Genomic DNA, 54546 nt, shown 5'->3' with positions numbered 1-54546 from the left:
TGCCCGTCCTTCGAGACGGTGGCGTCGGCGCGGTAGCGCTCGAGTTCGCGCACGAAACGCGCGGCGGCGCGGGCGTGAAGGCCGCGCCGGTTCACCAGCTCGAGGGATAGGGTTCGGGTCGGCACGCCCGTGTCAGTTCCCGGCCAGGACATGGCTCGCGACGCTGATATATTTGATTCCGGCTTCCTTCGCGGCGGCCACCGCGGCGGGAAGATCCATCGTCGCCCGCGCGCTCGACAGCTTCACGAGCATCGGCAGGTTGACGCCGGCAATCACCTCGACCTTGCCCTGAGGCATGACCGAGATCGCGAGGTTCGACGGGGTGCCGCCGAACATGTCGGTCAGGATGACGACACCCTGGCCCTTGTCGACCCGTGCCACCGCGTCGACGATATCGGCGCGGCGCTGCTCGATATCATCGTCCGGTTCGATCGAGATGGGTTCCACGGCCTCTTGTGGCCCGACCACGTGCTCGAGCGCTGCGCGCAGCTCTTGAGCCAAACGTCCGTGGGTGACGAGTACGAGCCCAATCAACGGTCGCCCCCTTCTGTCCGATCCCTTCGTGGACCGGTTCTGGCGGGACGTTGGGGGGCGAATGGCCGGCCAGTCAACCCGTCTTGCGCCAATAGCGCCGCGATCGCTTGCATGGAGATGTCGGTGCGACGCGCCGGCAAGACGACGCGCGGAAGCCGAACGCCACCGATCACGGTACTTTCGTGGCCGCTCTCCGGATGGCGCGGGGCGTCCTCGGGTGCGACGAGATCGACGAGGAGAGAGACCCGCACGGCGGGCAGAAAGTCCGCGTCGAGAATGCCGATTCCGCGGACCTCGACGAGATTCGCGATGCGCGCGGGGGCACGCGCGATGAGGCGGCCGGCGGCGGGGGTGAGGATCGTCCGGTCGTCCGCGACGAGGGCGGCGAAGCGCCCGCGCCGCTGCCAGTCTGCAACGAGGGCGAGGGCGAGCGTGCTCTTGCCGGCCCCCGAGGCCCCGCGGATGACGAGCCCCGCCTCGCCGAGCGCGATGGTGGTGGCATGGATCGAAGGCGGCGCGGCGGTCACCTGAGGGCGACGGAGCCGACCGGCAGGCGCACGGTGAAGCGCGCCCCGGCGACGTTGCGCTCCGGGCTCAACGTCGTGCGGTAGCGGTTCTCGGCGAAGATCTCGCCATTGTGCGCCTCGATGATCTGGCGGGAGATGGCGAGGCCGAGGCCGGAATTGTTGCCGAAGGACTGCTGCTCGGAGCGGTCGGTGTAGAAGCGCTCGAAGATGCGCTCCATCACGGCCTCGTCGATGCCGGGCCCCTCGTCGTCCACCACCACCTCGATGAAGTTCGCGAAGCGCTGCGCCGTCACCGTCACGCTGCCATTGGCGGGGGTGAAGGAGCGCGCATTGTCGATGAGGTTGGTGAAGACCTGGCCGAGGCGGCTGTCATTGCCGACGACGAGGAAGCCCTGGGGCGAGGAGCGGACCACGAGCTTGACGGTCTGGTTGCGGTCGTTGGCGAGCTCGGCCTGCGCGCCGACGACGGTCTGGAGCAGGCGGATGAGGTCGAAGCGCTCGTGCCGGTGGCGGTTCAGCTCCGCGTCGAGCTTCGAGGCGTCGGAGATGTCGGAGATCAGGCGGTCGATGCGCCGCACGTCGTGCTCGATGATGGCGAGGAGCTTGTCGCGGGAGGTCTCCTTGCGGGCGAGCGGCAGCGTCTCCACGGCGCTCCGCAGCGAGGTGAGCGGGTTCTTCAATTCGTGCGCGACCTCGCCGGCGAACGCCTCGATCGCGTCGATGCGCGAGTAGAGGGCGAGCGTCATCTCGTGAAGGACGCGCGAGAGGTCGCCGATCTCGCTGGAATCGCGGATCTCCGGCATCGGCACGTAGCCGCCGCCGTCCTTGATGTGCTCGGCGGCGCGGGCGAGGCGGCGGATCGGGCGCAGGATGCTCGCCGCGAGCACGAACGAGATGACGATCGCGACGAGCCCGGCGACGAGGAACACCCGCACGATGGCGAGCTCCTGGTCGCGCGCGAGGTCAATGATCAGGCCGGGCGGGCTCGACACGCGCACCGCGCCGATGACGTCCCCGCTCGCGTTGAGGAGCGGCGTCGCGACCGAGAGGGTGATGTCGCCGGCATCGCTGGAGCGCTGCTCGGCCGTCTTCACCCCGCCGAGCGCGGCGGTGACCTCGGATGGCACGGCGGCGGCGCTGGGGGTGGCGGGGGGCGCGGGCAGCGCCGTGCTCGGTGTCGCGGAGACCGTCGTCGTCGGGCCGCTCAGGAACCCGGCGAAATAGTTCCAGACGCTCTCGATCAGCGACGGGTCCTCGGTGGTGAGCGAGGGGAGGTGGGCGGAGGTGACGTCGCTGCGGGTGCGCAGCGCGAAGCGGCTGTCGGCGATGAGCGCGCCGTTTGTGCCGAAGATCTGCGCGCGCGAGACGGTGCCCTCCAGCACCTCGGCGAACAGCCGGTCGACGCGGTTGCGGTCGATCACGGTGCCGAGGACCGGCTCGGCGGCGGTCTGCGCCGCGCCCGCATTGTTGGGCGGGACGCCGCGCTCCTGCTGCTGCACCTCCAGGCGCACGAGCGGCACGGCGCCCGCCGTCTCGTCGCCGCTCACGATCGTCGCGATCGCGTCGGACTGGACGAGCAGGCTTTCGAGGTGGGCGTCCGCCACCGTGGTGCGAAGCTGGAGATGATAGAGGGTGAAAAACAGCAGCGCGGCGAGCCCGGCGAGGCTGACCGCGATGATCTTCAGCGCAAGACTCGAGAGGCCGACGGACGACCAGGAGAAGAGTCGTCGGCGCGGGCGCTGATAGAGCTCCGTCGGCGGCGTTTGAAACCGCTCCTGAAGCGTCATTTGATCGAATTACTCATCCTTGAAGCGATAGCCAACGCCGTAGAGCGTTTCAATCATGTCGAAATCGTCGTCGACCTGTTTGAATTTCTTCCGCAACCGCTTGATGTGGCTGTCGATGGTGCGGTCGTCGACATAGACGTGATCGTCATAGGCGGCGTCCATCAGCGCGTTTCGGCTCTTCACGACGCCGGGCCGCTGGGCGAGCGCCTGGAGGATGAGGAATTCGGTGACGGTGAGGACGACCGGCGCCCCGTTCCAGGTGCAGGCGTGCCGCTCGCCGTCCATCAGGAGATTGCCGCGCTCGAGGATCCGGGCGGGGTTCACCTCCTTCTCGGGCCCGGCGGCGCGCGCCTGGGTCCGCCGCAGGACGGCCTTGATGCGCTCCACGAGGAGGCGTTGGGAAAACGGTTTCCGTATAAAATCGTCCGCCCCCATCTTGAGGCCGAACAACTCGTCGATCTCATCGTCCTTCGACGTGAGGAAGATCACCGGAAGATCGGAGCTCTGGCGCAGGCGCCGCAGGAGCTCCAGCCCATCCATCCGCGGCATTTTGATGTCCAGCACCGCGAGGTCGGGGGGATTGGCGGTCAGCGCCTCGAGACCGGATGCCCCGTCCGTATAGGTATCGACTTCAAACCCCTCGGATTCCAGCGCGATCGAGACGCTGGTCAGGATGTTGCGGTCGTCGTCGACCAAGGCGATGGTTGTCATGGTTCTCGTCTCTCGCCGCTCTGCCCATACAGTCTCTAGGAAATGGGGAGCACTGTGTGAGAAATGTGGCAAGCGGCACGATATCGACAGCCGATCGCCCATTCTTCCCTTCTTAACAGGTGCGCACACCGTGAATCGACCCGCATTTGACGCCGCAATCGCCGCACAGCTCGCGCGCAATCTGGTGCATACCGCGCAAGATGCCGCCTTCGGCACGCTCGACGCATCGGGGGCGCCGAATGTCTCACATGTGGCGGTCGCGACCCTCGTCGACGGTTCGCCCGTCCTGCTGATCTCCGATTTGGCGGTTCACACCCAGAATGTGAAGCGCGACAATCGCGCCTCGCTCCTGTTCGTCGCCGCCGAGGGGGAGAGCGCCGATACGAACACCCGCGCCCGCGTCACGCTGAACGGCCGCCTGGTGCCGCTCGAGGACGTCGCTGCGGGACGCGACCGCTTCCTGCGCCGCCACAAGGACGCGGCGGGCTATATCGACTTCGCCGATTTCCGCCTGATGCGCTTCGTCGTCGAGGGCGCGCACCTCGTCGCGGGCTTCGGGCGCATCACCGACCTTTCGCCGGAGGCGATCCTCGCCCCGGCCGACATGGTGGCGGGCCTTGCGAAGATGGACGCGGGCGGCTGCGCCCACATGAACGAGGACCATCTCGACGCGCTGGAGGTGATGGCGGTGGCGATCGCCGGCGGTCCCGCGGGCCACTGGACGGCGGTTGCACTCGATCCGCAGGGCATCGACATGACGGACGGGACGCGGACCGTGCGCGTGGAGTATGATGCCCCCGTCGCGGACGGGCTCGGCCTTCGCACCGCGCTGAAGACTCTCGCCGATCGCGGCCGTGCGATGCGGCAGAGCGCGGCGTGACCTGCGGGCCTGCCGTCCCGTCTTGATACGGCGGGCGAGATCACCGAGATCTTGTGCGCACACATCGCGACGCGTCCCGGACGTGTCGCGATGCGCCACGGCCCGCCCGGGCCGACGGTTGGAGGATTGGCGATGACAGACATGGCAATGGCGGGCGACGACCCGCTCGATGTGGCCGCGCGCTGGCGGGCCGAGGGGCGAAAAGTCGCCCTCGCGACCGTGGTCGACACGTGGGGCTCGGCGCCCCGGCCCGTGGGCAGCCATCTCGTGATCGACGGGGACGGCGCGTTCGAAGGCTCGGTGTCGGGCGGCTGTGTCGAAGGCGCGGTCGTCGCCGAGGCGGTCGAGATCGCCGCCGGTGCGCCCGCGAAGCTCCTGGAATTCGGCGTCGCGGACGAGACCGCATGGGAGGTCGGCCTCTCGTGCGGCGGCACGATCCGCATCTATGTGGAGCCGCTGGACGGGGAGGCTGCGGCGTGAAGCTCTCCGATCTCAACGCCCTCAACGAGGCCCGCGCGAAACGGCGCACGGTCGCGGTGGTGACGCCGCTCGACGGCACGCCCGGCCGCCTCGTCGCGGCTGCGGAAGCCGCGTCCGATCCGCTCGGCGAGGAGCTGAAGCCGCGCTTCGCGTCCGGCAAATCGGGCCGCGTCACGACCGATGCGGGCGATGTCTTCATCCGCATCCACCGCCCCTCGCCGCGCCTGACGGTGATCGGCGCGGTGCACGTCACGCAGGCGCTCGCCCCGATGGCGACGGCCGCCGGCTTCGACGTGACGATCGTCGATCCGCGCACCGCCTTCGCGACGCCGGAGCGCTTCTCCGGCTTCAACCTCGTGCCGGAATGGCCGGACGCGGACCTTCTCGCGCTCGACGACCAGACCGCGGTCGCGACCCTCACCCACGATCCGAAGATCGACGATCCGGCGATTGTCGCCGCGCTGGAGGCGGGCTGCTTCTATGTCGGCGCGCTCGGGAGCCGGAAGACGCACGCCAAGCGCGTCGACCGCCTGAAGGCGGCCGGGTTCGACGACGAGGCGATCGGCCGGATCCACGCCCCGATCGGCCTCCCGATCGGCGCCGCCTCGCCCGCCGAGATCGCGGTCTCCGTGCTCGCCGAGGTGATCGAGGCGCTGCGCAAGGGGCTGACGCCGCCGCCGGCGGTGAGAGCGGAAAAAGCGGACGCGGCGTGAAATTCGGCCCCCTTCCGGTCGCCGAGGCGGCCGGGACGATCCTCGCCCATTCCCAGCGCGTCGCGAACGGCGTCATCCGCAAGGGCACGCGCCTGACCGATGAGGACATCGCCGCGCTTGCCGAGGCGGGTGTCGCGCAGCCGACGGTCGCCCGCCTCGAACCCGGTGACATGCATGAGGACGAGGCCGCGCGCCGCCTCGCCGAGGCCGTGGCGGGTGCCGGCCTCACCGTGGACCGCGCCGACACGGGCCGGGCGAACCTCTTCGCCGCGCACAACGGCCTCGTGGTCGTGCGCCCGGCCGATGTCGACCGCTTCAACGCCGTCGACCCGGCGCTGACGCTCGCGACGCTCCCGGCCTTCCAGCGTGTTTCCAAGGGGCAGATGGTCGGGACGGTGAAGATCATCCCCTTCGCCGTCTCCGAGGCGAGCGTGGAGGTCGCGGTTGCGGCGCTCGACAACGGGATCCTGCGCGTCGCGCCCTGGTCGCTGCGGCGCGTTGCGGCAATCTCGACGACCCTTCCCTCGCTGAAGGAGAGCGTCATCGACAAGACGCTCGGCATCTTCGACCGCCGCCTCGCCGATCCCGGCGCCACCATCGTCAGCGAGCGGCGGGTCAAGCACGCGGTGGGCCCGCTCGTCGACGCGTTGCGCGACGCGGTGGGGAAGGCCGAGATCATCGTGGTGTTCGGCGCCTCGGCGGTGGTCGACGCCTCGGACGTGATCCCCGCCGCGATCGAGGCAGCAGGCGGCCGGCTCATCCAGGTCGGCATGCCGGTCGATCCCGGCAATCTCCTCGTCCTCGGCGAGATCGACGGCCACCCGGTCATCGGCGCACCGGGCTGCGCGCGCTCGCCGAAGGTGAACGGCTTCGATTTCGTGCTCGACCGGCTCCTCGCCGCGATTCCCGTGACATCCGACGACATCACCCGCATGGGCGTCGGCGGCCTTCTCGTCGAGACGGCCGTCCGCCCCCGGCCGAGGCGAGGCAGCATGGACGAAGGCAAGGTGGAGCATCCGGCGGCGATCGTGCTCGCCGCGGGCCGGTCGACGCGCATGGGCGCCGTCAACAAGCTCCTGGAGGAGGTGGGCGGCGTCGCGATGGTGCGCCGCGTCGCCGAGGCCGCGCTTGCGAGCCGCGCCGACCCGGTCGTCGTCGTGACCGGCCACGATGCCGATCGCGTGAAGGAGGCCCTCGCCGGGCTCGACGTCGCCTTCGCCCACAATGTGGACTATCCGGACGGCCTCTCCACCTCGCTGCGGGCGGGCCTCGGCGCGCTCCCGGCCTCGACGGACGCGGCGATCATCCTTCTCGGCGACATGCCGCTCATCCGCCCGCAGGACATCGACCGCGTGCTCGCCGCGCTCGGCCGCAACGGCGCGCTGGTCGCGATGTCGACGGCGGAGGGCGCGCGCGGCAACCCGGTCGCCTGGTCGAGCCGCCTCTTCCCCGAGCTGAAGGCGACGGAGGGCGACGCGGGCGGCCGCGCGCTCCTCTCGCGCTATTCTGACAGCGTGGTGGACGTGGAGATCGGGCAGGCCGCGGCCCTCGATGCCGACACGCCGGCGGCCCTTGCCGCGGTGCGCGAGCACGAGAGTCGGGGCTGAGACGGGCCCTCCCTTGTGGGGGGACGTCGCAGGCGGCTTCAAAACGCAGCAAAGCCCTATATATAGAGAGTGATTCCTCGGGGCGCCCCCCTCCCACGCTCAAGACCCCGGTGCAGCAACGATTCGGACACTGATGCAAGGCGAACCCCAGCCCCTCGTTGAAGAGTATGGCGCAGGCTCCATTAAGGTCCTCAAGGGCCTCGATGCGGTGCGCAAGCGTCCCGGCATGTATATCGGCGACACGGACGACGGGTCCGGCCTCCACCACATGGTGTACGAAGTCGTCGACAACGCCATCGACGAGGCGCTGGCCGGCCACGCCGACACGGTGAGCGTGATGCTGAACGCCGACGGCTCGGTCACGGTCAACGACAACGGGCGCGGCATCCCGACCGACATCCACCCCGAAGAGGGCGTCTCGGCGGCCGAGGTCATCATGACCCAGCTCCACGCCGGCGGGAAATTCGACCAGAATTCCTACAAGGTCTCCGGCGGTCTCCACGGCGTCGGTGTGTCGGTGGTGAACGCGCTCTCCTCCGAGCTCGACCTCACGATCTGGCGCGGCGGGCGCAAGCACTGGATGCGCTTCGCCGACGGCGTCGCGCAGAACCCGCTCGCCGACGTGGGCGCGGCCGACGGGCAGTCGGGCACCGAGGTCCGCTTCCTCCCCTCGACCGCCACCTTCTCCGACATCAAGTTCGATTTCGGCGTCCTGGAGCGCCGTTTGCGCGAGCTCGCCTTCCTCAATTCGGGCGTGCGCATCACGCTGAAGGACAATCGCGGCGTCGAGCCGCGCGAGGAGACGATGATCTATGACGGCGGGCTGGAGGCGTTCGTGCGCTGGCTCGACCGCTCGAAGACCCCGCTGATCGACAAGCCGATCACCTTCTCCGACGAGCGCGACGGCGTGACCGTCGAGGTCGCGATGTGGTGGAACGACACCTACCACGAGAACGTGCTCTGCTTCACGAACAACATCCCGCAGCGCGACGGCGGCACCCACCTCGCCGGCTTCCGCGCGGCGCTCACGCGCCAGATCACGGGCTATGCCGACCAGGCCGGCACCACCAAGAAGGAAAAGGTGACGCCGACCGGCGACGACTGCCGCGAGGGTCTCGCCTGCGTCCTCTCCGTGAAGGTGCCCGACCCGAAATTCTCCTCGCAGACGAAGGACAAGCTCGTCTCGTCCGAGGTGCGCCCGGTGGTCGAGGGGCTCGTGAATGCGGGCCTTTCCACCTGGCTCGAGGAGCACCCGTCCGAGGCCCGCACGATCGTCGCGAAGGTGGTCGAGGCGGCCTCCGCGCGCGAGGCGGCGCGCAAGGCGCGCGAGCTGACGCGCCGCAAGGGCGCGCTCGACGTCGCCTCCCTTCCCGGCAAGCTCGCCGACTGCCAGGAGCGCGACCCGTCGAAGGCCGAGCTCTTCCTCGTCGAGGGTGACTCGGCCGGTGGCTCCGCCAAGCAGGGCCGCCACCGCGCGAACCAGGCCGTGCTGCCGCTGCGCGGCAAGATCCTCAACGTGGAGCGCGCGCGCTTCGACCGGATGCTCTCCTCGAACGAAATCGGCACGCTGATCACCGCGCTCGGCACCGGCATCGGCAAGGACGAGTTCCAGCCGGACAAGCTGCGCTACCACAAGATCATCATCATGACGGACGCCGACGTCGACGGCGCCCACATCCGCACGCTGCTCCTCACCTTCTTTTACCGGCAGATGCCGGAGCTGATCGAGCGCGGGAACCTCTATATCGCCCAGCCGCCACTCTATAAGGTCCGCCGGGGCCAGTCCGAGCAGTACCTCCACGACGACGATGCGCTGGAGGACTATCTGACGAATGCCGGCCTCGACGACACCTCGCTGACGCTCGCGAACGGCGAGGTCCTCGTCGGCCCCGACCTCGCGGATGTGACGGTGAAGGCGCGCGCCGTGTCCGACATCCTCGACGGCCTCCACTCCCGCTACGACCGCTCGGTAATCGAGCAGGCCGCGGTGGTGGGCGCGTTCGACCCCGAGAAGATCTCCGATCCGGCGACGGCCGAAGAGGTGGCAGAGACGGTCGCGACGCGCCTCGACGCCATCGCCGAAGAGTTCGAGAAGGGCTGGACGGGTACCGTCGTCGAAGGCGGCGGCATCGCGTTCGAGCGCACGGTCCGCGGCGTGAAGGAATATGCGGTCGTCGACGCCGCGCTCCTCTCCTCCGCCGACGCCAAGCGCCTCGCGGCCTACGCCAAGCACCTCGGCGAGACCTATGGCGGCGAGGCCGTGCTGAAGCGCAAGGACAAGACCGTTGCGATCGAAGGTCCGCGTGCGCTGGCCGCGAACGTCTTCGCGGCAGGCCGGCGCGGGCTCACGATCCAGCGCTATAAGGGTCTCGGCGAGATGAACGCGGATCAGCTCTGGGAGACGACGCTGGACCCCAACGCGCGAACCTTGCTCCAGGTTCGCATTTCCGAGGCTGACGACGCCGACGGCGTGTTCACACGGTTAATGGGCGACGCTGTCGACCCGCGGCGCGAGTTCATTCAAGAAAACGCGCTCCAGGTTGCCAACCTCGACGTCTAACAGGTCTTGATCTCAAAAAATTGACCTCCAGTTTGACCTTAGGCATTCAACCAAGGTTCAGCCGCCGACGTTGATATTGGTGATACAAGACGACACGGGACGTCCTGCGCTCGGTCCGTCTAGGAGGTGAAGTCCATGACTCTGAATCGTATGAAGCGCGTGGGTGCATGGGCGGGTCTGGCGGCCGCGATGGCGTTCGCCGTCCCGGCCGTTCCCGCATCCGCCGCCACCCACGGTCAGCCGACGGCGCTGACCATCACGCCCCAGCTCGCGGCGCGGCACGAAGCCAAGCTGATGGCCGAGACCGAGGCGAGCGAAGGTCTCATCCAGCTCGCCCAGAACAACAACGTCATCCGGCCGAACCAGGCCCAGCGTCAGCGTCAGGCCCAGCGCAACCAGGCCCAGCGCCAGCGCCAGGCCAACCGGAACCAGAACCAGCGCCAGCGCCAGGTGAACGTCAACCAGAACCAGCGCCAGCGTCAGGCCAACCGCAACCAGAACCAGCGTCAGCGGACGGCCAACCGCAACCAGGCCTATCGTGATCGCGTCTACTACAATGGCCGCTGGTGGCGCTACAATGGCGGCCGCTACTATGACGACAACGGCGCATGGGTCGCCGCGGGCGTGATCGGCCTTGCCGCCGGTGCGATCGCCGGTGCCGCCATCGCCAGCCAGCCGCAGACGGTTGTGGTTGAGCAGCCGAGCTACTACCCGGCGCCTTTCACGTCTGAGTGGTATCGCCAGTGCGGTCTGAAGTACCGTTCGTTCCGTTCGAGCGACGGCACCTTCCTCGGGTACGATGGTGTTCGCCGTCAGTGCGTTCTGCCGTAAAACTCGCACAATTTCGTACAAAGAAGCCGGCCTTTTGGCCGGCTTTTTTTGTTTGCTTATCTCAGCGCGCCATAACCTGAACACAATCTAAAATCAACCTAGGAGAAACCAACCGAGAGGGTGCTTTCTGCGGTTGCAAATGACACGAACGCATCGTAAAACGTGTGTCATTCAACTTATACGTGAGGATTGAGTTGCATGCCTGGGACCCAAGATCCGAACACCGATCTCCTGGCCGTCTTTGCCGCTTTGTCGGATGAGACGCGCTTTTCGATCGTCAATCGCCTCCTGCGCGACGGGGAATTGCCCGTCGGCGCCATCGCCGCCCCCTTCAGCGTGACGCCGCCGGCAATCTCCCGGCACCTGCGCGTCCTGGAGAGCGCGGGCCTGGTGGAACGGCGGATTGACCGGCAGCGCCGCATGATCCGCGTCCGTCCGGAGGCGCTCGGCGTCATCGGCGAGTGGCTCGGCGACCGCCCCTCCGCCACCTTCGCGCCTCACCCGATCGAAAAGCGCCCGATGGCGCTCCACGCCTGACGGCGCACGCGCCGCCGCCGAGGCCCTGTGCCTCGCGCCACCGCGGACCGCCTTCTCGCCAGACCCGGCGGCGAGGAGGAGAGACTGTAAGAAGCGGCCCCCAGGCATCCCCCTGCGCCCGGCCACCGTCGATCGATCGGTGGCCGGAGCCCCTCTCCGACAACGTACTCCGCGTTCACGGTGCCATCGGCGATGGCCGCCGAGGCGCGAGGCGTAAAGCGTGGCGCGTGAGCCGTCGGGCGAGGACGTCCCGGCGCCCTCCCGCGCTTCGAGCCCGCGCGTCTGCTCCCCCGGCTGACGCCGTGCATTCCGGCCCGGCTTAAGAGCCGAGGGGCTGTCCTGGCGCGGCGGCCGAGGCCGGTGCTTTAGGCCTCAGCGAGTGCAAGTGGCAGGGGGCGCACTGTGGACGCCTCACCCCCTTTCAGACGGCCCGAGGGCGCGGGGAGGTTGAAGATCCGGCCACTGCGGGATAAGACCCGCACGTTCCCCCGACCGATGAGCAGAGCGTGCCCTTCACTCCCCGCGTCTTTTCCGGCGTGCAGCCGACCGGCAGCCTTCACCTTGGCAACTATCTCGGCGCCATCCGTCGGTTCGTTGCCATGCAGGATTCCTATCCCTGCCTCTATTGCGTCGTCGATCTCCACGCGATCACCGTGTGGCAGGATCCGACCGAGCTCGCGAAAGCGACGCGTCACGTCACGGCCGCCTTCCTCGCCGCCGGCATCGACGCCGAGAAGAACATCGTCTTCAACCAGAGCCGCGTCTCGGCCCACGCCGAGCTCGCCTGGATCTTCAACTGCGTCGCCCGCATGGGCTGGCTGAACCGCATGACGCAGTTCAAGGAGAAGGCCGGCAAGGACCGCGAGAACGCGTCGGTCGGCCTCTTCGCCTACCCGAACCTCATGGCGGCGGACATCCTCGCCTATCAGGCGACCCACGTCCCGGTCGGCGAGGACCAGAAGCAGCACCTTGAACTGACCCGCGACATCGCGCAAAAATTCAACTTCGACTACGCGGAGCGCCTCGCCGAGCTCGGCTGGACGGACGGTTTGTTCCCCATGACCGAGCCCATCATCCAGGGCCCCGCAACGCGGGTGATGAGCCTTCGCGACGGAGCGAAGAAGATGTCGAAGTCGGACGTGTCGGACAATTCGCGCATCAACCTCACGGACGATGCGGACACGATCGCCCAGAAGGTCCGCAAGGCGAAGACCGACCCCGAGCCGCTCCCCTCCGAGCTGAAGGGCCTCGAAGGCCGTCCGGAGGCCGACAATCTCGTCGGCATCTACGCCGCCCTTGCCGAGACCACGAAGGAGGCCGTCCTCGCCGAGCATGGCGGGGCGATGTTTTCCGCCTTCAAGCCGGCCCTCGCGGACCTTGCCGTCAGCGTCCTCGCCCCGGTCAACACCGAGATGCGCCGCCTCCTCGACGATGAGGCCCATCTCGACGCCGTCCTCGACAACGGCTCCCAGCGCGCGGCGGCCATCGCCGGGCCGATCCTGGCCGACGTGAAGCGCGTCGTCGGGTTCGTCGGCTGACATGGCGGACGGCGGCGGGTCCCGGAAGGACGCGTTCGAGCTTTTCGAGCGCACCACGCTGCCCGACGAGGTGGCGGTCCTGCGCGCGCTCTATCCGCGCGAGGTCTGGCCCGACCACCGCAATCTCGGCGCCATGGCGTCCTTCTGGCTGGAGCGGCACGCGATGTTCCGCGATCTCGGCGCGGCGCTCGCGAGCGGCACCGCCGAGTTCCGCGACGGCCATCTCGAGGCGAACGGGTTCCTGCGCTGGTTCGCGCCGCGCATCAACATGTTCCTGAACGAGCTGCACGGCCACCACGCCGTGGAGGACCATCATTATTTCCCGGTTTTCCGCGCGGCCGACGCGCGCCTCGTGCGCGGGTTCGAGATCCTCGACGCGGACCACCACCTCATCGACGCGCTGATCCACGAGATCGCCGACCGCGGGCAGGCCCTCTACACCGCGCTACAGGCGCGCGGGGACGCGGGCCGCGCCTCCGACGCGCTCTGCACGACGCTGGACCGCACGCTGAAGGGCCTCCTCCAGCATCTTGGCGACGAGGAGGAGATGGTGATCCCCCTCATCCTCGACCGGACCGAGGCCAAGCTCGGCATCTGAGGCATCGTGAACGCCCGCGCGTGAGCTCGCGGGGCTCAGCCGGGACTGCGCAGGCGCACATAGAGCGCGCCGTCGCCGCCATGGCTCTGCGAGGCGGGGCTGTAGCTCACCACGCAGCGCGCAAGCTCGCGCCCCGACAGCCAGACCGGCACGCTGCGGCGCAGGATGCCGCGCCCGTCCCCGCCCTGACCCTTTCCCGTGATCACCAGCACCACGCGCCGCCGCTGGCGGTAGGACGAGTCGATGAAGTGGAAGAGGGCGCGCGAGGCTTCCTCCTGCGTCATCCCGTGGAGGTCGATGCGCCCGTCGATCGTCAGCGTCCCGCGCGCGAGCTTGCGCCGCGTCTTGCGGTCGATTTCGCCGATGCCCGGCGCGCGGGGCCGCTTCGGCTTCGCCGCCACGGCCGGCGGGGCGGGCTCTGCGGCGGTCGGCGGAGGCGGCGCTTGCGGCGGGACGTCCGGCGCCGGCGGGGGCATCAGAGCGGGCGGCGCGGTCTCGGGCGGGGCCTTCGGCTCGCGCAGCGGCGCGATGGTGCGGGCGACCTTCTGCCAGAGCGCCTTCTCGTGCGCCTTGAGGGTGCGGCGCTTCATCGGAGCGCCAGCCGGGGCAGGATCAGGGTGAGCCGCGCGGCGGCCTTCATCCCGCCCGCGATCGCCCCGGCCGCGTCGCCGCTCCCGATGAAGAGGTCGCCGCGCGCCGGGCCGATGATCGCCGAACCCGTGTCCTCGGCGATCGTCACGCCGTTGTGGGCCCCGCGCGCCGGCAGCACCGTCTCGACATAGACCGGGGTGCCGAGCGCGATGTGGGCGCGGTCCACCGCGAGGCTGCGCAGCGGGGTGAGGGCGACGCCGCCGCCTGCGATCGGCCCCGCATCCGGCCCCATCGAGGCGCGCTCGCGGAAGAAGACGTAGGAGCGGTTCGCGCCAAGGATCTCCGCGACGCGCTCGGGGTGGGCGGCGAGGGCGGCGCGGATCGTCTGCATCGTCGCCCCGCCCTCCGGCAGGAGGCCGCGGTCGATCATCACGCGCCCGATCGCGGTGTAAGGGTGGCCGGTCTTGCCGTGATAGCCGATGCGCGTCTCGGTCCCGTCGGGGAAGGCGAGGCGGGCCGAGCCCTGGATCTGCGCGAAGAAAGCGTCCACCGGGTCGGCGAAAAAGGCGATCTCGAGCCCCTTCCCGTCGAGTTCGCCGTTCATGATGGCGAGACGGTCCGGATAGGGGACGGTGCGCCCGTCGGGGAGGGCGCGCGCGAAGGTGCCGTCGCCCGGAAGGTCGGCGCGGCCGGGCGAAACGCGCACGAGGTCGGGCGGGCGGCGATAGAGCGGTGTCTGGTAGGGCCCCGTCCGCTCGCGCGAGGCGGGGATGACCGGCTCGTAGTAGGCGGTGAGGAACCCCTCCGCCTCGATGCGCATCGGCACGAACAGCGCCTCCACGCACGCGCGCGCGCCGCGGGCGGGGGGCGCCGCGGCGAGCGTCTCGGCGAGGGCGCCGAGCCAGGGGGCCTGATGCGGACGCGCCCGGATTTCGGGCGCGAAGTGTCGGGTCAGTCCGGAGAGAAGGGCTTCAGCCTCGGCCGAATCCCAGCCGGGGAGGTCGGCGAAGGCGACGGCGGTCCGCGCCGTCGCGTGGGTGTCCAAAGTCGATCCTGCGCGGGACACTCACGCCGATTCGGTGGCCACGAGCGCCCAGTTCGGGTCCTTCTCCGTGACCTTGCGCTCGAAGGTCCACACGTCCACCACGTCGACCACCTTGTTCGGGTCGCCGTCGACCAGCTCGCCGGCCTTGTTGTAGGTGGCGCTGATCATCTCGCTCTCGATCCGCACGGTGACGCGGGCCGAATCGTTGCGTAGCGACGCGTCGCTGATCGCGATCTTCTCGATGCCGATGAGCGTCGTGGACATCGTCTGCCCGGCCTGCTCGCGCTCGGTGATCGCGGCGTCGAACCCGTCGAACACCTCGGGCGACAGGAGCGGGCGCAGCATCGCGCGGTCGCCGGTCGCGAACGCGGTGACGATCATCTCGTAGGCCATCGAGGCGCCTTCCAGGAAGCGCTTCGGCTCGAAGGTCGGGTCCGCGGTCACGAGCGGGAGGAGCTGGTCGTAGAGCGGGGTGCCCTTCTTCGCGACCGGGGTCAGCCGCGCGTCGACATCGGCCGCGCCGGAGCCGGCCGGCGCCTCCGCCGAAGGTTGGCGCGGCAGCGTCACCACATTGTCCCGCGCCGCGTCGCGTCCGCGCTCCTGGCCGCTTTTGGCGGTGTAGGGGTCATAGGACTGCCGCTCGTTCCCGGTCCGTCGGCCGAGGACGCTCCTCAAACGCAAGAAGATCCCCACGGCGAGCGCCAGGATCATCAGATTGTAGATGTCGAAAAAGTCACTCATCCACGGTTACCTGTCAGCTCTGTCGGAGCGACTGCGATGGGTGCGCCGGCGTTCACGCGTTGCACAACTCACATAAGACATATTGGGCACGGGTACAGGCCCTGCGAGAGCCTGACTAGAGCGACCGTAACGAATCGATGTCACAGGGTCTACGCCCGGCCCCTGAAATCGCCTGCAAAGGCACCATATCACTTCTCACGCAATGAAAGAGGTGACTCGGTGCTGAGGCTCATACTGATCCTGTTCCTGCTGGCGGTGCCCATCGCGGAAATCGCGGTGTTCATGATGGTTGGCGAGGCGATCGGCGTGCTTCCGACCATCGCATTGGTGATCATCACCGCGGTGATCGGGGCCTATCTCCTCAAGCAGCAGGGCCTGCAGGCCTTTCAGCGGCTCCAGGACGATATTCGTGAGCGCCGGGTTCCGGCAGCGTCGATCGGTCACGCGCTGACCATCGCCATCGCGGGCGTTCTCCTCCTCACCCCCGGCTTCATCACCGACACGGTCGGCTTCCTCCTCTTCATCCCCGCGGTGCGCGAGGGGCTGTGGCGCTCGATCACCCGCTCGGTGAAGGTCTATCGCGTCGACCCGGCGACGGGCGGGGGCGGTCCCGGCTGGCCGGGCCCCGAGCCCACGCGCCGGACCATCGACCTCGACCAGGGCGACTACGGGCCGAGCAACCCGAACACCCCCTGGAAGGGCAGCGGCGGGCAATAATCGCCGCGTCCGTTTGCTTGTTTGGGATTTGGGGGCGTGTTAGCGACCCCGAACAAAGTTCATAAACAACATCAACGGACGGACACATCATGAGCGACAGCATGACGACGGACGGGGCCGCGGCTGGCGCTGCCCAGCAGCCGAGCGTGCGCGTCCTCGCGCAATATGTGAAGGACCTGTCCTTCGAGAATCCGCGCGCGCCCCTCTCCCTTCAGAAGAAGGACCCGGCGCCGGGGATCAATATCAGCGTGAACGTGACCGCGCGCGCCCTCTCCAAGCAGGATTATGAAGTCACGCTGACGCTGGAAGCCAAGGCCGGCGAAGGCGACGACGTGACCTTCGAGGTCGAGCTCCACTATTGCGGCATCGTGCGCATCGGCGGAATGAAGCCGGAGCACATCCAGCCCTTCCTGCTGATCGAAGGCCCGCGCCTGCTCTTCCCGTTCGCGCGCCAGATCGTGGCCGACGCGGTCCGCAATGGCGGCTTCCCGCCGCTGATGATCGACCCGATCGACTTCGTGCAGCTCTACCGCCGCAACATGCAGCAGGCCCAGCCGGCCCCGAATCCGAGCGACGCCCTCTTCGGCGCGAACTGATCGGCCGACCCCCGTTTCGTCCGGGCGGCGCGCCGGTGCGCGCCGCCCGGATCGCCGGCCTCAGGCCGGCTTCTTGAAGACGTTGATGCCGAACCAGAGATTCCCGGCGTCGGCCGCCTTCACCCAGTGATCGAGCCCGACGGACATCGAATCGATGTAGCCGGCCGACACGCCATTGTCCCGCAAAGCCGCATTGTTCGCCGTCAGCTCCTCGAGCACGCGGGAATAGTGCGCCCTGAGGTCCGCCGTGTGGTCCTCCTGCGCGACCGTCTGGAAGCCCGCCGCCTCCGCCGCCTCGCGATAGAAGCGCTTTGAGCCGAGATCGTTGAGCTGCAGGCGGTTGTAGACCGGCTGGAGCACGCCCGGCGCCACCTCGTCGGCCTGGCACGGGTCGGTGAAGATGAGCGTCCCGCCCGGCTTCAGCACGCGATAGGCCTCCTCGAGCACCTTCGCCCGGTCGGCCGAGTGCAGGATCGCGTCCTGGCTCCAGACGACGTCGAAGCTCGCATCCTCCTCCGGCACGTTCTCGAACACGCCGTGCGTCACGCTGATCTTGTGCGAGAGGTTCGCGCGGCGGATCAGGTGGCGGTTGCGGTCGTTCTGCGTCGCGGAGAGGTTCAGGCAGACGGCATCGCAGCCGGTCTTCTTCACGAGGCGCCGCATCGCGCCGCCATACCCCGAGCCGAAGTCGATCACCCGCGCGTCGGGGCCGAGATCGGGCAGCATCGCGGCCATGGTGTCGACCGTGGTGTCGCTCGCCTCGCGGATGTTGCGCGTCTCGCCATAGAGGCCGACATGCAGATCCTCGCCGCCCCAGATGGTGGAGTAGAAGGTGTCCGCGTCGTCGCTGTCATAATAGCTCTCGGTGACGTCGCGGATGTCGGTCTCGCCCTCGGCGACGACGCCGCCCCACTTCGTCAGCCGCACCGCCGACTTCTCGGCGACGTGGACGAAGAAGTCCGGCTCGCTCTCCTGGTAGGTCTCCTGGAAGTCGCCATAGGTGCGCACGCGCTGGAAGCCCGCCTCGTGCAGCAGGCGGCGCACGTAGTTCTTCCGGATCGGGCACATGTTCAGCGTGAACTTGGAATCGTCTGGAAAGCTGTAGACCATCCGGACCAGACCCTCGTCGATGTGCTCGGGCTCGGCGGTGACCTTGTCGCCGCAATAATAATATTTGTGCTTCGTCGAGAAGCCGTGGTCGAGCATCTGGTCATAGTTGCGCTGATCGAGGATCAGCACGCCGTCATGCTTCAGCGCGGCGTAGAACTCGGCGAGGGCGCGGCGCCGGTCCTGCTCCTCGTGGAGGTGGGTGAACGAATTGCCGAGGCAGATGATCGCGTCGTACTTGCCCTGGATGTGGCGGTTGAGCCAGCGCCAGTCGGCCTGGACGGTCTTCATGATGAGCCCGCGCGAGGTGGCGTTCTGGAAGGCCTTGGCGAGCATCGCCGCCGAGCCGTCGACGGAGGTCACGCCGAACCCCGCCTCGGTGAGGCTGACGGAGTGGAAGCCGGTGCCGGTCGCAACGTCGAGCACCGATTCCTTTCCGCGCGCGCGCAGGATGTCGATGAAGAACTGGCCTTCGCTTTCGGCGCGCGCGGTCCAGTCGATCAGCTCGTCCCACTTGTCCACGAACGACATGATGTATTCTTGGCGGTAGTGATCGGTGTCCCGGTCGCCGAGCGGATCGTCGCCATAGACTTGGCGATCGAGCTCCAGTTCGGCGTTGCGATTGTCTATCCGGGCCTCGGTCATGGATGGTCTCCCTTTGCGCGGTTCGCCCACGCGGTTGGCCGACGCGACACGAGGGGAGGCGGAGCGCGCCTCCCCGACGGAGCCGATCGGCAGTTTTTCTGACGCGTGGCGGGGCTGGTGCGTGGCGCACCGGGGACGGACGGTCGGATCGAGGCCGACCCGATGAAAAATGCTCGCCGGCCGAAGCCGGAGCCACCGAACCTCACGGGACCGGACAGGGTGGCGAGAGCGGACCACGCGCGTCGTGAGTGGGCGCATCCTAACCAGCGAGTTCGACAATTCAATGAAGAACTGGCCGCCGGCGCCGGAGCGGGCGGACGCGTCGCGGGCTGACCTTGCGCGCGGCGGCCCCTACATTAGGGCAAATGGCGCTCGAACCGATCCTCACGCTGACGCCGGAGGGCCTCTATTGCCCGCCCGGCGATTTCCACATCGACCCGACGCGCCCCGTGCCGCGCGCGGTGATCACGCACGGCCACGCCGACCATGCGCGGCCGGGTCACGGCCAGGTGCTCGCGACGGCCGAGACGCTCGCCATCATGGCCGTGCGCTATGGCGAGAATTTCACCGGGGCGCGCCAGCCGGCCGCCTATGGCGAGACGCTCGATGTCGGCGGGGTGCGGCTCAGCTTCCACCCGGCGGGCCACGTGCGCGGCTCGGCGCAGGTGCTGATGGAGCGGGGCGGGCGGCGCGCGGTGGTGTCCGGTGACTACAAGCGGCAGGGCGATCCGACCTGCGCCCCGTTCGAGCTCGTGCGCTGCGACCTCTTCGTGACGGAGGCGACCTTCGGCCTCCCCGTCTTCCGTCACCCGGACGCGCATGGGGAGATCGAGAAGCTCGTGGAATCGACGCGTCTCTTTCCGGAGCGGCCGCACCTCGTCGGCGCCTACGCGCTCGGAAAGGCGCAGCGCGTCATGGCGCTGATCCGCGAGGTGGGGTTCGACCGGCCGATTTATCTCCATGGCGCGCTCCAGCGCCTGACCGACCATTATGTCGAGGCGGGGATCGATCTCGGTCCGCTGCTGCCGGTGAAGGGCGTCGACCGCAAGGCGCTCGCGGGCGAGATCATCATGGCGCCGCCCTCGGCCCTGTCGGACCGGTGGGCGCAGAGCTTCGGCGACCAGGTGACGGGGTTCGCGTCCGGCTGGATGCGGGTGCGCGCGCGGGCGCGCCAGCGCGGCGTGGAGCTGCCCCTCGTCATCTCCGACCATGGCGACTGGGAGGATCTGTGCACCACGATCGTGGAGACCGAAGCCGAGGCGGTCTGGGTCACGCACGGGCAGGAGGACGCGCTCTGCCATTGGGCGAACCAGCGCGGGATCGACGCGCGCCCGCTCCACCTTCTCGGCTATGGCGACGGGGATGACGGCGAGGCCGACCTCAGCGCCGCCGCGACGGCTGACGCGAGCGAAGAGGGCGAGGCTTAGCGCCTCGCGCCTGCGGGCCGTGCGGGCGCGGACGCCGGCTTATTGGGTCGCGTAGACGATCTTCGCCATCCACTCCACGCTCTCGGTGGAGAAGGAGACGTCCGGATGGTCCGGATTGACGGCGTGGAAGCTCAGATTCTCGCCCGAATCGTCCTTCAGCACCTTCACCACGACGTCACTGTTCTTCAACTTCACGACAACGCGGTCGCCGGGGCGGGCGACGGCGTTGGTGGAGATGAAGAGGACGTCGCCATTGCGGTAGAGGGGCTGCATCGAGTCGCCGACGACGGAGAGCGCGTAGAGCGGCTCATGCCGGCGGTCGGGGAAGCTGATGATCCGGGGCGGGTGCGGCAGGGGCCCGGTGGGCCCGCCATCGATCGGGCGCGGCTCGAACCCGGCATGGGCCTGGCCGACGAGCGGCACCGAGATGCCGGCGGCCGCCGCACCGGCGCGCGATTCGCCGCCGAACAGCGCGCCGATCGAGGTTTCGGTCGCCTTCAGGATCTTGGAGATCGACTCCGTCGACGGCCAGCGCGGGCGGCCGTCGGGCGCAAAGCGCTTCGACTTGTTGAACGTCGTCGGATCCAATCCGGCCCGGCGCGCGAGCCCGGACGGCGAAAGGCCGTTCCCTTCAGCAAGAGTGTCGATCGCAGCCCAGACTTCTTCGTGGGACAGCATTCGCTCCCTCCAAATCCCCGTGCTCCAATTATGCAATCGGGACGCCACACGCTCGCGACACGCGGCGGATCATGCGACTCTTGGATGCCGACACCAATCGGAACGGCGGCAGGCCGCATCGACCTGCCGGTGCGGCTGCTTTAACACAGGTTGTGATGTGATGGAATGCCTATCCTCTGGGCATGCCTTTCCGACAAACCACCTAAGCGACGCCGGACCTGACGTATGACCGACCACGAGCACACGTATAAAATCTTAACCGCCGAAGAGCTTGCCCGGATGGTGGTCGACCGTTCGTTCGCCGGATCGGCCGATGATCTGCGCGACGGATTCGTACATCTGTCGACATCTGCGCAGATTCCCGGAACAATTCTGCGACACTTCCGGGAGAATACTAGCATTTTTGCCGTCCAGTGCTCGGTCGAGACGATGGCGGCGGATTTGAAATGGGAAGCGTCGCGCGGCGGGCAGCTATTCCCGCATCTCTACAGGCCGTTGTCGCTCTCGGATGTCACGCTGATCGTGCCGATTCCGGACGAGCGGGAGGGCTGGGCGTTACCAACCCTCCCGTCATCCTGACGTGCGACAGTTTGACGCGTCTCAGGCGGCCTTGGCGGGCGCCTTGATGAGCTTCCGGTTGACCAGAAGCTCCGCGATCTGCACCGCGTTGAGCGCGGCGCCCTTGCGCAGATTGTCGGAGACGACCCACATGGCGAGGCCGTTCTCGACGGTCGGATCCTCGCGAATCCGGCTGATATAGGTCGCATCCTCGCCGGCCGCCTCGTACGGCGTGATGTAGCCGCCCGGCTCGTGCTTATCGATCACGAGGCAGCCCGGCGCCTCGCGCAGGATGTCCCGCGCCTCTTCGGCCGACAGCGGCTCCTCGAGCTCGAGGTGGACTGCTTCTGAATGCGAGATGAACACCGGCACGCGCACGCAGGTCGCGACGAGCTTGATCTTCGGGTCGAGGATCTTCTTCGTCTCGACGACCATCTTCCACTCCTCCTTCGTCGACCCGTCTTCCATGAAGACGTCGATCTGGGGGATGAGGTTGAAGGCCATGCGCTTCGGGAACTTCTTCGACTCCACCGAGTCGGAGACGAACACCGCGCGGGTCTGTGCGAAGAGGTCGTCCATCGCGTCCTTGCCGGCGCCGGAGACCGACTGGTAGGTCGCGACGACGGCGCGCTTGATCTTCGCGCGCTCGTGGATCGGCTTCAGCGCCACGACGAGCTGCGCGGTCGAGCAGTTCGGGTTCGCGATGATGTTCTTCTTGGTGAAGCCGACCACCGCGTCCGCGTTTACTTCCGGCACGATGAGCGGCACGTCCGGGTCCATGCGGAAGGCCGACGAATTGTCGATCACCACCGCGCCGGCCTTGCCGATCTTCGGTGCCCATTCGCGCGAGACATCGCCGCCGGCCGACATCAGGCAGATGTCGACGGTCGAGAAGTCGGCAGTCTCGAGGGCCTCGCATTTCAGAGTGGTGTCGCCGAAGGACACTTCGGTGCCCTGGCTGCGGCGCGAGGCCAGCGCCGTCACCTTGTCCGCGGGAAAGCCGCGCTCCGCCAAAATGTCGAGAATCTCGCGGCCGACGTTGCCCGTCGCGCCGACGACTGCCACGTGGAAGCCCATCCGAATGCCCTTCATACGCTTGTGAGTGTGGCGGTCACATAGGCGCGGACAGGGGGTCTTGTCCAATGTCGGGGCAAAAGAATCTTGCGCGCGGGCCGAATGGACGCGCTCAGACGCCGATGAAGGCTCGCGCGGCGGGTGAGAATTGCAGCACGAGATAGCCGCCATAGCAGGCGACGAGGATCGCGCCCTCGCGCCGGCTGATGCCGCGCCCGGTCATCGCGAAGACCACGAGGAGGACGGCCGAGACCAGCATCACCCACACGTCGAACTCGACGATCTCGGGCGGGATCGGGATCGGCGAGACGACCGCCGTCGCGCCGGCGATGCCGAGAATGTTGAAGATGTTCGAGCCGATCACGTTGCCGAACGCGACATCGCCCTGCTTGCGGTAGGCGGCGACGATGGAGGTCGCGAGCTCGGGCAGCGAGGTGCCGATCGCGACGATGGTGAGGCCGATGACCGCCTGCGAGATGCCCGCGATCTCGGCGAGCTGCACGGCGGAATCGACGAGGAAGTCCGCGCCGAAGACCACGCCGAGGATGCCCGCGATGCTGAGCGCGGAGGAGGCGAAGACGCCGCGCGGCCAGCCCTGCGGCTCCTCCGCGACGACCACTTCTTCCTTGGCCGCGCCGTTCTTGCGCCGCCCCTCCAGGATGAAGGACGCCGTCGTGTAGATGCCGAGGAGGACGATGAGGATGATGCCGAACCACCGCTCCAACGTCCCCGACATCACGACGCCGACCATCAGCATGCTGACCGCGAGGAGGACCGTCCCGTCCCGCCGCAGCACGGCGCTCGACGCGGCGATCGGCAGAAGGATCGCGGAGACGCCGAGGATGAGGAGGATGTTCGCGATGTTGGAGCCGACGATGTTGCCGATCGCGATGCCCGGCGCGCCGATGAGCGCGGCCTGCACGCTCGCCACCAGCTCCGGCATCGAGGTGCCGAAGCCGACGAGGGTGAGGCCGATGACGAGGGGCGAGACGCCGAGGCGGGTGGCGAGGGCGACGGAGCCCCTGACGAGCGCCTCGCCGCCGACGAGCAGCAGCACGAGTCCGAGCACGAGTTCGACGATGGGCGGCATAGGACTCACTTGGAAGGGGTAGCGGCGGGCATGCGACCCGTGCGGATCACACAGAGATCAAGATGATGCCGAGCCCCACGACAACAAGTGCGACACGCGCGACGGGGTGTCCCTTCGCGATGATCCCCCAGGAGACGGCCGCGAGCCCCGCCCCGACCTTCACGAGGGCGAGGATCGAGAAGACGGGCGTCGCGTCGAGCGTGATGAGCGCCGGGTTCGCGACCATCGCGAGCGGGACGATATAGAGGCCGACGCCGAGCGCCATCGCCGCGCCCGCGACGCGCAGCCACGGCGCCTCAACCATCCCGGCCGCGATGAAGACCGCGCCGCACACGGGCGGGGTGATGGTGGAGAGGAGCGCGTACCAGAACACGAAGAGGTGCGCCTGGAGCGGGTCGAGGCCGAGCTCGATGAGGGCCGGCCCCGCGACGGAGACGCAGATCACGTAGGCCGCTGTCGTCGGCACCTCCATGCCGAGGATGAGGCAGGCGATCGCGGTGAGGATCAGGGCGGGCCACAGGAGACCGGACGAGCCCGACAGGATCAGCGACGTGACCTTCACGCCGAGCCCGGTCATCCCGAGCACGCCGACCACGATGGAGGCGCACAGGATGACGGAGGCGATCATCGCGACCTGCTCGCCCGCCGTCAGCGCCGCGTTGGCGAAGCGGCGGAAGGTGCGGCGGAGGTCAACGCTGAGCCGCCCGTCGGTGAGGAGGAGGATCGCGCCCGCGGCGGTCGCGAAGGTCGCGGCATATTGGGGCGTGAGGCCGCGCGCGAACATGCCGAAGAGGAGGACGGTGAAGGGCACCAGGAAGAAGGCGGAGGTGATGAGCACGTCGCGCACCGACGGCCGCTCCTCGGCCGGCAGGCCGGCGAGGCGGTAGCGCGTCGCGAACGCGTCGATCCCGACCCAGACGGTGAAGAAATAGAGGATCGCGGGCGGCAGGGCTGCGACCATGATGGTCGAGTAGGGGACGCCGGTCAGCTCCACCATCACGAACGCGCCCGCGCCCATGAGGGGCGGCATGATCTGGCCGCCGGAGGAGGCGACGGCCTCGACCGCGCCGGCGAGCGGGCGCGGATAGCCGAGGCGGCGCATCGCGGGTAGCGTCACCGCGCCGGTGGAGGCGACGTTGGCCGAAGCCGAGCCCGAGATGGAGCCGAAGAGGGCCGAGGAGAGGACGGAGACCTTCGCCGCGCCGCCGCGCAGCCGCCCGGCCGCCGACGCGGCGAGGTTCATGAAGCCTTGCCCGGCCTCGCCCGCGTTCAGCACCGCGCCGAAGATCACGAACACCGCGACGACGCCGACGGAGATGCCCGTCAGCTCGCCCCAGAGCCCGCCCTCGGCGATCACGAGCGTGCCGAGGAGGCTCATCGTCGGCAGGCCCGCATGGCCGAAATTGCCGGGGATGTACTGGCCGAAGAAGGCGTAGAGGAGCGCGATCAGCGCCACGAGCGGCAGCGGCCAGCCGATCGCCCGCCGCGCCATCTCGAGGACGACGCCGAGGAGGACGAAAGCGACCACGTATTGCTCCGTGCCGTAGAGCATCCCGTACTGGTCGCCGAGCGCCCGGCTGTTCAGCGCGATGTAGAGGCAGGCGGTGATGCCGGCCGCCGCGAGGACGAGCCCCGACAGCGAGAAGCGGCGCCCATAGAGGGCGATCCAGGGGAGCGCCAGCGCCATGTGGATCGGCCGCGCGATCAGCGCCGGGGTGAGGCCGGAGATCACGAGCCAGAGGTGGAAGCCGATCGTGAGAAGGCCGAGCGCGATCCAAACGCCACGCGCCGCGCCCGCCCTCTCGAGGGGCGCCACCACACCGTCGATCGTCGTCATCGCGCCGCCGTCGCGGGCGGCGTGGCCCTGTCGCGAGCGGAGGCGGACGGCGGGGTCGGGGCGGTGAGGCCCCGTGACGTGTGGTGGCTCAAGTGGGGTCTCCGATCAGCGCGCCGTGTCCGGGACCGCGATGCCGGCCTCGTCATAATATTTCAGCGCGCCGGGGTGAATCTGGCCGGTGATGTTGTCGAGGAGGGCGGCGTCGACGCCGTTCCACCAGCGCGCCGCCTCGCCGAGCGCGGCCTTCTGCTCCCAGAAGGTCTTGGTCAGCGCATAGGCGGTGTCGTCGTCCATCGCGGTGGAGGTGTAGGCGACGACCGGAAGCGAGGTGGTGACGATGTCGCTGTCCTGCCCGGCATAGGTGCCGGCGGGGATGACGAGGCGGGCGCGGCCCGTCTCGGCGACCTGCTCGTCGGTGAGGGAGATGACGGTGACGCCGGTGCCGGCCGCCGCCTCGATCACGTTCGGGGCCGGGAAGGAGCCGGCGGTCACGAACGCGTCGATCTGGCCGTTCTTCAGCGCGCCGACCGCATTGGACAGCTCCGCGTCGGCGACGGTGACCTTCCCGTCGAGACCGAAGAGGGTCATGTACTTCGCGCCTTCGTCGGCGCCGAAGGAGCCCTTGCCGAGGAGGATGGTCTTGCCTTCGAGATCGGCGAGCGACTCGATCCCCTCATCCGCGCGGGCGACGAAGTGCATCGTCAGCGACGGGATCGGGAAGAGGGCGCGGATCTCGGCGAATTTCGGGCTGGGCCGCGCCTCGAACGGGCCCTTGCCGGCGCGCGCGGCGCCGACGAGGGCGGGCGGCGCGGTGAACACATAGTCGCCGCCGCGGACGGCCGCTTCCATCACGTTCTGGACCGAGCCCTGGCTCTCCTCGATCGTGACGGAGATGTCGCCGGCGGCCTTCATGGCTTCGGCGATCTGCACGCCCATCTGATAGTAGGACGAGCCGGACTTGGCGGATTTGTAGGTGACGCGGGTCTGCGCGTCGGCGGTGTTGGCGGTCAGGGCGAAGGCCGCGAGCGCGGCGGCGAAGATCGACAGACGCATGGGTTGCCTCCCTCAGGGATCTTGTCTGGGGCGGCGAACCGACCCGGTTGCTTGGGATTTCGCAGGCTCGCGCCAACAAAGCAAGCTGCGGTGAACGAAGCGGCCCTATCCCGCGTTCCTGTGCGTCATGCCTCCTATTGGGCGAATGTGATCCATGCAAAGATTCAGCTGTCAAACTTGCGGCAACGAAGTCTATTTCGAGAACACGCGCTGCGTGCACTGCAACGCCCATCTCGGCTTCGAGCCGACCCGCGCCGAAATGTTGTCCGCCCCCGACGGCCTGGATTTCCACGCGCCGGACGATGAGGGCGATGTCTACCGTCTCTGCGCCAACATCAACGATTCGGCGTGCAACTGGTTGCTGCCGGCGAACGATCCCGAGACGCTCTGCCTCGCCTGCCGGCACAACAAGGTGATCCCGAACCTCGCCGACCAGCACGCGGCCAATCTGTGGCGCGCGATCGAGCAGGCGAAGCGCGTCCTGTTCTATTCGCTCGTCCGCTGGCGCCTGCCGATGCCGACGAAGGCCGAGGACGAGCAGCGCGGCCTCGCCTTCTCCTTCCTCGCCGACGAGGTGATGCCGGACGGGTCGGTGAAGCAGCACCTCACCGGGCACGCGAACGGCCTCATCACCATCAACATCGCCGAAGGCGACGACGCGGAGCGCGAGCGGCGGCGCACGCAGATGAACGAGCCCTACCGCACCCTCGTCGGCCACTTCCGCCACGAGGTCGGCCACTATTATTGGGATCGTCTCGTCGCGGACGCCGGCAAGGAAGAGGAGTTCCGCGCCCTCTTCGGCGACGAGCGCGCCGACTACGGCGCCGCCCTCCAGCAGCACTACAATGCCGGCCCGCCGATCGACTGGGCCAACAACTACATCTCCTCCTATGCGAGCGCGCACCCGTGGGAGGATTTCGCCGAGACGTTCGCCCACTATTGCCACATCGTGGACTCGCTGGAGACGGCCGGAACGTTCGGCCTCAAGGTCGAGCACGCGGGCGAGGCGGGGCGCATCCACTACGATCCCTACACGCAGGGCTCGGTCCCGGATCTCATCGAATCCTGGGTGCCGCTGACCGTCGTGATGAACGCGATCAACCGCTCGATGGGGCAGCCGGATCTCTACCCGTTCGTCCTCTCCAAGCCGGTGGAGACCAAGCTCGAGTTCATCCACCGCCTGATCCGCGATCACGTGCGGCAGACGATGATGCCGCGGAAAGAACGTCGCACGCCGTTCCTCGAGAGGTTTTGGTCTTCCATCTAGCCGCGTCCGTCCCACCTCTAGGCCGGCGCCCGCCGCATGGGGGCGCCGTCGTGGCGCGGGGTCGATCCCCGCGTTTGTCGTGAGTGGGGGTGTTGGCCCCGGGCGGCGGGGCGCGTGTCGGCTCCTGCCGTCGTGTAGGAGCGGACGATTTTGTTTCAGGTTTTCAAAGGCGTCGCCGCGGCGCTCGTCGCCGTCGGCGTGACGGTGTCGGCCCTGCCGCGCAGCGCGGACGCCCACACCCCGCGCGACGCGGTCGCGGTGGTCTCGGCGCTCTATGCGGCGCACGCCGCTCTCCTGTCGGGCGAGGGGATGCCGCTCTACCTGACGCCCCAGCTCGCCGGGCGCTTCTTCGACCCCTCGGTGATGAGCCGCCTCGCGCAGGCTGAGATCGAGTTCGATTTTCTCTACGACGCCCAGGATTTCGACATTGCCAACCTGCGCGTCGTGCCCGATCCGGACGTGCCGGTGACGGACGGCACGTTTCACGTCGTCGTGACCTTCACGAATTTCGGCGAGCCGCAGCGGCTTCTCTACGTGCTGCGCGCGGACAATCCGCTCGGCGAGCTCGCGGTGACCGACATCGTCGGCCCGAACTGGACGCTCGACGGCATCCTGCCGGAGTGAATGTGAAAAAGGCGGCCCGGTTGCGGGCCGCCTTCGCGTGTCAGCCTGCGGCCGGCACGTCCCGCGCCAGCGCGTCGGCGATCATCGCGCGCGTTTCGGCGACACCGTAGAGCGCCACGAACGAGCCGAAGCGCGGCCCCTGCTCCTGGCCGAGGAGCACCTGGTAGAGCGCGCCGAACCATTCCCGCAGCACCGGGAAATGCTCCTTGCCCACCGCGTAGACCTCGTTCTGGATGTCCTCGGCGGAAGCCCCGTCCATCCCGTCGAGCCGGCCCGCGAGCGCCTCCATCGCGGTGCGCTCCACGTCCGTCGGCGCGCGATAGGTCTTCGCCGGCAGCACGAAGTCCCGGTAGTAGGTGAGGGCGTGGGTCACGAGCTTGTCGAGCTCGGGCTCGCTCTCGGGCGTCGCGCCGGGGGCGTAGCGCGAGATGAAGCCCCACAGCACCGCCCGCTCCTGCGCGTTCGAGGCCGACACGAGGTTCAGGAGCATCGCGAACGAGATCGGCACGGTCGCCGCCTTCGCCGCTGCGCCGGAGATGTGCCAGACCGGGTTCTCGATCTGCTTGTCCGGGCTCTCCTCGGCGTACTTCGCCGCGAACGTGTAGTACTCGTCGACCGCCTTCGGGATCACGTCGAAGAAGAGGCGCTTCGCCGTCTTCGGCTTCTGGTACATGAAGAGGGCGAGGCTCTCGGGCGCGGCATAGGCGAGCCACTCCTCCACCGAGAGGCCGTTGCCGCGGCTCTTCGAGATCTTCTCGCCATTCTCGTCGAGGAAGAGCTCGTAGTTGAAGCCCTCGGGCGGGCGGCCGCCGATCGCGCGGCAGATCCGGCTCGACTGCTGCACCGAATCGATGAGGTCCTTGCCCGCCATCTCGTAGTCGACGCCGAGCGCGAACCAGCGCATCGCCCAGTCGGGCTTCCACTGGAGCTTCGCCGCGCCGCCGGTGACGGGCGTCTCGTAAGTTGTCCCGTCCTCGTCCTTCCAGGTGATCGTCCCCGCGTCCGCGTCGTGGGCGAGGATCGGCACCTGGCACACGATCCGCGTCTTCGGGTGGATCGGCAGAAAGGGGGAGTAGGTCGCCCGCCGCTCCGGCCCGAGCGTCGGCAGCATGATCGCCATGACGTCGTCGTAGGCGCGCAGCGTCGCGAGCAGCGCCTCGTCGAACCGGCCGGCGCGATAGGTCTCGGTCGAGCTCATGAAATCGTACTCGAAGCCGAACGAATCGAGGAAGCCGCGCAGGCGCGCATTGTTGTGGTGCGCGAAGCTCTCGTGCGAGCCGAACGGGTCCGGCACCTCGGTGAGGGGGCGGCCGAGATACTCGGCGAGCATCGCCTGGTTCGGCAGGTTCCCCGGCACCTTGCGCAGCCCGTCCATGTCGTCGGAGAAGGCGACGAGCCTGGTCGGGATCGTCCCGCCGGTGAGCGCGATGAAGGCGTTGCGCACCATCGTCGTGCGCGCGACCTCGCCGAACGTGCCGATGTGCGGCAGGCCGGACGGGCCGTACCCGGTCTCGAAGATGACGGGGCGCGACGACCCGGCGAGGCGCGCGACGACTTTGCGCGCCTCCTCGAAGGGCCACGCTTTGGCGGACTGGGCGAACTCCTGGAATGCACCCAGTCGCGCACTGCGCTCGTCGTTCGCCATCGCCTCGGTCGTCGCCGTCATGATCGTCTGCTTTCCATCCTGAACAGGGTTCGCATTGTGCGGCCCCGAACTCGCGCCTGACGCGACCGATGGCAAGCCCTCCACCGCGTTTATTTTGGCCGCCGCGTCGCTTTGCGGGGAGCGATGGGCAAAAACCGGCCGCATCGACTTGTTCGAAAGCATTGGCTGGGGCATCGCATGGGTGCTAAAGGCCGAATTTCAGTAAACGACGCGGAAGCTCCAATGGAACAGCCTATCTCGCATCACGAAGCCCTGGTGTTCGCCATGGTCACGATGTCCGCCGTCGACCGGACGATGACGGATGCCGAGCTGCGGCGCATCGGCGAGATCGTCCAGCAGCTCCCGGTGTTCCGCGATTTCGATTCCGACCGCCTCGTCTCGCTCGCCGAAACATGCGGCGAGATCCTGCAGGAGGATGACGGGCTCGACACGATGCTCGACCTCATCGCCACATGCACGCCGGAGGAGCTGCACGAGACCGCGTACGCCCTCGCCGTCGAGGTGGCCGCGGCGGACCTGCGCATCCAGCAGGAGGAGCTTCGCTTCCTCCAGATGCTGCGCGACCGGCTGGATCTCGAGAAGCTCGTCGTCGCGGCGATCGAGCGCGGCGCCCGCGCCCGCCACCGCCGCCTCTGACCGAAACGGCCCGCGCCGGCGGTCAGTTGACCGTCGGCCGGTGGTCCGGAAGGTCGAGCGAGAAGGCGGGGATGTCCACGATGAAGCGCTCGCCGGACTGCCGCTCCATCTCGTAATTGCCGACCATGATTCCCGAGGGAGTCGTCAGCGGGCAGCCCGAGGTGTAACGGAAACTTGAACCGGGCTCGAGCGTCGGCTGCTCGCCGACCACGCCCGCCCCGCGCACCTCCTCCACCTCGCCATGGGCGTTGGTGATCGTCCAGTGACGGTTCCTGAGGCGAACGGTTTCCGTCCCGAGATTGCGGATCTCGACTTCATAGGCCCAGACGTAACGCGATCTCTCGGGTGACGAGTGTTCCGGCAGAAAGCTCGGCTCCACCGTCACCTCGATATGGTTGGTGACCTTTTGATACATCGGGCCGATTCCGCTCCCGTGTGCTTCCGGACATTGACACAGGATAATGGATCACGGGTGAGTTTGTTGCACCCGACGTATGGTTGCGGCGTGTTTTTTCGGCGCTGACGCCGGTCGCGGGGCGCGCGCGAGCCAGGAAAAGCGGGGGCTTTCGATGTTCGACACGCGTCTGAGGCCGCTGATCGATCCGCCGCTCGATCGCATGGCCGCGCGCCTCGTCCCGCTCGGCATCAGCGCGGACGCGATGACCGTCGCCGGCCTCCTCGCCGGGCTTCTCGCGGCGGGGTGGGTCGTCCTCGGCTGGTTCTGGCTGGCGCTCGCGGGTCTCCTCGCGAACCGTCTCGCGGACGGGCTCGACGGCGCGATCGCCCGCCGCACCCGAACGACCGACCTCGGCGCCTATGCCGACATCGTCTTCGACTTCATATTCTACGGCGCGATCCCGCTCGCCTTCGCGCTCCACGACCCGGCGCGCAACGCCCTCGCTGCGTCCGTCCTGCTCGCGAGCTTCTACGCCAACGGGGCGACCTTTCTCGGCTTCGCCGCGCTCGCCGCCAAGCGTGGCCTCTCGACCGACCTCCAGGGCAAGAAGGGCATCTACTATCTCGCCGGGATCGCGGAAGGGGCCGAGACGATCGCGGTCTTCGCCCTGATGATCGTCTGGCCGCACGCCTTCGCGACTCTCGCTATCGCGTTTGCGCTTATCTGCTTTGCATCGGCGGGGGCGCGGATCCTCGCGGTCTGGCAATTGCTCGCGAGGCGGGAGGGGCGTTAGCGCCGCGTGCGGAAGAAATCGAGGAGGAGGGCGGCCGCCTCGCTTTCGGCAAAACCGCCATAGACTTCCGGGCGGTGGTGGATCGTCGGCTGGGTGAAGAGGCGCGGCCCGTGGTCGACGGCGCCGCCTTTCGGGTCATACGCGCCGAAATAGATGCGGCGAATCCTTGCCAACGCGATCGCGCCGGCACACATGGCGCAAGGCTCCAAGGTCACGTATAGATCGCAGTCCAGAAGCCGCTCCGTGCCGAGCTTCGCCGCGGCTTGCCGCAGCGCGAGAATCTCGGCATGCGCGGTCGGATCGGCGTCGGCGATGGTACGGTTGCCGGCAGCGGCGATGACCTCGCCATTCTTCACGACCACAGCCCCGACGGGCACCTCACCGCGCGCGGCGGCCGCACGAGCCTCGACGAGCGCAGTCTCCATGAACGACATCAGGATTGATCCACGAGAATGCCCACTTCCGACGACGAGCCCGCCGACACCAACGCGGACGAGACCAAAACGCAAGGTGAACGCGTCGCCAAGGTGATCGCACGGGCCGGGCTCGCGTCCCGGCGCGAAGCGGAGACGCTCATCGAAGAGGGGCGGGTGAAGGTCAACGGCGTCAAGCTGACGACGCCGGCCGTCGTCGTGACCGCCGACGACACGATCGAGGTCGACAACGAGCCGCTGCCGCAGCGCCTGCGCACGCGCGCCTGGCTCTTCCACAAGCCGCGCGGGCTCGTGACGACGAACCACGACCCGGAAGGGCGCCGCACCGTGTTCGAGGCGCTGCCCGCCAACCTGCCGCGCGTTGTGACCGTGGGCCGTCTCGACATCAACACCGAAGGGCTCCTCATCCTGACCAATGATGGCGGGCTCGCGCGCGTGCTCGAATTGCCGTCCACCGGGTGGACGCGCAAGTATCGCGCCCGCGTCCACGGCGAGATCGATCAGGACCGGCTGAAGACACTGCGCGAGGGAACGGTCGTCGACGGTGTCCTCTACGGCCCGATCGACGTCGCGCTCGACCGTGTGACCGGCGACAATGCGTGGCTGACGGTCGCGCTCGCCGAAGGCAAGAACCGCGAAGTGAAGATCGTTCTCGGCTCGCTCGGCCTGTCGGTGACGCGCCTCATCCGCGTCTCGTTCGGCCCCTTCCAGCTCGCGGACCTGCCGCGGGGGGAGGTGAAGGAGATCCCGACCCGGCAGCTCAAGGAGCAGCTCGGCCCACGTCTCGCGGCCGATGCGAGCGCCGACTTCGATTCGCCCGTCGCCACCACGACGCACCGCAAGTCGACGGGCACGCGTGGCGTCGTGGTCGAGGGACGCTCGCCGCGTCCGCTCGTCTCCGGCCGCGGGCGTGACGAGGGGCGCCGCTCCGAGCCCGCGCCGCGGCCGCGCTATGGCCGCAGCGAGGGCGACGACCGCGGCGAGCCGCGCCGTTCGGTCCCCGACACGCGCCGCCGTGACGGCGATCGCGGCGGGGCGCGTGGCCGTCCGGAAGGGCGCTCGTCGACGGGACCCGGCCGGCGGGACGACCGCTCCTTCGGGGATCGCGGCCGGCGCGAGGATGGCGGCGCAAAGGGGCGCGGCTTCGGCGGTGATCGCCGTGTCGGCGGCCCCGGCCGTTCGTTCGGCGACCGTGACGGGCGCTCGGACCGTCCCCGCATCTTCGATGGCGAGCACGGCGGGAGCCTCGGCGTGAAGCGCGAGGATGCCGGCGCCTATGTCGGCGACAAGGCCCCCTGGGAGACGCGCCAGCGCGACGACCGCCGCCCGCCCCGCGAGGATGGCGAGCGCGGCGGCTGGAAGCGCCGTGACGACGATGGTGGCGGGGAGCGCGGTGGCTACCGCGGCAGCTCCGACCGCCGCCCGGCGCGCGCCGAGGGCGAACGCGGCGACTGGAAGCGTCGCGACGCGGGTGAAGGCGGCGGCGAGCGCGGCGGTTATCGCGGCGGCTCGGACCGCCGTCCGCCCCGCGCCGAGGGCGAACGCGGCGGCTGGAAGCCGCGTGAGTCCGGCGAGGGTGGCGGCGAGCGCGGTGGTTATCGCGGCGGCTCGGATCGTCGTCCGCCGCGCGCCGAAGGTGAACGCAGCAACTGGAAGCCGCGCGAGTCCGGCGAGGGTGGCGGCGAGCGCGGCGGCTATCGTGGCGACTCGGACCGCCGTCCGCCGCGCGCCGAGGGCGAACGCGGCGGCTGGAAGTCGCGCGAGTCGGGCGAGGGCGGTGGCGAGCGTGGCGGTTATCGCGGCGGCTCGGATCGTCGTCCGCCCCGCGCCGAGGGCGAACGCAGCAACTGGAAGCCGCGCGAGTCGGGTGAGGGTGGCGGCGAGCGTGGTGGTTATCGTGGCGGCTCGGATCGTCGTCCGCCCCGCGCCGAAGGTGAACGTGGTGGCTGGAAGCCGCGCGAGGCGGGTGAAGGTGGCGGCGAGCGCGGCGGGTATCGCGGCGGCTCGGATCGCCGCCCGCCGCGTGGCGAGGGCGAAGGTGGCGGCTGGAAGTCGCGCGAGTCGGGTGAGGGCGGTTCGGAGCGCGGCGGATATCGCGGTGGCTCGGATCGTCGCCCGGCGCGCGCCGAAGGCGATCGCGGCGGCTTCAAGCGGCGCGAGGGGAGTGGCGAGGGCGGCCGTGGGGCGTCCCGGCCGTTCGGCGACCGTCCGCGCTCGGACCGGCCGCGGACCGGCGACCGTCCGGGCGGAGGCGATCGCCGCCGCTCCGACGCGCGCCCGCCCCGTGGCGAGCGGTCCGAGGGCGAGCGCGGCGCACGTCCGCCGCGCAGCGCCGGCGGGCCCGACCGTCGCCCGCGCGGTGACGGCCCGTCCCGCCCCTCCGGCGGCCCGAAGGGTGGCCGGCCGGGTGGCGGACGGCCGAAGTCGCCGAAGCGCTGAGACGCCGGTTTCCCGGCTGCCCCGTTCGGCCTATGACGGGGCGAGGGACCGCGCGATCGAGAGGCTGGCCGTGACGAGGGGACGAATTCGAACGGCCACGCCGCGCGCGGCCGGGGGGCGCTGAGGCGATGCGGATCGTCGGCGGCGCCCGCCGGGGTGCGGCGATCGTCGCGCCGCGCGGCGATGCCACGCGGCCGACCACGGATCGGCTGCGCGAGACCATCTTCAACATCATCGCCCACAATTATGGTGACCGCCTCGAAGAGGGGCGCGTGCTCGACCTCTTCGCGGGGAGCGGCGCGCTCGGCCTCGAGGCGCTCTCGCGCGGGGCCGCGTTCGCCCTCTTCGTGGAGACGGCGACGGACGCGCGCGCCGCGATCCGCCGCAATGTCGAGGCGCTCGGCGTCACCGGCCGCACGCGCGTCTGGCGGCGCGACGCGACGAAGCCGGGGCCCTGCCCGGTCGCGTCCTTCACGCTCGTCTTCGCCGACCCGCCCTATGGGCACGGCCTCGGCGAGGCCGCGCTCGGCGCGGTGCGTCGCGAGGGGTGGGTGACACCGGACGCCGTCGCCGTCCTCGAGGAGAGGGCGGACGCGCTGCCGGAGACGATCGAGGGCTGGGAGCGGATCGACGTGCGCACCACCGGTGAGAGCGCGATCGGTTTCTTCCGCGTCGCGGGCTGATCAGCCGGTGCGGGTGTCCCGGCAACGGTCGAGCACGATCGGCTCCCCGTGCGGGGTCGCCTCCGCCGCCTCGCGCCAGGCCGCCTGCTCGGCCGCCAACGCCTCGGGCGGCGCGATCGCGGCGATCGCCCGCTCCAGCGCGGCGACATAGGCGACGAAATAGGCAGTGCCCTCATCCTGCGCCGCGTGATCCTTGCGCAATTCCTCGCCGAGGAGGGCGGCGAAGGCCGATGCGTCGAGCGCGCCGGTCGCGACGAGGTGCGCCTTCAGCGCGAAGGCGGTCGCCTCCCAGGGCGCGGCGAAGGCCGGCTCGTCGGGCCCCTTGGCGAGGGTGGCGAGATCGTCCGCGAGGCTCATATCGGATCCAGATACGGCTCGAAGAGGTCGACGTGGACGTCGGCCGCCGTCGTGTCCGCGCCCCAGAGGTCGCGCGCGGAGAAGGCGACATTGTAGAGCGGCGTCGGGTTCTCGCCCTTCCCGTGGGCGTTCGTGTCCGGGAAGACGTGCGTGCCATGGATGAGGACGATCGTCCCGACGTGGCCGCGCACATAGGCAGGCGCGCGGGTGTGGGTCGAGGGACGCATCGGCTTCACGCGCACGCTGTCGCCGATGGCAAAGCGCGGCGCGGGCCCCGGCCGGTCCACCGGCCCGCCGCGGCCCATGGTGGGGCGCACGTCGGCGGCCGCGAGCACGCGCTTCGGGGCGGTCTCGCCCGAGCTGATGCCGACATCGTCGAGGAGCCGCTCCAGCGCGCGGAACCAGATCTCATAATAGGTCGCGTCGTAGTAGGTGGTGTGCGGAAGCGTCTCGCGCATGAAGCGGGCGCGGTCGAGCGTCCAGTAGCCGCCTGCGCCCATGGCGAGCGTCAGGGCGAAGGCGTGCCGCTCCCAATCGTCGTGGAATTTCGGCTCGTTCGGCTCCGGGTCGACGGGGCCGAAGCCGTGCTTGCCGCCGAGATCGGCCGGGCCGTTCATGCCGCGGGCTCCGTCACGACGGGGAGGCCGGTGCCGATCATCGAATCGCGGGTGACGGTGGCGGCGAGCGCCTCCTCGCTCCAGCCCTCGGTCCCCTCGGGGCGCATCGGCACCACGAGGTAGCGCATCTCCGCCGTGGAATCCCAGACGCGGATCGCGACATCGTCGGGCACCGAGACGCCGAAATCGGCGAGCACGCCGCGCGGGTCGGCGACCGCCTTCGCCCGGTAGGCCGGCGTCTTATACCAGACCGGCGGCAGACCCAGCACCGACCACGGGTAGCAGGAGCACAGGGTGCAGACGACCATGTTGTGCACCTGCGGCGTGTTGGGGAGCGCGACCATGTGCTCGCCCTGGCGGCCGGTGAAGCCGAGCTCGGCGAGGGCGGCGGTCGCGTTGGAGAAGAGGCGCCCGGCATAGGCGGGGTCCGTCCAGGCCCGCGCCACCACCTTCGCCCCGTTCTGCGGGCCGACTTCGTGCTCGTAGAGGGTCACGAGCTCGTCGAGCGCGGCGGGGTCGACGAAGCCCTTCTCGACGAGGATGGACTGGAGCGCGCGCACCCGCACGTCCATGTCGGAGAGGTGGCTGTGGTCGTGATCATGGTCGTGATCGTGATCGTGATCGTGGCTCATCGTCGTGTCCTCGCGAGGAAATCAGGCGTCGACGGTCGCCCGGCGCGACTCGGCATAGGCGCGGCACGCGTCGCCGAAAGCGTCGAAGATGGCGCGGGACGGACCGTCGGTCCGCACGAAATGCTCCGGATGCCACTGGACACCGAGCGCGAAGGCCTTGGCGTCGGAAACGCTCACGGCCTCGATGGTGCCGTCCGGGGCGCGGGCGTCGACCTGGAGGCGGTCGGCGAGGCGGTCGATCCCCTGGCGGTGGGCCGAATTCACGCGCACGGCCCTGCCGCCGAGCACCTTCTCGAGGAGGCTTCCCGGCTCGGGCGTCACGTCGTGCTTCAGGCCGAACCAGATGTCGAGGTCCTCCTGCGGGACGCCGCGATGGTCCTCACGGCCCTCGATCTCATGGACGGCGGTGTGGAGTGTGCCGCCGAGGGCGACATTCAGCTCCTGGATGCCGCGGCAGATGCACAGGAGCGGGATGCCGCGCGCGATCGCCTGGCGGATGAGGGGCAGCGTCACCCGGTCGCGCTGCCGGTCGAACGGGGCGGCGGCCTCGATGTCGGTCCCGCCATACTCGGCCGGATGGACGTTGGAGCGGGCGCCGGAGAGCACGATGCCCGCGCACACGTCGACGAGCGGTGTCGGGTCGATCGGCTCGTGGATCGTCGGCAGCTGCACCGGCAGGCAGCCGACCATCGCGACGGCGTTGAGGTAGGAGGCGGGGCCTCCTGACCATTTCAGCATGTTGTGCTCGATCGTGTCGCACGACACGATCACCATCGGCTGCGGCAAGGGCCCACTCCGTCGAAACGCTCGTCCGCGCACACTAATCCAACTGCACCCCGGACATAAGTGGACTCGCGGTCTGGCGGCGGCGCGGGCGCACCGCCGGCGTCAGCGTCCGCTGGAGCAGGCCGGATCCTTCACGAGGCGCGGCTTGCTCGGGGTCCCGATATTAATCATCGGGCACGTGCGCGCGATCTCGGTGTCGGCGAACGGACCGGCGCCGGTCGTCCCCGGCATCGCACCGGCGGCGCCGCCGGTGAGGGCGCCCGCAATCAATGTGAAGGTTGCAAATATCAAGTTTCCGCGCGTGGTCATGCTGTTTCACTCCGCCGAAATGGGGTCTTGAAATGGGCTTAAGCGAATTCCGATGCAATCTGGATTCACAATCAGTTGCACGACATCGCGCCATGCCTGAAATGCAGGCGCTTCAATTGTTAAATTTCCTTCATGCGGAGATTGCATCTCGACGCGATGTGGGGCTTGTCCCTACTCGGTTGAAGGGATTACACCACGCGCTCGATTTTCGGCCGCATAACCGGCCGAGAGGGGCGTTAGAGGGAGGAGACAATATGGATCGTCGTTCATTTTTGAAGACGAGCGGTGTTGCGGCTGCTGCTGCCGGTACGGCCACCCTGGCGGCTCCCGCCGTCGCGCAGGGCCGTGTCGAATGGAAGATGGTGACGGCCTGGCCGAAGAATTTCCCCGGCCTCGGCGTGGGCGCGCAGCGTCTCGCCGACCGTATCACCGCTGCGACCGATGGTCGCCTGACCGTGAAGCTCTTCGCGGCCGGCGAGCTGGTCCCCGCGTTCGAAGTGTTCGACGCCGTCGCCAACGGCACGGCCGAGATGTACCACTCGCCCGACTATTATTTCCAAGGCAAGCACCCGGCCTTCTCCTTCTTCACCTCCGTCCCGATGGGCCTCATCACCTCCGAGTTCAACGCGTGGATCCTCCACGGCGGCGGACAGGCGCTGTGGGATGAGCTCTCCGGCCAGTTCGGCATCAAGCCGATCATGTGCGGCAACACCGGCACCCAGATGGGCGGCTGGTTCCGCAACGAGATCAACTCGGTCGACGACCTGCAGGGCCTGAAATTCCGCGCGCCCGGCATGGGCGGCGAAGTGCTGCGCAAGCTCGGCGTCAACGTGATCGCGCTCCCGGCGGGCGAGATCTTCCAGGCGCTCCAGTCCGGCGCGATCGACGCGACCGAGTTCGTCGGCCCGCTGAACGACCTCGCCTTCGGCTTCTATCGCGTGGCGAAATTCTATTACTATCCGGGCTTCCAGGAGCCGAGCGCGGCGATCGCGGCCGGCATCAACCAGGCGGCCTTCAACGCCCTCTCGAAGACCGACCAGGTCATCGTCGAGCAGTGCTGCCTCGCCGAGAACGACAATCTCTATGCCGAGTTCACCGCGAAGAACGGCTCCGCCCTCGCGACGCTCGTCAACCAGCACGGCGTCCAGCTGAAGAAGTACCCGGACGACGTGTTCGACGGCTTCGCCAAGGCCTCCGAAGAGGTCGTGGCGGCGATCGGCGACCATGACGATCTCGCCAAGCGGATTCGCGATAGCTACCTTAAGTCGCGCAAGGAGCTGCGGGCCTGGACTCAGATCGCCGAACAGGCGTACGCGAACGAGCGCACGCGCACGCTCGGCGACGCCTAAGGCCTGATCCGAGCGGCCGGCGCGACGCTTTTCGGCCGCGCCTTCCTATCACCACGGGGTGACGCGTCGTGCGTCACCCCGTTCCTTTTGTGTCCAACCCCGTATACCCGCGTACCCGCCATGGAATTCCTCGCCACCACAATCGACAACACGAACAGGTTCATCGGCAAAGTCGTGTCCTGGTTCGTCATCCTCATGGTGCTGGTACAATTCGGAATTGTCGTCGCGCGATACGTGTTCGGCATCGGCAATCTCTGGGCGCAAGAGTCGATCATCTACATGCACGGCTTCCTGTTCACGCTGGCGGCGGCCTATACGCTGTCGGAGGACGGGCATGTGCGGGTCGACATCTTCTATCGCGGCGCCTCGTTGCGCACGCGCTCGCTCGTGAACCTCTTCGGCTCCGTCTTTCTCCTCATTCCGGTCTCCGTCATCATCGTGGTGTCGAGCTGGAATTACGTCGCCAACTCCTGGCGCATCTTCGAGAAATCGATGGAGAGCTCGGGCATCCCGGCGGTCTTCATCCTCAAGACGGCGATCCCGGTGTTCGGCATCCTGATGGCCGCGCAGGGCGTCGTCCTCGCGCTCCGATCGCTGATGGCCTTGCGAGGACGCGCGGTCGAGCCCTCCGCCCACCCGACGGGGAGCGGCATCTGATGGAGATCGCGGGCGCACTCGACCTCATCATGTTCGGGGCAGCCGTCGTGCTGCTCCTCACCGGCTTTCCCGTCGCCTTCACCCTCGCCGGCACGGGCCTCATCTTCGCCCTCATCGGCTCGCTCTTCGGCGTATTCGACTTCGCGTTCGTGAACGCGCTGCCCCAGCGCATCTACGGCACGATGACCAACGAGGTGCTGGTCGCCGTCCCCCTCTTCATCTTCATGGGGGTGATGCTGGAGCGAAGCCGCGTCGCGGAGGAACTCCTCCAGACGATGGGCCAGCTCTTCGGCCCGCTCCATGGCGGCCTCGGCATCGCGGTCTGCATGGTCGGCGCGCTGCTCGCCGCCTCCACCGGCATCGTCGGCGCGACGGTCGTCACGATGGGCCTTCTCTCGCTGCCCACCATGCTGCGCTACGGCTATTCGCCGGCGCTCGCCTCCGGCACGATCGCGGCCTCCGGCACGCTCGGGCAGATCATCCCGCCCTCGATCGTGCTTGTGATCCTCGGCGACCAGATCTCGAACGCCTACCAGGAATCCCAGCGCGTCCTGCAGGAGCAGGCCTGGGCGAACGGCGACTTTTCGTTCGTGCCGGGCCCGCCAATGTCGGTCGGCGACCTCTTCGCCGCCGCGCTCGTGCCGGGCATCCTCCTCGTCATCGCGTACATGATCTACATGATGATCGTCGCGATCGTGCGCCCGTCGGCCGCCCCGCCGGTGCCGCGCGATCCCGAGAACCCGATCACCCTGAAGCGGATCATCCACGCGCTGGTGCCGCCGATCGTGCTGATCGTCGCCGTGCTCGGCTCGATCCTCGCCGGTGTCGCGACGCCGACCGAGGCTGCGGCCGTCGGCGGCGTCGGCTCGATGCTCCTCGCCGGCTACCGCCTCAACGAACGCAACCCGTACATCATCTACGCTTCGGGCTTCGCGCTGATCGCGCTCCTCGTGCAGACGAGCATGATGGACCTGCGCGTCTCCCGCTCGGTGATCCCGGAGACGGACCAGATCGGCATCTATGTCGCGGCCGTGCTCGTCGCGATCGTGGCGCTCGGCCTCCTCGTGTCGATCTACCGGATCGCGCGCGCCCGCGTGCTGGTGTCGGTCGTCCGCTCCACGGCGGAGATCACGTCGATGGTGTTCGTGATCCTCATCGGCGCGGCGCTCTTCAGCCTCGTCTTCCGCGGGCTTGGCGGCGACGAGCTCGTCGAGCAGGCGCTGTCGGACATTCCGGGCGGGGCGCTTGGCGCGCTGATCGCCGTGATGCTGATGATGTTCATCCTCGGCTTCTTCCTCGACTTCCTGGAGATCGTCTTCGTCGTGGTGCCGCTGGTGGCGCCCGTTCTCCTGATGCTCGAGATGCCGGACGGCACGACGATGAGCCCGGTCTGGCTCGGCGTCATGATGGCGGTGAACCTGCAGACCTCGTTCCTGACGCCGCCCTTCGGCTTCGCCCTCTTCTACCTGCGCGGCGTCGCGCCGCCGGAGGTGAAGACCACGCAGATCTATCTCGGCATCATCCCCTTCGTGCTGATCCAGATCCTGATGCTGGTCGCGCTCTGGTACCTGCCGCAGCTCGCGACCTGGCTGCCCGAGTACATCTACGGCGGCACCTGACCCGCCGCGCGGCGCCGCCCCGTCAAACGGGGCGGGCCGGCGTCAGACGATGATCCCCTCGTCGAGGAGTTCGCGCAGCGCCGCGGGGCTGCGCTGCGGCTCGTAATGCGGCGCGCCGTTCGCGCCGGGGCGCAGAAGCACGCCGAGCACGAGGCCGCCCGCCGTCCGGCACAGCGTGAAGCCGAGCGGCTCGGCCGGGGCGGGCGGGCCGTCGAGCCGATGCACCTTCGGCGCGCCGTCCTCTGGGGCGGACACGGCGAGGGCGGTGCGCAATGCGGCGCGCGCGGCCGGATCGCCAGGATCCGGCGGGGTGGATGTCCAGTCTTTCGTCATGATCGAAACCGCGGGGGCGCGGGCCCGCGCCGGCCCGAGGGGCCGCGCTCGGCGTGCGCGCGTGGAGCGATGCGGCGGAGCCGCGCGGGGCGGGCAGGGTCTGTCGCGACCGTGCCCGCCATGGCTCAAGGCGCGCGGCGTCGGATCGACGGTCTGTCGCTGTCGATCCAGTGGTTCTCTGCGCTCTTGCGCGGATACATCGCCGGTCGTCCCGTCTGGTGTTGCGATCGGATGAGGGTGGGCCTTCGCGCGCGCCGATGCAAACGCCGCCGGACCGCTCCCGATGTCGGTTCGCGCGGGGATTTCGCGCGGAGGCTGCGGATTGCGCGCCGTGATGCGCTTCGGTCCGCCGATCTCGCGCAGAGGTGGCGGGGCGAAGCGTTTCCCAGAAAGCTTTTATGTCAGCCCGGCACGGAACCGTTCGGGAGCGGGAAGGCCGCGTCGAAGGCGGCGAGGCCTGCGCGGGAGAAGGTCACGATGCGCGAGCCCGGTTCCCGCCGCGCCCACTCGCAGGCGTAGAAGCCGGAGAGGAAGGCGCGGCCGAGGCCGCCGGCGAGGTGGGAGCGCCGCTCGCTCCAGTCGAGGCATTCGCGGCAGATCGGTGCGCGGCTCTCGCGCAGCGCGGCGACGTCGATCCCGAATTCGGTGGCGAAGGCGAGGCCGCTGTCGGACGGGGCGAGCCCCTCCTCGCCGGTGACGAGGAAGCCGCGCCCGACGAGGCTCTGGAAGAGGCGGACCCCCATGTCGCCCGCGAGGTGGTTGTAGCAGACGCGGGCGGCGCGGAGCGCCGGGTCGCGCGGGCCGGTGCGGGTGCGCAGGTGCCCCTTGTCCGCCGCGAGCCCCATCAGCGCCTCCAGCGCACGGGCGACCTCGTCGTCCGCCAGCGCGTAATATTTGTGGCGGCCCTGGCGGCGCGGGGCGACGAAGCCGCCACCCTCCAGCTTGGCGAGGTGGGCGCTCGCGGTCGGCAGCGTGACGCCGGCCTCGCCCGCGAGCTCGCTGACGGTCAGCGCCTTCCCGCTCATGAGGGCGGTGAGCATGTTGGCGCGGGCGGGATCGCCGATGAGCGCGCCGACGCGGGCGATGTCGGGGCCGTGTTTCATACTTCGATGGTAGCCGAAGCATTCGCGCCGATCAATGCGCTACCTCTCCGTCGAACCCAACGGAGGATCCCGATGATCACCTGCGTCATCCGCTATCATATCGACCCGACGAAGACGCTCGCCTTCACCCACTACGCGCAGAATTGGGGCGTCGCGATCCCGCGCTGCGGCGCCGATCTCATCGGCTATTTCGCGCCGCACGAGGGTTCGGCGACGCGCGCCTACGGCCTCTACAACATCGAGTCCCTCGCCGCGTACGAGGCCTATCGCGCCCGCCTAGCCGACGACCCTCTCGGCAAGGAGAACTACGCCTTCGCCCGACGCGAAGGGCTGATCGCGCGCGAGGACCGGACATTCCTGCGCCGCGTCGACCTCGCGCCGCCCCGACCGGCCGTCGGGGGGCGATAGAGCGGCTCTCGCTCGATTGGAATCGATCGTGCGGGAGAAAGCCGCTCGACAACAAAGAGCGAGAGCATCCCGCCCTCGCACGAGCGCGGGATGCTCTAATTCCCGCCGACCATCTCGATACCGGCGCGCTCGGCGGCGGCGAGGAGGCGGGGGATGTCGGGCGCGGCCGGGGTGGGGAAGACGGCATTGTCGGCGACGGGGTCGCCCGCCTCGCAGAAGAAGCGCTCGTGCGGGCCGGCGGGGAGGTTGATGATCAGCATCCGCGCCGTCTCCGGCCCCGGATTGCGGAAGGCGTGCACCGCGCCGGCGGGGACGAAGAAGAAGTCGCCCGGCCGGCCGACCGCGACGTTCCCGTCGATCTCGAACTCGTAGGCGCCGTCGAGCACGTAGAAGGCCTCGGCGTCGCCCTGCCGGTGGGCGGGCGTGCCGAGGCCGGGCGCCGTCGCCGCCTCCACCAGCGAGAACGCGCCGCCAGTGCGGTCGGCCGTGGCGCGGAAGGTGACGAGGGTGCCGAGAAGATGGACCGTGGCGCCGGCCGTGGGCGCGACGGTGGAAAGGGAGGCGGACGTGCTCATGTCAGTCCTTTTATGATACAAATGTCTCTTAATGAGACAAGCGTCTCATAATGGAGGTTGCATGGAGCGTCAACGCCGATCCGAGCGTGTCGGTCAGAAGCAGCGCACGCGGCACGCCCTTCTCGCGGCGGCACGCGCGCTGATGGAGGAGGGCGAGACGGCCACGGTGCAGGCGGCGGCCGACCGCGCGGGGATCTCGCGCGCGACGGCCTACCGCTATTTCTCCCGGCCGGAGGCGCTCGCCGAGGAGGCGGCGCTCGACGGGATCGCGGGCGAATTCGAGGGGCTCGATCTGAAGGCCGCGATCGCGGCGACGGTCGACCCCGCGCGGCGGGCGGAGGATGTCGTCTCGGCCGTCCTGACGATGGTGGCCGACAACGAGGCGCTGTTCCGCAACTATCTGAACGTCGTCGCCACCGGGGCAGGCGTCTCGCGCGGGGCGCGGCGCGTGCGCTGGCTGCGCGAGGCGCTCGCCCCGCTGGAGGCCGAGCTTTCGCCGGAGGATTTCGCGCGGACGATCAACGCGCTCGCGCTGCTCTCGGGCATCGAGACGCTGATCGTGCTGAAGGACGTGTGCGGGCTGGAGCGTGCCGAGATGGACGCGACGGTGCGCTGGATCGCGCGGATGCTCCTCAACGGCGTCCGCGCCGGGGCGACAGGCTGAGCGGCCTCAGCCCTTCGCGGCCCAGCGCTCGCGGGCAAGGTCGTCGGCCTGGTTCGCCTCGACCCAGGGGCCGGTCGTCCCGTCCACGAGGTGCTCGCGCTTCCAGAAGGGGGCGTCAGTCTTCAGGAAATCCATGACGAAGCGCACCGCGTCGAACGCTGCGTCGCGGTGGCTCGACGTCGCGCCGACGAAGACGATCGGCTCGCCGACCTTCACGAGGCCGTAGCGGTGGACAGCGACGATGGCGCGGACCGGCCAGCGGCCCATCGCGGTCTCGGCGATGCGGGTGATCTCAGCCTCGGCCATGCCGGGATAATGCTCGAGCTCGAGCGCGGAGAGGCGGCCCGCCTCGCCGCGGCAGAGGCCGAGAAAGGTCGCGACAGCGCCGACATCCGGGTCCTCGCCGAGCTTGGCGAGGGCGGCGGCGGGGTCGAGCGCCTCGCCGGTGAGCCAGACGTCGATCATCCGCCCGTCATCGGCGGGAAGAGGGCGACCTCGCGCGCGCCGGACAGCGGCGCGTCGTGGCGCACATGGCGCTGGTCGACGGCGACGCGGATGAACTTGTCGCGCTCCAGCGCGTGCGCGTACTCCTCGCCCCGCCCCTTCAGCCACACGATGAGGTCGCCGGCGGTGCCGACTGTCGCGGGCAGCTCGATCTCTTCCTCGGCGACGCCGATCCGCTCGCGGACCCAGGCGAAATATTTCACCTTCACGCCTCTTCCTTCCATGCCATGCGCGTGCCCCAGATATATTGCCAGCCGCTGACCAGCGTCAGCACCACCGCGATCCACAACAGGACGAGGCCGAAAATCACGACGGTCTGCGGTGCCCCGGTGATCGGCGCGCCGATCAGGACGGCGAGCGCCACGAGCTGGACGGTGGTCTTCCACTTGGCGAACATCGTCGCCGGGACGACCACGCCCTTGGTCCCCAGATGCTCACGAAGGCCCGAGATTCCAATCTCCCGGATGAGGATCAGCGCGGCGGCGAGGGCGTTGAGGCCGCCGATCGTCCCTTCCGCGCACAGCATCAGCAGCGTCACGCCGACGAGGAGCTTGTCGGCGATGGAATCGAGCATCCGCCCGAAGGACGAGATCTGGTTGAGCTTTCGCGCCAGGTAGCCGTCGAACCAGTCGGTCACGGCGGCGAGCACGAAGATGACGAGCGCCGCGAAGCGCACGTCCCCGAACGGCCAAACGAGCAGGACGGCGATCGCGAACACGCCGATACAGCGCAGGATCGTCAGGATGTTGGGGATCGTGATCATCGCGAGGCCGGGGCGTTGGCGGCGTGGAAGTGGTCGTAGACGCGCCGGGCGACGCTTTCCGAGATGCCGTCCACCGCGACGAGGTCCTCGACCCCCGCCTTGGCGACGGCCTTCGCCGTGCCGAAATGGCGCAGGAGCGCGCGCTTTCGGGCGGTGCCGATCCCCTGGATCTCGTCGAGTGGGTTCGCCACGAGTGCCTTCTTTCTCCGGGCCCGGTGCGCCCCGATGGCGAAACGGTGGGCTTCGTCTCTCAGCCGCTGAATGAAATAGAGCACAGGATCGCGCGGGGGGAGGCGGAAAGGTGTGCGGCCGGACTGGTGGAACTCCTCGCGCCCCGCGTCGCGGTCGACGCCCTTGGCGACGCCGACGAGCGGGACGTCGGTGATCCCGAGGGCGGTCAGCGTCTCGCGCGCGGCGGTGAGCTGGCCCGCCCCGCCGTCGATGAGGACGAGGTCCGGCCAGGGGCCGAGCGTGCCGCTGTCGGCCGGCTCGTCCTCGTCGTCCTGGTCCGGTTCGATCGCGGCGTCCGGGTCGACCGTCTCGCGCGGGGCCTCCTTCAGGAGGCGGGAGAAGCGGCGGGTCAGGACCTCGCGCATCATGCCGAAATCGTCGCCGGGGGTGAGGTCCTCCGACTTGATGTTGAACTTGCGATAGTGGGTCTTCGAGAAGCCCTCCGGCCCCGCGACGATCATGCCGCCGACGGCGGACGAGCCCATGATGTGGGAGTTGTCGTAGACCTCGATCCGGCGCGGCGTCGCGGCGAGGCCGAACGTGTCGGCAAGGCCCGCGAGGAGCTTTTCCTGGCTCTGCCGCTCCGACAGGCGACGCCCCAGCGCCTCGCGCGCGTTGGTGAGGGCATGCTCCACGAGGTCGCGCTTCACGCCGCGCTGGGGGACGAGCACCTCCACCTTGCGCGCCGCCTTCTCGGAGAAGGCGGCGATGAGGAGGTCGCGCTCCGGCACCTCGTGCGAGAGGAAGATCGCGCGCGGCACGGGCTTGTCGTCGTAGAACTGGGCGAGGAAGGTCTGGAGCACGTCCGGCGCGTCGAGCCCCTCGTCCTTCGGGAAGAAGGCGCGGTTGCCCCAGTTCTGGCCGGTGCGGAAGAAGAAGACCTGCACGCACGTCTCGCCCCCGTCCTGGTGGACGGCGAAGACGTCGGCCTCCTCGATCCCCTGCGCGTTGATGCCCTGGTGGCTGTCGACGTGGGAGAGGGAGGCGAGGCGGTCGCGGATGCGGGCCGCGCGCTCGAACTCCAGCGCCTCGGCGGCCGCTTCCATCTCCACGGCGAGCTTCTTGCGGATCGTCTGCGACTTGCCGGACAGGAACGCGCTCGCCTCGGCGACGAGGTCGGAATAGTCGGCGAGCGAGATCTCCCCGGTGCAGGGCGCCGAGCAGCGCTTGATCTGGAAGAGGAGGCAGGGGCGCGTGCGCGTCTCGTAGACCGAATCCGAGCACGAGCGGATGAGGAAGGCCTTCTGCAGCGCGTTGATCGTCCGGTCCACCGCGCCGGCCGAGGCGAACGGGCCGAAGTAGCGCCCTTTGCGCGAGTGCGCGCCGCGATGCTTCAGGATCTGCGGCGCCTCGTGGTCGCCCGTGAGCAGGATGTACGGGAACGACTTGTCGTCCCGCAGGAGCACATTGTAGCGCGGGCGGAAGCGCTTGATGAGGTTCGCTTCGAGGAGGAGCGCCTCGGTCTCGGTGTTGGTGGTGACGAACTCCATCGCGACGGTGCGGTTCACCATCGACATGAGGCGCGAGGAGAGGCCGATCGGGCGCGAATAGTTGACGACGCGCTTCTTCAGGTTGCGCGCCTTGCCGACATAGAGAACGTCCCCGGACTCGTCGAGCATCCGGTAGACGCCGGGCGCATTGGGCAGGCGCTTCACGGTCTCGGCGATGAGGTCGAAGCCGGTCGCCTCGCTGACGGGGCGGCGGAAGCGCACCTCCTCGCCGCCGGTGCCACGGGCGGAGCCATGCTCAGGCGCGTCGATGATTCGGGTCGATGGATCCATGGGTGACAATCTGGCGTCCCGGGGCGGCGGCCGCAATGCGGCGCCGGGCGATCCCAACATGCCGAAAAGGTGAGCGGGGAGGGAAGTTTGGGAAAAGCGGGATCGCGAACTTTTGCGATCCGGCGAACGGCAACCTAGGAGATAGATCGGAGATTATAAAATCAAAGGTTGACACCGCCATTCCGTTTTGTTGATGTTTCGTTGGGCGCGATGGAATGGGACGGCAGACAAATGGCGAAACAGCACACCATGAAGGCGGACAAATTCCGTGAAGCCGCTATTCGTCGGGTTCGGAATGTGGAGACGACGTTGCGGCGGGTCCGCAATCTTTCGAACCCGACCTCATATGCCTACACGGACGACGAGATCGACCGCATCTTCGAGCATCTGCAGATGGTGCTGGACCGGACGCGGGAGAGCTTTTCCCGTCCGCAGGGGCGCGAGCAATTCTCCCTGTGAATCTACTCTCGGATCAGAGCGTCGGGTGTTTGCCAGGCGAGATGCTGACCCCCGTCGAGGGCGATCATCTGGCCGGTGATCGACGGGGTGTTGTCGAGAAACCGGATCGTCGCCCCGAACTCCTCGAGGCGCGGCGCCGCCTGAAGGGGAATGGCGCGGGTGAGCGCGGCAAACTCCTCCGCCGTCTGTGAGGCGGAGCGCAGGACCGGCCCGGGCCCGAGCGCGACGACGCGCACGTCAGGCGCCAGCGCCTGGGCCATCGTCTGCGTGATCCACCAGAGCGTCGCCTTCGACGCCGCGTAACTGAAGAATTGCGGCGTCGGCTTCCACACCCGCTGATCGACGAGATTGACGACGAGCCCCCTCCCGGCGGCCTTGGCGAACGCCTCGGCAAGGCGGGCGGGCGCCTCGGCGTTGATCGCGAACTGGCGCCGCCACCCCTCGCTTGTCAGCGTGCCGACAGCGTCGGCCTCGAACACCGACGCGTTGTTGACGAGCACCGAGAGCGGCCCGATCGCCGCGATCGCAGCGGGGACGATGGCGTCGACGTCCTCGGCGACCGCGAGGTCGCCGGTCACGACGCCCGTGCGCACCCCATGCTCGGCCGCGAGCGCTTCGGCGAGCGCCTCCGCCTCCGCGCGGGAGCGGTTGGCGTGGATCGCGATGTTGTAGCCGTGGGCGGCGAGGTCGGTGGCGATCGCGCGGCCGATGCGGTGCGCCGCCCCCGTGACGAGGGCGCTGCGGTGTGAAGGCGGGTTCAATCGGACCTCGTCGTTCATGGCCGGGGGGAGGGCGCGGCATGAGGCCGGCCTCCGTCGCGCACATCGTCAGACACCCCAGCGCCCGGGGGTGTGTCGGGCAAAACTCTCCCGGGCAGATCTATGTCGGACATGCTTCGGCCGACAGGGGGATCTCTTCAGAGGGGGATTTTTACCGCGATGGCGTTCCGGTCGTCCGCCTCGCCATATCGCTTTACGGCGAAGCCGCCGCGCGCAAGCGGGCATGCCTTCAAGATGGGCTCGACAACCCCGAACAGCCGATCTGCGTCGGGACCATACATAAAGAGGACGCAGGTGCCGCCGCCGAATTCCTCTCCATCGAATTCACCGACGCCATAGGTGTTGATGGCAGTCGCAAGTGAATCCGCCAAATCGGAAATGATCTCTCGTTCTCGATCGGAGCCGAATGGATCCTCAACGAGGGGAATGCGGGCGATGACTGCTTGATCCATCTAAAATTACTTCAGAAGAGATGATAATACGTTCTCGACGTACCCGCTGCCGGCGAAGCCTTCGGTTGGGAGATCCAGGTCGTGTTCGAGCTTTTCGAAGCTCACGATCTTTTCCGGGTCGTTGTCGTCGTAGCGCACGAGAAGCGGTTTGAGCAGACCCAACGGATCTCGCCTGACGTGATCGACCATCGGCCATTCGGCAGGATTCCAATTGGGAAGCAGGCCAATGATGGGCCACGTCCCCTTGAGCAGTCTCTGATCTCCAAATCGAAGCATCAATATAGCCTGCTCCGCTTTGGGGGCTGCATGGCGTGCATCGGCTGTCTGAACAATTCGTGGGCCAATGAAGTAGCCGAATCGGATCTCGCCATCAGGTGAAGATCGAGCGATCACACCTCTAGCGAAACCATCTGGCTTCAATGGGACCAAAAACACTGTGCCATTCGGAAGAGAGTGCTTCGTCATTTTTTGAACTTGGCTAAATATTTCCTGACCAATTTGGGCTGGGGCGATCTATTTTTCTTTGTATCCGCAAGTCCGCGTGCGCCGGACCGCCGGCGCCTACAAGGGGCCAATTTTCCAGGTCGGCTCATCATTTCGCAAGCAAAAGATGTCAAGGCGTTTGGACCGAACGAGGCCACACCGCTCGAACGGGCATCGTCGGACGCATCCGGATCGCATCGGGCCCGGCCGTCATGCAATCGCCGGCCGGCAATCGCGGTTCCGAAGCGATGGCGCTTGACTGTGGCTGTTCAACGCGCTTTGGCGGGGCCGATCAGCCGGAAGGCCCGTGGATGACAGTCTCGCTCCCGCACGACGGCGTGCGCGCCTTTTCCCTCGGTCGCGTGGATCGCCTCGCACCGGGCGTCGTCGTGTGCGCCATCCTCCTCTATGTCGCGCTGATCTTCGTCGTCCGCCTCTCCCTCTCGCCCTATCTCGAGATCGACGAGGCGCAGTTCCTCGGCGCGGTGGACCTTCGCTTCGTCTACGGCAACTCCCATCCGCCGCTCTACAACTGGCTGGTGCGCGGCGCTCTGGAGGTGACAGGCTGGCGCTGGGCGCTCTCGGTCGCGCTGGTGAAGGCGGTCCTCCTCGCCGCGACCCATCTCTTCATCTTCGACGCGGCGCGCCGGATCCTCGGCACGGGCGGCGGGATCGTCGCGCTCGCAGCGGCGGCGCTGATGCCGCAGGTGAGCTGGATGTCCGCCCACACGCTCGCCCATTCGGTGCTCGTGATGGCCGCATCCGCCGGCATCGTCCACGCGGTCGTGCGGATCGCGGTGCGGCCGACGGCGGGCGCCTTCATCGCGCTCGGCCTCACGGCCGGGGTCGGGATGCTCGCGAAGTTCAACATCGCGCTCCTCATCGCCCCGCTCGCGATCGCCCTCGTCGCGGATCCTTTCATGCGGGCGCGGATCCGCAGGCCGGCCGCCTTGTGGGCACCGGCCCTCTTCGTTCTTCTCGCCGGGCCCGCCCTCGTCGCCTCCGCGCTCCACTTCGCGGCCTCGACCGAGCGGATGGAGAAGCTCTACCGGCACAGCCTCTTCGCGCCCGTGGACCTGCCGCTGGTCGGCATCGACGGGCTTCTCGCACTCCTCCTCGCGATCCTCGCCTCTGGCGGGATCGTCCTCGGGCTCATCCTTCTCTTCGGTGACCGCATGAGCCCGCTCGGCGAGATCACCGATGCCGTCCGCCGCACGCTCTGGCGCACGATGGGGATCGGCCTCGCCGGCTTCGCGCTCTTCATCTTCGCGACCGACATGTCCGCCGTCGCCGAGCGCTATCTCACCCCGCTGATGATGCCGCTCCCCGTCCTCGCCGCGATCAGCCTGTCGACCTGGCGCTGGCGCGGCATCCTGATCCTCACCGGCGCGATCGCCTTCCTCGCCGTGCCCGTCGGGATGGCGGGGATGGTGGCGTTCGACAAGCACCGCTGGGCGCGCCCCTACGACGCCGTCGCGACGGAGATCGCCGCAAGCGCGCCGGTGGGGGCGATCACGGTGGAAGGTGCGGCGGAGGACCTCGCCGCGAACATCACGCTCGGGCTTCGCCGCGCCGGGCGCACGGCCGCCGTGGTGACGGACCGCCTCAGCGCGCCGGGCCCGGTGCTGGTGCGCGTGTGGGCGGGCCATGACCCGCTGCCCGACGATTTCTGGCCCGACCCTGTTGGCGTCTGCCCCGTCGCGACGCTGACGCCGGCGCCGCCCTTCCTCAACTTCACGAAGCGGACGATGCCGGTGACGGCGGTGATCTACACCGCCGCCGCCTGCGGCTGAGCGAGATCGTCGAGCCGGGCGAGGATGCGCTCGCGCGCCAGCGTCAGGCCCTTATAGGCGAGCTCGTCCGCGTCGAGGCCGGCGAGCTGGTCGGCGAGCCCGCGCGCGAGCCGCGGCCCCTCCGGATGCGCGGCGAGCGCCGCGACCGGGTCGAGCATCACCTTGATCGTGAAGAGGATGTCGCCGGACGCCGGGAGCTTGCGCAGCGTCTGCCGCTCCACGCGCACGAGGAGATGGTCAAGCGAGCCTTCGCGCGGCGCCGCCTCGTGCTTCGAGGTGTCCATCCTGAGGCCGCCGCCGAACTGGAGCGACCAGTTGAGGCGCCACACGATCGCGTCCGGCTGGAGCGCGTCGAAGATGCGGGCGACGCGCGCCCCCATCGGCCCCGCCCAGCCCGGCACATTGGCGTGGATCGTGTCCATCGGCCGGCCGAACTTCTCGGCGAGCGACCAGGCGGAGGGGAAGGCGAGGGCGGCCGAGGCGAGACGCCACGCATCCGCCCCGCGCCGCATGAGGACGAGATCGTCCTGCACCATCATCGCCGCCCTGACGAGGGGCGGCGCGTCGGGCCAATCCGCCGCGCGCCCGTCCCCGAGCCCGCGGGCGGCGAGGTGGGCGGCGATGAGGGCGAGCGCTTCGGCCTCGGCCGCCGCCATGTCGGGCTCGGCCCGGTAGGCGTCCGTGTGCGCGGCGAAGATCCCGGCCTTTTCGGCAAGGTTCGCCGCGCGCCGGTCGTCGGTCTCGATCCAGTCCGCCTCCGCGAGGGGCGCCATGCCGATCGTGAACGGCCGGTGGCGCCCCGCATAGGGGGCGTGGAGGGGGCGAGGCGCGGCCGGCCCCTCCATCGCGTCAGGCCGCGGCGTCGGCGGCTTCGAGCTCGTCGATCAGCCGCGCGATGACGGAGAGGCCGGTCTGCCAGAAGGCGGGGTCGCGCGCATCGAGGCCGAACGGGGCGAGCAGCTCCGAATAGTGGCGCGTGCCACCGGCGGACAGCAACGCGAAGTATTTCTCCGCGAAGCCATCCGGCTCCTTTTCGTAGACGCCGTAGAGCGAGTTCACCATGCAGTCGCCGAACGCATAGGCGTAGACGTAGAAGGGCGAATTGATGAAGTGCGGCACGTAGGACCAGAACACTTCATATCCGTCCGACACCCGCACGGCGGAGCCGAGCGACTCGCCCTGCACCTTCAGCCACAACTCGCCGAGCTTCTCGGCGGTCAGTTCGCCGTTCCGCCGCTCGGTGTGGACGTAGCGCTCGAAGGTGTAGAACGCGATCTGGCGCACCACGGTGTTGATCATGTCCTCCACCTTGGAGGCGAGCATCACGCGGCGCGTGCGCGCGTCGGGCGCGTTGTCGAGCAGGCGGCGGAAGGTCAGCATCTCGCCGAACACCGAGGCGGTCTCGGCGAGCGTCAGCGGCGTCGGCGCCATCAGCGCCCCGTTCGGCGCGGCGAGGATCTGGTGCACCCCGTGGCCGAGCTCGTGGGCGAGCGTCATCACGTCCCGCGTGCGGCCCTGATAGTTGAGGAGCACATAGGGGTGCGCCGACGGCACGGTCGGGTGCGAGAAGGCGCCCGGCGCCTTGCCCGGCCGGATCGGCGCGTCGATCCACGGATTGTCGAAGAATTTCTGCGCAAGGTCGGCGAGCTTCGGCGAGAAGGTGCCGTAGGAGGACAGCACCATCTCCTTGGCGTCCGCCCAGGGGATGGTCCGGTCGTCGGCCTCGGGAAGCGGCGCGTTGCGGTCCCACGTGTCGAGCGCGTCCTTGCCGAACCACTTCGCCTTCATCGCATAGTAGCGGTGGGAGAGGCGCGGATAGGCGTCGCGCACCGCGCTCACCAGCGCGTCCACGACCTCCGGCTCCACGCGGTTCGCGAGGTGGCGCGAGTCGGCGACATCCTTGAAGCCGCGCCAGCGGTCGGAGATCTCCTTGTCCTTCGCCAGCGTGTTGGTGATCAGCGTGAAGGTGCGTTCCGAGCCCTTCAGCGCCTTGCCGATCCCGTCCGAGGCCGCCTTGCGCACACTCTCCTTCGGGTCGAGCAGCTTGTTCAGCGCCTCCTCCAGCGTCACCGGGTCGTCTTCGCCGATGTCGCAGCGCAGGGCCGCGATCGTCTCGTCGAAGAGGCGCGTCCACGCCGTGCGCGAGGAGACCGACTTGTCGAGGAAGAGGCGCTCGATCTCGTCATCGAGCTGGTAGGGCCGCTCCTTGCGCAGATCGTCGATGAAGGGGCGGTAGTGGGCGGCGGCCGGGTCCGCGAGGGCGGCATCCATCGCCTTGTCGTCGATCCGGTTCAGCTCCAGCGGGAAGAAGAGGAGGTGGGCGGAGAGCTGGGTCAGCTTGTCCGACACGTCGCCATAGGTCTTGGCGTAGGTCGGGTTGGTGGTGTCGGTCGCATAGAGGAGGCCGGCATAGGAGCCGATGCGGCCGATGCGGTCCTCCAATGCCTCGAAGCGGGCGAGGATCGCGCCGAGCGCGGCGCCGCCACCCGGC

Annotated in this window: 60 protein-coding genes (2 of these 60 cut by a window edge); 26 read left to right on the top strand and 34 right to left on the bottom strand. The window is 68.8% G+C overall.

Features of this window, described 5'->3' with window-relative positions; genetic code table 11:
* The 5 genes in view from DBV35_RS13715 to DBV35_RS13695 are tightly spaced (at most 9 nt apart) and all read right to left on the bottom strand, a layout consistent with a single transcriptional unit that may run on beyond the window.
* Nucleotides 1–125, bottom strand: the 5' end (the start) of a protein-coding gene (locus DBV35_RS13715) for an HPr family phosphocarrier protein (RefSeq protein ID WP_425428473.1). Its footprint begins 151 nt before the window's first position; the window shows 125 of its 276 coding nt (coding positions 1–125); it begins with the start codon at nt 123–125; its stop codon lies off the left edge, out of view.
* 7 nt (nt 126–132) lie between these two features.
* Nucleotides 133–534 (bottom strand): PTS sugar transporter subunit IIA, encoded by a 402-nt coding sequence (locus DBV35_RS13710; protein WP_108660889.1) that lies wholly within the window; start codon nt 532–534, stop codon nt 133–135.
* Nucleotides 531–1061 (bottom strand): HPr kinase/phosphorylase, encoded by a 531-nt coding sequence (locus tag DBV35_RS13705; RefSeq protein WP_108660888.1) that lies wholly within the window; start codon nt 1059–1061, stop codon nt 531–533. The genes DBV35_RS13710 and DBV35_RS13705 overlap by 4 nt, the downstream gene beginning before the upstream one ends.
* Entirely contained in the window at nt 1058–2848 is a 1791-nt protein-coding gene (locus tag DBV35_RS13700; RefSeq protein WP_108660887.1) for a stimulus-sensing domain-containing protein, read from the bottom strand. The genes DBV35_RS13705 and DBV35_RS13700 overlap by 4 nt, the downstream gene beginning before the upstream one ends.
* Nucleotides 2849–2857: 9 nt before the next feature.
* A complete protein-coding gene (locus DBV35_RS13695; RefSeq protein WP_108660886.1) occupies nt 2858–3559 on the bottom strand; it encodes a response regulator transcription factor in 702 nt (233 codons plus the stop codon).
* Here DBV35_RS13695 and DBV35_RS13690 point away from each other — a divergent pair.
* From DBV35_RS13690 to DBV35_RS13650, 9 genes are all read left to right on the top strand, one after another.
* Complete coding sequence (locus DBV35_RS13690) at nt 3522–4439, top strand: pyridoxamine 5'-phosphate oxidase family protein (RefSeq protein ID WP_157961731.1); 918 nt, start codon at nt 3522–3524, stop codon at nt 4437–4439. The genes DBV35_RS13695 and DBV35_RS13690 overlap by 38 nt on opposite strands.
* 141 nt (nt 4440–4580) lie before the next feature.
* On the top strand, nt 4581–4919 hold the full coding sequence (locus DBV35_RS13685) for an XdhC family protein (protein ID WP_108661939.1): 339 nt from the start codon (nt 4581–4583) through the stop codon (nt 4917–4919).
* On the top strand, nt 4916–5632 hold the full coding sequence (locus DBV35_RS13680; protein WP_108660885.1) for an XdhC family protein: 717 nt from the start codon (nt 4916–4918) through the stop codon (nt 5630–5632). The genes DBV35_RS13685 and DBV35_RS13680 overlap by 4 nt, the downstream gene beginning before the upstream one ends.
* Complete coding sequence (locus DBV35_RS13675) at nt 5629–7239, top strand: NTP transferase domain-containing protein (RefSeq protein ID WP_108660884.1); 1611 nt, start codon at nt 5629–5631, stop codon at nt 7237–7239. Before DBV35_RS13680 ends, DBV35_RS13675 begins: the two co-directional genes overlap by 4 nt.
* A gap of 133 nt (nt 7240–7372) precedes the next feature.
* Nucleotides 7373–9799 carry a DNA topoisomerase (ATP-hydrolyzing) subunit B gene (gene gyrB / locus DBV35_RS13670; RefSeq protein ID WP_108660883.1) on the top strand — a complete coding sequence of 809 codons (2427 nt, stop codon included), beginning with the start codon at nt 7373–7375 and terminating at the stop codon, nt 9797–9799.
* Between the two features lie 135 nt (nt 9800–9934).
* A complete protein-coding gene (locus DBV35_RS30890; RefSeq protein ID WP_157961730.1) occupies nt 9935–10630 on the top strand; it encodes a BA14K family protein in 696 nt (231 codons plus the stop codon).
* Nucleotides 10631–10828: 198 nt separating this feature from the next.
* Nucleotides 10829–11167, top strand: a complete 339-nt coding sequence (locus DBV35_RS13660; protein ID WP_108660881.1) for an ArsR/SmtB family transcription factor — start codon at nt 10829–10831, stop codon at nt 11165–11167.
* A 506-nt stretch (nt 11168–11673) separates the two neighbouring features.
* Complete coding sequence (gene trpS / locus DBV35_RS13655; RefSeq protein ID WP_108660880.1) at nt 11674–12705, top strand: tryptophan--tRNA ligase; 1032 nt, start codon at nt 11674–11676, stop codon at nt 12703–12705.
* Between the two features lies 1 nt (nt 12706).
* Nucleotides 12707–13303 (top strand): hemerythrin domain-containing protein, encoded by a 597-nt coding sequence (locus DBV35_RS13650; protein ID WP_108660879.1) that lies wholly within the window; start codon nt 12707–12709, stop codon nt 13301–13303.
* Nucleotides 13304–13338: 35 nt separating this feature from the next.
* Here DBV35_RS13650 and DBV35_RS13645 read toward each other — a convergent pair whose 3' ends face one another.
* From DBV35_RS13645 to DBV35_RS13635, 3 genes are read right to left on the bottom strand one after another with little or no spacing between them, the layout of a single operon-like run.
* Nucleotides 13339–13893: a Smr/MutS family protein gene (locus DBV35_RS13645; RefSeq protein WP_108660878.1), complete on the bottom strand. Its 555-nt coding sequence runs from the start codon at nt 13891–13893 to the stop codon at nt 13339–13341.
* Nucleotides 13890–14939, bottom strand: a complete 1050-nt coding sequence (gene mltA, locus DBV35_RS13640; RefSeq protein ID WP_108660877.1) for a murein transglycosylase A — start codon at nt 14937–14939, stop codon at nt 13890–13892. The genes DBV35_RS13645 and mltA overlap by 4 nt, the downstream gene beginning before the upstream one ends.
* 21 nt (nt 14940–14960) lie before the next feature.
* Nucleotides 14961–15680, bottom strand: a complete 720-nt coding sequence (locus tag DBV35_RS13635; RefSeq protein ID WP_108660876.1) for a Tim44/TimA family putative adaptor protein — start codon at nt 15678–15680, stop codon at nt 14961–14963.
* Nucleotides 15681–15899: 219 nt separating this feature from the next.
* Here DBV35_RS13635 and DBV35_RS13630 point away from each other — a divergent pair, with 219 nt between their 5' ends.
* Together DBV35_RS13630 and secB are read left to right on the top strand one after the other, a co-directional pair.
* Nucleotides 15900–16397, top strand: a complete 498-nt coding sequence (locus DBV35_RS13630) for an FxsA family protein (RefSeq protein WP_205648675.1) — start codon at nt 15900–15902, stop codon at nt 16395–16397.
* Nucleotides 16398–16498: 101 nt separating this feature from the next.
* A complete protein-coding gene (secB, locus tag DBV35_RS13625; protein ID WP_108661937.1) occupies nt 16499–16993 on the top strand; it encodes a protein-export chaperone SecB in 495 nt (164 codons plus the stop codon).
* A gap of 60 nt (nt 16994–17053) precedes the next feature.
* On the opposite strand, the gene DBV35_RS13620 is transcribed toward secB, so the two are convergent.
* A complete protein-coding gene (locus DBV35_RS13620) occupies nt 17054–18745 on the bottom strand; it encodes a glycine/sarcosine N-methyltransferase (RefSeq protein ID WP_108660875.1) in 1692 nt (563 codons plus the stop codon).
* 365 nt (nt 18746–19110) lie between these two features.
* Between DBV35_RS13620 and DBV35_RS13615 the strand changes: the two genes are divergently transcribed.
* Entirely contained in the window at nt 19111–20172 is a 1062-nt protein-coding gene (locus DBV35_RS13615; protein WP_108660874.1) for a ligase-associated DNA damage response exonuclease, read from the top strand.
* A gap of 39 nt (nt 20173–20211) precedes the next feature.
* Here the strand turns inward: DBV35_RS13615 and DBV35_RS13610 are convergent, their stop codons facing one another.
* Nucleotides 20212–20850, bottom strand: coding sequence for a LexA family transcriptional regulator (locus DBV35_RS13610; protein ID WP_108660873.1), 639 nt, complete (start codon nt 20848–20850; stop codon nt 20212–20214).
* A gap of 225 nt (nt 20851–21075) precedes the next feature.
* Here DBV35_RS13610 and DBV35_RS13605 point away from each other — a divergent pair, with 225 nt between their 5' ends.
* The gene (locus DBV35_RS13605; RefSeq protein ID WP_108660872.1) at nt 21076–21429 is read left to right on the top strand and encodes a DUF952 domain-containing protein; all 354 of its coding nucleotides are present in this window, start codon (nt 21076–21078) and stop codon (nt 21427–21429) included.
* Nucleotides 21430–21450: 21 nt separating this feature from the next.
* Here the strand turns inward: DBV35_RS13605 and DBV35_RS13600 are convergent, their stop codons facing one another.
* The 4 genes from DBV35_RS13600 to DBV35_RS13585 all read right to left on the bottom strand — a co-directional run bounded on the left by DBV35_RS13600 (nt 21451) and on the right by DBV35_RS13585 (nt 26462).
* Nucleotides 21451–22485 carry an aspartate-semialdehyde dehydrogenase gene (locus tag DBV35_RS13600; RefSeq protein ID WP_108660871.1) on the bottom strand — a complete coding sequence of 345 codons (1035 nt, stop codon included), beginning with the start codon at nt 22483–22485 and terminating at the stop codon, nt 21451–21453.
* Between the two features lie 109 nt (nt 22486–22594).
* Nucleotides 22595–23572, bottom strand: coding sequence for a calcium/sodium antiporter (locus tag DBV35_RS13595; RefSeq protein WP_108660870.1), 978 nt, complete (start codon nt 23570–23572; stop codon nt 22595–22597).
* A 46-nt stretch (nt 23573–23618) separates the two neighbouring features.
* On the bottom strand, nt 23619–25409 hold the full coding sequence (locus tag DBV35_RS13590; protein ID WP_108660869.1) for a TRAP transporter permease: 1791 nt from the start codon (nt 25407–25409) through the stop codon (nt 23619–23621).
* A gap of 105 nt (nt 25410–25514) precedes the next feature.
* Nucleotides 25515–26462: a TAXI family TRAP transporter solute-binding subunit gene (locus tag DBV35_RS13585; RefSeq protein ID WP_108660868.1), complete on the bottom strand. Its 948-nt coding sequence runs from the start codon at nt 26460–26462 to the stop codon at nt 25515–25517.
* Between the two features lie 154 nt (nt 26463–26616).
* Here DBV35_RS13585 and DBV35_RS13580 point away from each other — a divergent pair, with 154 nt between their 5' ends.
* Both DBV35_RS13580 and DBV35_RS13575 read left to right on the top strand, forming a co-directional pair.
* On the top strand, nt 26617–27729 hold the full coding sequence (locus DBV35_RS13580) for a zinc-binding metallopeptidase family protein (RefSeq protein ID WP_108660867.1): 1113 nt from the start codon (nt 26617–26619) through the stop codon (nt 27727–27729).
* A 150-nt stretch (nt 27730–27879) separates the two neighbouring features.
* Nucleotides 27880–28353 carry a hypothetical protein gene (locus DBV35_RS13575; RefSeq protein ID WP_108660866.1) on the top strand — a complete coding sequence of 158 codons (474 nt, stop codon included), beginning with the start codon at nt 27880–27882 and terminating at the stop codon, nt 28351–28353.
* 40 nt (nt 28354–28393) lie between these two features.
* On the opposite strand, the gene DBV35_RS13570 is transcribed toward DBV35_RS13575, so the two are convergent.
* On the bottom strand, nt 28394–29998 hold the full coding sequence (locus DBV35_RS13570) for a lysine--tRNA ligase (protein WP_205648746.1): 1605 nt from the start codon (nt 29996–29998) through the stop codon (nt 28394–28396).
* Between the two features lie 243 nt (nt 29999–30241).
* Between DBV35_RS13570 and DBV35_RS13565 the strand changes: the two genes are divergently transcribed.
* Nucleotides 30242–30655, top strand: a complete 414-nt coding sequence (locus DBV35_RS13565; protein ID WP_108660865.1) for a tellurite resistance TerB family protein — start codon at nt 30242–30244, stop codon at nt 30653–30655.
* A gap of 22 nt (nt 30656–30677) precedes the next feature.
* Here DBV35_RS13565 and apaG read toward each other — a convergent pair whose 3' ends face one another.
* Nucleotides 30678–31070 (bottom strand): Co2+/Mg2+ efflux protein ApaG, encoded by a 393-nt coding sequence (gene apaG, locus DBV35_RS13560; RefSeq protein ID WP_108660864.1) that lies wholly within the window; start codon nt 31068–31070, stop codon nt 30678–30680.
* A gap of 154 nt (nt 31071–31224) precedes the next feature.
* Between apaG and DBV35_RS13555 the strand changes: the two genes are divergently transcribed.
* Nucleotides 31225–31845 (top strand): CDP-alcohol phosphatidyltransferase family protein, encoded by a 621-nt coding sequence (locus DBV35_RS13555; RefSeq protein ID WP_108660863.1) that lies wholly within the window; start codon nt 31225–31227, stop codon nt 31843–31845.
* Here the strand turns inward: DBV35_RS13555 and tadA are convergent.
* The gene (gene tadA, locus DBV35_RS13550; RefSeq protein ID WP_108660862.1) at nt 31842–32279 is read right to left on the bottom strand and encodes a tRNA adenosine(34) deaminase TadA; all 438 of its coding nucleotides are present in this window, start codon (nt 32277–32279) and stop codon (nt 31842–31844) included. The genes DBV35_RS13555 and tadA overlap by 4 nt on opposite strands.
* 18 nt (nt 32280–32297) lie before the next feature.
* On the opposite strand from tadA, the gene DBV35_RS30885 reads away from it, so the two are divergent.
* Both DBV35_RS30885 and rsmD read left to right on the top strand, forming a co-directional pair.
* Nucleotides 32298–34718: a pseudouridine synthase gene (locus DBV35_RS30885; RefSeq protein ID WP_108660861.1), complete on the top strand. Its 2421-nt coding sequence runs from the start codon at nt 32298–32300 to the stop codon at nt 34716–34718.
* 128 nt (nt 34719–34846) lie between these two features.
* Nucleotides 34847–35401 (top strand): 16S rRNA (guanine(966)-N(2))-methyltransferase RsmD, encoded by a 555-nt coding sequence (gene rsmD, locus DBV35_RS13540; RefSeq protein ID WP_108660860.1) that lies wholly within the window; start codon nt 34847–34849, stop codon nt 35399–35401.
* Here the strand turns inward: rsmD and DBV35_RS13535 are convergent, their stop codons facing one another.
* The 5 genes from DBV35_RS13535 to DBV35_RS30215 all read right to left on the bottom strand — a co-directional run bounded on the left by DBV35_RS13535 (nt 35402) and on the right by DBV35_RS30215 (nt 38102).
* Complete coding sequence (locus DBV35_RS13535) at nt 35402–35758, bottom strand: nitrile hydratase accessory protein (protein WP_108660859.1); 357 nt, start codon at nt 35756–35758, stop codon at nt 35402–35404.
* On the bottom strand, nt 35755–36375 hold the full coding sequence (gene nthB / locus DBV35_RS13530) for a nitrile hydratase subunit beta (protein WP_108660858.1): 621 nt from the start codon (nt 36373–36375) through the stop codon (nt 35755–35757). The genes DBV35_RS13535 and nthB overlap by 4 nt, the downstream gene beginning before the upstream one ends.
* Complete coding sequence (gene nthA, locus DBV35_RS13525) at nt 36372–37007, bottom strand: nitrile hydratase subunit alpha (RefSeq protein WP_108660857.1); 636 nt, start codon at nt 37005–37007, stop codon at nt 36372–36374. Before nthA ends, nthB begins: the two co-directional genes overlap by 4 nt.
* A gap of 21 nt (nt 37008–37028) precedes the next feature.
* A complete protein-coding gene (locus DBV35_RS13520) occupies nt 37029–37793 on the bottom strand; it encodes a gamma-glutamyl-gamma-aminobutyrate hydrolase family protein (RefSeq protein ID WP_205648673.1) in 765 nt (254 codons plus the stop codon).
* 102 nt (nt 37794–37895) lie between these two features.
* Nucleotides 37896–38102: a hypothetical protein gene (locus tag DBV35_RS30215; RefSeq protein WP_157961729.1), complete on the bottom strand. Its 207-nt coding sequence runs from the start codon at nt 38100–38102 to the stop codon at nt 37896–37898.
* 254 nt (nt 38103–38356) lie between these two features.
* On the opposite strand from DBV35_RS30215, the gene DBV35_RS13515 reads away from it, so the two are divergent.
* From DBV35_RS13515 to DBV35_RS13505, 3 genes are all read left to right on the top strand, one after another.
* Nucleotides 38357–39451 (top strand): TRAP transporter substrate-binding protein, encoded by a 1095-nt coding sequence (locus DBV35_RS13515; RefSeq protein ID WP_108660855.1) that lies wholly within the window; start codon nt 38357–38359, stop codon nt 39449–39451.
* A 120-nt stretch (nt 39452–39571) separates the two neighbouring features.
* A complete protein-coding gene (locus DBV35_RS13510) occupies nt 39572–40108 on the top strand; it encodes a TRAP transporter small permease subunit (protein WP_108660854.1) in 537 nt (178 codons plus the stop codon).
* Entirely contained in the window at nt 40108–41727 is a 1620-nt protein-coding gene (locus DBV35_RS13505) for a TRAP transporter large permease (protein WP_108660853.1), read from the top strand. The genes DBV35_RS13510 and DBV35_RS13505 overlap by 1 nt, the downstream gene beginning before the upstream one ends.
* A 42-nt stretch (nt 41728–41769) precedes the next feature.
* Here DBV35_RS13505 and DBV35_RS13500 read toward each other — a convergent pair whose 3' ends face one another.
* Together DBV35_RS13500 and DBV35_RS13495 are read right to left on the bottom strand one after the other, a co-directional pair.
* Nucleotides 41770–42060 carry a hypothetical protein gene (locus tag DBV35_RS13500; protein ID WP_157961728.1) on the bottom strand — a complete coding sequence of 97 codons (291 nt, stop codon included), beginning with the start codon at nt 42058–42060 and terminating at the stop codon, nt 41770–41772.
* A 401-nt stretch (nt 42061–42461) separates the two neighbouring features.
* Nucleotides 42462–43163: an ArsR/SmtB family transcription factor gene (locus DBV35_RS13495; protein ID WP_108660851.1), complete on the bottom strand. Its 702-nt coding sequence runs from the start codon at nt 43161–43163 to the stop codon at nt 42462–42464.
* A 72-nt stretch (nt 43164–43235) separates the two neighbouring features.
* Between DBV35_RS13495 and DBV35_RS13490 the strand changes: the two genes are divergently transcribed.
* Entirely contained in the window at nt 43236–43571 is a 336-nt protein-coding gene (locus DBV35_RS13490) for an NIPSNAP family protein (protein ID WP_108660850.1), read from the top strand.
* A 95-nt stretch (nt 43572–43666) separates the two neighbouring features.
* Here the strand turns inward: DBV35_RS13490 and DBV35_RS13485 are convergent, their stop codons facing one another.
* Entirely contained in the window at nt 43667–44146 is a 480-nt protein-coding gene (locus DBV35_RS13485) for a cupin domain-containing protein (RefSeq protein WP_108660849.1), read from the bottom strand.
* Nucleotides 44147–44207: 61 nt separating this feature from the next.
* Here DBV35_RS13485 and DBV35_RS13480 point away from each other — a divergent pair, with 61 nt between their 5' ends.
* Nucleotides 44208–44810 carry a TetR/AcrR family transcriptional regulator gene (locus DBV35_RS13480; RefSeq protein ID WP_157961727.1) on the top strand — a complete coding sequence of 201 codons (603 nt, stop codon included), beginning with the start codon at nt 44208–44210 and terminating at the stop codon, nt 44808–44810.
* A gap of 6 nt (nt 44811–44816) precedes the next feature.
* Here the strand turns inward: DBV35_RS13480 and DBV35_RS13475 are convergent, their stop codons facing one another.
* The 4 genes from DBV35_RS13475 to uvrC are packed head-to-tail and all read right to left on the bottom strand — an operon-like array spanning nt 44817 to nt 48149.
* Nucleotides 44817–45275, bottom strand: coding sequence for a molybdenum cofactor biosynthesis protein MoaE (locus tag DBV35_RS13475; RefSeq protein ID WP_108660847.1), 459 nt, complete (start codon nt 45273–45275; stop codon nt 44817–44819).
* Nucleotides 45272–45523: a molybdopterin converting factor subunit 1 gene (gene moaD / locus DBV35_RS13470; protein WP_108660846.1), complete on the bottom strand. Its 252-nt coding sequence runs from the start codon at nt 45521–45523 to the stop codon at nt 45272–45274. The genes DBV35_RS13475 and moaD overlap by 4 nt, the downstream gene beginning before the upstream one ends.
* A complete protein-coding gene (pgsA, locus tag DBV35_RS13465) occupies nt 45520–46077 on the bottom strand; it encodes a CDP-diacylglycerol--glycerol-3-phosphate 3-phosphatidyltransferase (protein ID WP_108660845.1) in 558 nt (185 codons plus the stop codon). The genes moaD and pgsA overlap by 4 nt, the downstream gene beginning before the upstream one ends.
* The gene (gene uvrC, locus DBV35_RS13460; protein WP_425428471.1) at nt 46074–48149 is read right to left on the bottom strand and encodes an excinuclease ABC subunit UvrC; all 2076 of its coding nucleotides are present in this window, start codon (nt 48147–48149) and stop codon (nt 46074–46076) included. Before uvrC ends, pgsA begins: the two co-directional genes overlap by 4 nt.
* A gap of 171 nt (nt 48150–48320) precedes the next feature.
* On the opposite strand from uvrC, the gene DBV35_RS13455 reads away from it, so the two are divergent.
* Entirely contained in the window at nt 48321–48548 is a 228-nt protein-coding gene (locus DBV35_RS13455; RefSeq protein ID WP_108660843.1) for a hypothetical protein, read from the top strand.
* 2 nt (nt 48549–48550) lie between these two features.
* On the opposite strand, the gene DBV35_RS13450 is transcribed toward DBV35_RS13455, so the two are convergent.
* From DBV35_RS13450 to DBV35_RS13440, 3 genes are all read right to left on the bottom strand, one after another.
* The gene (locus DBV35_RS13450; RefSeq protein WP_425428470.1) at nt 48551–49309 is read right to left on the bottom strand and encodes an SDR family oxidoreductase; all 759 of its coding nucleotides are present in this window, start codon (nt 49307–49309) and stop codon (nt 48551–48553) included.
* A 155-nt stretch (nt 49310–49464) separates the two neighbouring features.
* Nucleotides 49465–49779, bottom strand: coding sequence for a hypothetical protein (locus tag DBV35_RS13445; RefSeq protein ID WP_108660841.1), 315 nt, complete (start codon nt 49777–49779; stop codon nt 49465–49467).
* A gap of 6 nt (nt 49780–49785) precedes the next feature.
* A complete protein-coding gene (locus tag DBV35_RS13440) occupies nt 49786–50244 on the bottom strand; it encodes an Imm26 family immunity protein (RefSeq protein ID WP_108660840.1) in 459 nt (152 codons plus the stop codon).
* A 329-nt stretch (nt 50245–50573) separates the two neighbouring features.
* On the opposite strand from DBV35_RS13440, the gene DBV35_RS13435 reads away from it, so the two are divergent.
* Nucleotides 50574–52055, top strand: coding sequence for an ArnT family glycosyltransferase (locus tag DBV35_RS13435; protein WP_117434482.1), 1482 nt, complete (start codon nt 50574–50576; stop codon nt 52053–52055).
* Here the strand turns inward: DBV35_RS13435 and DBV35_RS13430 are convergent.
* Both DBV35_RS13430 and DBV35_RS13425 read right to left on the bottom strand, forming a co-directional pair.
* Complete coding sequence (locus DBV35_RS13430; protein ID WP_108660838.1) at nt 52031–52900, bottom strand: heme-dependent oxidative N-demethylase family protein; 870 nt, start codon at nt 52898–52900, stop codon at nt 52031–52033. The genes DBV35_RS13435 and DBV35_RS13430 overlap by 25 nt on opposite strands.
* Nucleotides 52901–52904: 4 nt before the next feature.
* On the bottom strand, nt 52905–54546 hold the 3' portion of the coding sequence (locus DBV35_RS13425; protein ID WP_108660837.1) for a M3 family oligoendopeptidase. 215 nt of this gene lie beyond the right edge of the window; the window shows 1642 of its 1857 coding nt (coding positions 216–1857); the start codon falls outside the window, past its right edge — the gene reads right to left on this strand; its stop codon occupies nt 52905–52907.

The sequence above is a fragment of the Acuticoccus kandeliae genome (genome assembly GCF_003073115.1).
This window is presented reverse-complemented; position numbering and strand designations above follow the sequence as displayed.

Bases quoted from the DNA above. Each gene is read 5' to 3' on its own strand.
- DBV35_RS13480 (WP_157961727.1), top strand. From the start codon at position 44,208: ATGGAGCGTCAACGCCGATCCGAGCGTGTCGGTCAGAAGCAGCGCACG.
- DBV35_RS13475 (WP_108660847.1), bottom strand. From the start codon at position 45,275: ATGATCGACGTCTGGCTCACCGGCGAGGCGCTCGACCCCGCCGCCGCC.
- DBV35_RS30885 (WP_108660861.1), top strand. From the start codon at position 32,298: ATGCCCACTTCCGACGACGAGCCCGCCGACACCAACGCGGACGAGACC.
- DBV35_RS13515 (WP_108660855.1), top strand. From the start codon at position 38,357: ATGGATCGTCGTTCATTTTTGAAGACGAGCGGTGTTGCGGCTGCTGCT.
- DBV35_RS30890 (WP_157961730.1), top strand. From the start codon at position 9,935: ATGACTCTGAATCGTATGAAGCGCGTGGGTGCATGGGCGGGTCTGGCG.
- DBV35_RS13610 (WP_108660873.1), bottom strand. From the start codon at position 20,850: ATGCTGTCCCACGAAGAAGTCTGGGCTGCGATCGACACTCTTGCTGAA.
- DBV35_RS13570 (WP_205648746.1), bottom strand. From the start codon at position 29,998: ATGGCGAACGACGAGCGCAGTGCGCGACTGGGTGCATTCCAGGAGTTC.
- DBV35_RS13430 (WP_108660838.1), bottom strand. From the start codon at position 52,900: ATGGAGGGGCCGGCCGCGCCTCGCCCCCTCCACGCCCCCTATGCGGGG.
- secB (WP_108661937.1), top strand. From the start codon at position 16,499: ATGACGACGGACGGGGCCGCGGCTGGCGCTGCCCAGCAGCCGAGCGTG.
- DBV35_RS13580 (WP_108660867.1), top strand. From the start codon at position 26,617: ATGCAAAGATTCAGCTGTCAAACTTGCGGCAACGAAGTCTATTTCGAG.
- DBV35_RS13590 (WP_108660869.1), bottom strand. From the start codon at position 25,409: ATGACGACGATCGACGGTGTGGTGGCGCCCCTCGAGAGGGCGGGCGCG.
- DBV35_RS13695 (WP_108660886.1), bottom strand. From the start codon at position 3,559: ATGACAACCATCGCCTTGGTCGACGACGACCGCAACATCCTGACCAGC.
- DBV35_RS13700 (WP_108660887.1), bottom strand. From the start codon at position 2,848: ATGACGCTTCAGGAGCGGTTTCAAACGCCGCCGACGGAGCTCTATCAG.
- DBV35_RS13595 (WP_108660870.1), bottom strand. From the start codon at position 23,572: ATGCCGCCCATCGTCGAACTCGTGCTCGGACTCGTGCTGCTGCTCGTC.
- DBV35_RS13615 (WP_108660874.1), top strand. From the start codon at position 19,111: ATGGCGCTCGAACCGATCCTCACGCTGACGCCGGAGGGCCTCTATTGC.
- uvrC (WP_425428471.1), bottom strand. From the start codon at position 48,149: ATGTTGGGATCGCCCGGCGCCGCATTGCGGCCGCCGCCCCGGGACGCC.
- DBV35_RS13685 (WP_108661939.1), top strand. From the start codon at position 4,581: ATGGCAATGGCGGGCGACGACCCGCTCGATGTGGCCGCGCGCTGGCGG.
- DBV35_RS13485 (WP_108660849.1), bottom strand. From the start codon at position 44,146: ATGAGCACGTCCGCCTCCCTTTCCACCGTCGCGCCCACGGCCGGCGCC.
- DBV35_RS13510 (WP_108660854.1), top strand. From the start codon at position 39,572: ATGGAATTCCTCGCCACCACAATCGACAACACGAACAGGTTCATCGGC.
- DBV35_RS13660 (WP_108660881.1), top strand. From the start codon at position 10,829: ATGCCTGGGACCCAAGATCCGAACACCGATCTCCTGGCCGTCTTTGCC.
- DBV35_RS13455 (WP_108660843.1), top strand. From the start codon at position 48,321: ATGGCGAAACAGCACACCATGAAGGCGGACAAATTCCGTGAAGCCGCT.
- gyrB (WP_108660883.1), top strand. From the start codon at position 7,373: ATGCAAGGCGAACCCCAGCCCCTCGTTGAAGAGTATGGCGCAGGCTCC.
- DBV35_RS13650 (WP_108660879.1), top strand. From the start codon at position 12,707: ATGGCGGACGGCGGCGGGTCCCGGAAGGACGCGTTCGAGCTTTTCGAG.
- DBV35_RS13605 (WP_108660872.1), top strand. From the start codon at position 21,076: ATGACCGACCACGAGCACACGTATAAAATCTTAACCGCCGAAGAGCTT.
- DBV35_RS13435 (WP_117434482.1), top strand. From the start codon at position 50,574: ATGACAGTCTCGCTCCCGCACGACGGCGTGCGCGCCTTTTCCCTCGGT.
- DBV35_RS13635 (WP_108660876.1), bottom strand. From the start codon at position 15,680: ATGAGTGACTTTTTCGACATCTACAATCTGATGATCCTGGCGCTCGCC.
- DBV35_RS13490 (WP_108660850.1), top strand. From the start codon at position 43,236: ATGATCACCTGCGTCATCCGCTATCATATCGACCCGACGAAGACGCTC.
- nthA (WP_108660857.1), bottom strand. From the start codon at position 37,007: ATGAGCCACGATCACGATCACGATCACGACCATGATCACGACCACAGC.
- pgsA (WP_108660845.1), bottom strand. From the start codon at position 46,077: ATGATCACGATCCCCAACATCCTGACGATCCTGCGCTGTATCGGCGTG.
- tadA (WP_108660862.1), bottom strand. From the start codon at position 32,279: ATGTCGTTCATGGAGACTGCGCTCGTCGAGGCTCGTGCGGCCGCCGCG.
- DBV35_RS13555 (WP_108660863.1), top strand. From the start codon at position 31,225: ATGTTCGACACGCGTCTGAGGCCGCTGATCGATCCGCCGCTCGATCGC.
- DBV35_RS13565 (WP_108660865.1), top strand. From the start codon at position 30,242: ATGGAACAGCCTATCTCGCATCACGAAGCCCTGGTGTTCGCCATGGTC.
- DBV35_RS13645 (WP_108660878.1), bottom strand. From the start codon at position 13,893: ATGAAGCGCCGCACCCTCAAGGCGCACGAGAAGGCGCTCTGGCAGAAG.
- rsmD (WP_108660860.1), top strand. From the start codon at position 34,847: ATGCGGATCGTCGGCGGCGCCCGCCGGGGTGCGGCGATCGTCGCGCCG.
- DBV35_RS13585 (WP_108660868.1), bottom strand. From the start codon at position 26,462: ATGCGTCTGTCGATCTTCGCCGCCGCGCTCGCGGCCTTCGCCCTGACC.
- DBV35_RS30215 (WP_157961729.1), bottom strand. From the start codon at position 38,102: ATGACCACGCGCGGAAACTTGATATTTGCAACCTTCACATTGATTGCG.
- DBV35_RS13500 (WP_157961728.1), bottom strand. From the start codon at position 42,060: ATGACGAAAGACTGGACATCCACCCCGCCGGATCCTGGCGATCCGGCC.
- DBV35_RS13440 (WP_108660840.1), bottom strand. From the start codon at position 50,244: ATGACGAAGCACTCTCTTCCGAATGGCACAGTGTTTTTGGTCCCATTG.
- DBV35_RS13445 (WP_108660841.1), bottom strand. From the start codon at position 49,779: ATGGATCAAGCAGTCATCGCCCGCATTCCCCTCGTTGAGGATCCATTC.
- DBV35_RS13535 (WP_108660859.1), bottom strand. From the start codon at position 35,758: ATGAGCCTCGCGGACGATCTCGCCACCCTCGCCAAGGGGCCCGACGAG.
- DBV35_RS13600 (WP_108660871.1), bottom strand. From the start codon at position 22,485: ATGGGCTTCCACGTGGCAGTCGTCGGCGCGACGGGCAACGTCGGCCGC.
- nthB (WP_108660858.1), bottom strand. From the start codon at position 36,375: ATGAACGGCCCGGCCGATCTCGGCGGCAAGCACGGCTTCGGCCCCGTC.
- DBV35_RS13495 (WP_108660851.1), bottom strand. From the start codon at position 43,163: ATGAAACACGGCCCCGACATCGCCCGCGTCGGCGCGCTCATCGGCGAT.
- DBV35_RS13690 (WP_157961731.1), top strand. From the start codon at position 3,522: ATGTTGCGGTCGTCGTCGACCAAGGCGATGGTTGTCATGGTTCTCGTC.
- apaG (WP_108660864.1), bottom strand. From the start codon at position 31,070: ATGTATCAAAAGGTCACCAACCATATCGAGGTGACGGTGGAGCCGAGC.
- DBV35_RS13620 (WP_108660875.1), bottom strand. From the start codon at position 18,745: ATGACCGAGGCCCGGATAGACAATCGCAACGCCGAACTGGAGCTCGAT.
- DBV35_RS13505 (WP_108660853.1), top strand. From the start codon at position 40,108: ATGGAGATCGCGGGCGCACTCGACCTCATCATGTTCGGGGCAGCCGTC.